Source organism: Amycolatopsis sp. NPDC102522, from assembly GCF_055584485.1.
In genome coordinates this window covers 57,672-101,271 of record NZ_JBVJLY010000017.1, presented here as the reverse complement: position 1 = coordinate 101,271, position 43,600 = coordinate 57,672, and the positions used below count along the sequence as shown (strand labels likewise).

At 68.7% G+C, this 43,600-nt stretch carries 46 protein-coding genes (1 of these 46 running past the window's edge); 22 read left to right on the top strand and 24 right to left on the bottom strand.

The annotated features are described in order from the left end of the window. Positions 1–103: 103 nt before the first annotated feature. The 7 genes from ACZ6YV_RS31370 to ACZ6YV_RS31340 are packed head-to-tail and all read right to left on the bottom strand — an operon-like array spanning position 104 to position 6,808. Entirely contained in the window at positions 104–1,057 is a 954-nt protein-coding gene (locus tag ACZ6YV_RS31370; RefSeq protein ID WP_465513046.1) for an NAD(P)H-dependent flavin oxidoreductase, read from the bottom strand. After that, positions 1,054–2,655 carry an AMP-binding protein gene (locus tag ACZ6YV_RS31365; RefSeq protein WP_465513045.1) on the bottom strand — a complete coding sequence of 534 codons (1,602 nt, stop codon included), beginning with the start codon at positions 2,653–2,655 and terminating at the stop codon, positions 1,054–1,056. The genes ACZ6YV_RS31370 and ACZ6YV_RS31365 overlap by 4 nt, the downstream gene beginning before the upstream one ends. Beyond that, on the bottom strand, positions 2,655–3,419 hold the full coding sequence (locus ACZ6YV_RS31360; protein WP_465513044.1) for an enoyl-CoA hydratase/isomerase family protein: 765 nt from the start codon (positions 3,417–3,419) through the stop codon (positions 2,655–2,657). The genes ACZ6YV_RS31365 and ACZ6YV_RS31360 overlap by 1 nt, the downstream gene beginning before the upstream one ends. A 1-nt stretch (position 3,420) precedes the next feature. Further along, positions 3,421–4,608, bottom strand: coding sequence for a CaiB/BaiF CoA transferase family protein (locus ACZ6YV_RS31355; protein ID WP_465513043.1), 1,188 nt, complete (start codon positions 4,606–4,608; stop codon positions 3,421–3,423). Next, a complete protein-coding gene (locus tag ACZ6YV_RS31350) occupies positions 4,605–5,330 on the bottom strand; it encodes an enoyl-CoA hydratase/isomerase family protein (protein WP_465513042.1) in 726 nt (241 codons plus the stop codon). The genes ACZ6YV_RS31355 and ACZ6YV_RS31350 overlap by 4 nt, the downstream gene beginning before the upstream one ends. Further along, positions 5,327–6,265 (bottom strand): hydroxymethylglutaryl-CoA lyase, encoded by a 939-nt coding sequence (locus tag ACZ6YV_RS31345; protein ID WP_465513041.1) that lies wholly within the window; start codon positions 6,263–6,265, stop codon positions 5,327–5,329. Before ACZ6YV_RS31345 ends, ACZ6YV_RS31350 begins: the two co-directional genes overlap by 4 nt. A gap of 57 nt (positions 6,266–6,322) precedes the next feature. Next, the gene (locus ACZ6YV_RS31340) at positions 6,323–6,808 is read right to left on the bottom strand and encodes a MarR family winged helix-turn-helix transcriptional regulator (RefSeq protein WP_465513040.1); all 486 of its coding nucleotides are present in this window, start codon (positions 6,806–6,808) and stop codon (positions 6,323–6,325) included. Positions 6,809–6,857: 49 nt separating this feature from the next. Here ACZ6YV_RS31340 and ACZ6YV_RS31335 point away from each other — a divergent pair, with 49 nt between their 5' ends. Then, the gene (locus ACZ6YV_RS31335) at positions 6,858–8,243 is read left to right on the top strand and encodes an MFS transporter (RefSeq protein ID WP_465513039.1); all 1,386 of its coding nucleotides are present in this window, start codon (positions 6,858–6,860) and stop codon (positions 8,241–8,243) included. Positions 8,244–8,301: 58 nt separating this feature from the next. Here ACZ6YV_RS31335 and ACZ6YV_RS31330 read toward each other — a convergent pair whose 3' ends face one another. From ACZ6YV_RS31330 to ACZ6YV_RS31320, 3 genes are all read right to left on the bottom strand, one after another. Further along, a complete protein-coding gene (locus ACZ6YV_RS31330; RefSeq protein WP_465513038.1) occupies positions 8,302–8,907 on the bottom strand; it encodes an SMI1/KNR4 family protein in 606 nt (201 codons plus the stop codon). A gap of 28 nt (positions 8,908–8,935) precedes the next feature. After that, positions 8,936–9,751, bottom strand: a complete 816-nt coding sequence (locus tag ACZ6YV_RS31325) for a serine hydrolase (protein ID WP_465513037.1) — start codon at positions 9,749–9,751, stop codon at positions 8,936–8,938. A gap of 158 nt (positions 9,752–9,909) precedes the next feature. Next, positions 9,910–11,841, bottom strand: coding sequence for an NPCBM/NEW2 domain-containing protein (locus ACZ6YV_RS31320; protein WP_465513036.1), 1,932 nt, complete (start codon positions 11,839–11,841; stop codon positions 9,910–9,912). Positions 11,842–12,146: 305 nt separating this feature from the next. Here ACZ6YV_RS31320 and ACZ6YV_RS31315 point away from each other — a divergent pair, with 305 nt between their 5' ends. Beyond that, complete coding sequence (locus ACZ6YV_RS31315; RefSeq protein ID WP_465513035.1) at positions 12,147–13,817, top strand: hypothetical protein; 1,671 nt, start codon at positions 12,147–12,149, stop codon at positions 13,815–13,817. Here the strand turns inward: ACZ6YV_RS31315 and ACZ6YV_RS31310 are convergent. Together ACZ6YV_RS31310 and ACZ6YV_RS31305 are read right to left on the bottom strand one after the other, a co-directional pair. After that, positions 13,814–14,449 (bottom strand): DUF1345 domain-containing protein, encoded by a 636-nt coding sequence (locus ACZ6YV_RS31310; protein ID WP_465513034.1) that lies wholly within the window; start codon positions 14,447–14,449, stop codon positions 13,814–13,816. The two genes, ACZ6YV_RS31315 and ACZ6YV_RS31310, sit on opposite strands and share 4 nt — an antisense overlap. 137 nt (positions 14,450–14,586) lie before the next feature. After that, positions 14,587–14,988, bottom strand: coding sequence for a winged helix-turn-helix transcriptional regulator (locus ACZ6YV_RS31305; protein ID WP_465513033.1), 402 nt, complete (start codon positions 14,986–14,988; stop codon positions 14,587–14,589). A gap of 98 nt (positions 14,989–15,086) precedes the next feature. Between ACZ6YV_RS31305 and ACZ6YV_RS31300 the strand changes: the two genes are divergently transcribed. Further along, positions 15,087–15,956 (top strand): alpha/beta fold hydrolase, encoded by an 870-nt coding sequence (locus ACZ6YV_RS31300; RefSeq protein WP_465513032.1) that lies wholly within the window; start codon positions 15,087–15,089, stop codon positions 15,954–15,956. Here ACZ6YV_RS31300 and ACZ6YV_RS31295 read toward each other — a convergent pair. Both ACZ6YV_RS31295 and dacB read right to left on the bottom strand, forming a co-directional pair. Beyond that, positions 15,943–17,121 (bottom strand): serine hydrolase domain-containing protein, encoded by a 1,179-nt coding sequence (locus tag ACZ6YV_RS31295; protein ID WP_465513031.1) that lies wholly within the window; start codon positions 17,119–17,121, stop codon positions 15,943–15,945. The genes ACZ6YV_RS31300 and ACZ6YV_RS31295 overlap by 14 nt on opposite strands. Before the next feature lie 11 nt (positions 17,122–17,132). Further along, positions 17,133–18,701: a D-alanyl-D-alanine carboxypeptidase/D-alanyl-D-alanine endopeptidase gene (gene dacB / locus ACZ6YV_RS31290; protein ID WP_465513030.1), complete on the bottom strand. Its 1,569-nt coding sequence runs from the start codon at positions 18,699–18,701 to the stop codon at positions 17,133–17,135. 122 nt (positions 18,702–18,823) lie between these two features. Between dacB and ACZ6YV_RS31285 the strand changes: the two genes are divergently transcribed. Together ACZ6YV_RS31285 and ACZ6YV_RS31280 are read left to right on the top strand one after the other, a co-directional pair. Beyond that, positions 18,824–19,477 (top strand): response regulator transcription factor, encoded by a 654-nt coding sequence (locus ACZ6YV_RS31285; RefSeq protein WP_465513112.1) that lies wholly within the window; start codon positions 18,824–18,826, stop codon positions 19,475–19,477. Further along, a complete protein-coding gene (locus ACZ6YV_RS31280) occupies positions 19,477–20,643 on the top strand; it encodes a sensor histidine kinase (RefSeq protein WP_465513029.1) in 1,167 nt (388 codons plus the stop codon). The genes ACZ6YV_RS31285 and ACZ6YV_RS31280 overlap by 1 nt, the downstream gene beginning before the upstream one ends. A 177-nt stretch (positions 20,644–20,820) precedes the next feature. Here the strand turns inward: ACZ6YV_RS31280 and ACZ6YV_RS31275 are convergent, their stop codons facing one another. Further along, positions 20,821–21,102: a PASTA domain-containing protein gene (locus ACZ6YV_RS31275; RefSeq protein WP_465513028.1), complete on the bottom strand. Its 282-nt coding sequence runs from the start codon at positions 21,100–21,102 to the stop codon at positions 20,821–20,823. A 21-nt stretch (positions 21,103–21,123) separates the two neighbouring features. Further along, positions 21,124–22,011 (bottom strand): ketopantoate reductase family protein, encoded by an 888-nt coding sequence (locus tag ACZ6YV_RS31270; RefSeq protein WP_465513027.1) that lies wholly within the window; start codon positions 22,009–22,011, stop codon positions 21,124–21,126. A 62-nt stretch (positions 22,012–22,073) separates the two neighbouring features. On the opposite strand from ACZ6YV_RS31270, the gene ACZ6YV_RS31265 reads away from it, so the two are divergent. Continuing rightward, on the top strand, positions 22,074–22,703 hold the full coding sequence (locus ACZ6YV_RS31265; protein ID WP_465513026.1) for a TetR/AcrR family transcriptional regulator: 630 nt from the start codon (positions 22,074–22,076) through the stop codon (positions 22,701–22,703). 21 nt (positions 22,704–22,724) lie between these two features. Here ACZ6YV_RS31265 and ACZ6YV_RS31260 read toward each other — a convergent pair whose 3' ends face one another. After that, positions 22,725–23,177 carry a MarR family winged helix-turn-helix transcriptional regulator gene (locus ACZ6YV_RS31260; protein ID WP_465513025.1) on the bottom strand — a complete coding sequence of 151 codons (453 nt, stop codon included), beginning with the start codon at positions 23,175–23,177 and terminating at the stop codon, positions 22,725–22,727. 102 nt (positions 23,178–23,279) lie between these two features. Between ACZ6YV_RS31260 and ACZ6YV_RS31255 the strand changes: the two genes are divergently transcribed. Then, on the top strand, positions 23,280–24,578 hold the full coding sequence (locus tag ACZ6YV_RS31255) for an amidohydrolase family protein (RefSeq protein WP_465513024.1): 1,299 nt from the start codon (positions 23,280–23,282) through the stop codon (positions 24,576–24,578). A gap of 225 nt (positions 24,579–24,803) precedes the next feature. Here ACZ6YV_RS31255 and ACZ6YV_RS31250 read toward each other — a convergent pair whose 3' ends face one another. Then, complete coding sequence (locus ACZ6YV_RS31250) at positions 24,804–25,379, bottom strand: SMI1/KNR4 family protein (RefSeq protein ID WP_465513023.1); 576 nt, start codon at positions 25,377–25,379, stop codon at positions 24,804–24,806. Further along, positions 25,376–26,287, bottom strand: coding sequence for a LysR family transcriptional regulator (locus ACZ6YV_RS31245; protein WP_465513022.1), 912 nt, complete (start codon positions 26,285–26,287; stop codon positions 25,376–25,378). Before ACZ6YV_RS31245 ends, ACZ6YV_RS31250 begins: the two co-directional genes overlap by 4 nt. A gap of 70 nt (positions 26,288–26,357) precedes the next feature. Between ACZ6YV_RS31245 and ACZ6YV_RS31240 the strand changes: the two genes are divergently transcribed. The 11 genes from ACZ6YV_RS31240 (at position 26,358) to ACZ6YV_RS31190 (ending at position 36,626) form a co-directional block, all read left to right on the top strand. Next, positions 26,358–26,675 carry a hypothetical protein gene (locus tag ACZ6YV_RS31240; RefSeq protein WP_465513021.1) on the top strand — a complete coding sequence of 106 codons (318 nt, stop codon included), beginning with the start codon at positions 26,358–26,360 and terminating at the stop codon, positions 26,673–26,675. Further along, a complete protein-coding gene (locus tag ACZ6YV_RS31235; RefSeq protein WP_465513020.1) occupies positions 26,672–27,415 on the top strand; it encodes an SDR family NAD(P)-dependent oxidoreductase in 744 nt (247 codons plus the stop codon). The genes ACZ6YV_RS31240 and ACZ6YV_RS31235 overlap by 4 nt, the downstream gene beginning before the upstream one ends. 112 nt (positions 27,416–27,527) lie before the next feature. Next, a complete protein-coding gene (locus ACZ6YV_RS31230) occupies positions 27,528–28,328 on the top strand; it encodes a GNAT family N-acetyltransferase (protein WP_465513019.1) in 801 nt (266 codons plus the stop codon). 163 nt (positions 28,329–28,491) lie between these two features. After that, the gene (locus tag ACZ6YV_RS31225; protein WP_465513018.1) at positions 28,492–29,463 is read left to right on the top strand and encodes a quinone oxidoreductase family protein; all 972 of its coding nucleotides are present in this window, start codon (positions 28,492–28,494) and stop codon (positions 29,461–29,463) included. Positions 29,464–29,623: 160 nt separating this feature from the next. Continuing rightward, positions 29,624–29,944, top strand: coding sequence for a hypothetical protein (locus ACZ6YV_RS31220; protein WP_465513017.1), 321 nt, complete (start codon positions 29,624–29,626; stop codon positions 29,942–29,944). A 167-nt stretch (positions 29,945–30,111) separates the two neighbouring features. Next, the gene (locus ACZ6YV_RS31215; RefSeq protein WP_465513016.1) at positions 30,112–31,539 is read left to right on the top strand and encodes an FAD-dependent monooxygenase; all 1,428 of its coding nucleotides are present in this window, start codon (positions 30,112–30,114) and stop codon (positions 31,537–31,539) included. Positions 31,540–31,658: 119 nt separating this feature from the next. Beyond that, positions 31,659–32,201 carry a YceI family protein gene (locus ACZ6YV_RS31210; protein ID WP_465513015.1) on the top strand — a complete coding sequence of 181 codons (543 nt, stop codon included), beginning with the start codon at positions 31,659–31,661 and terminating at the stop codon, positions 32,199–32,201. Positions 32,202–32,627: 426 nt separating this feature from the next. After that, a complete protein-coding gene (locus tag ACZ6YV_RS31205) occupies positions 32,628–33,584 on the top strand; it encodes an ABC transporter ATP-binding protein (protein WP_465513014.1) in 957 nt (318 codons plus the stop codon). 1 nt (position 33,585) lies between these two features. Beyond that, positions 33,586–34,398, top strand: coding sequence for an ABC transporter permease (locus ACZ6YV_RS31200; RefSeq protein ID WP_465513013.1), 813 nt, complete (start codon positions 33,586–33,588; stop codon positions 34,396–34,398). 296 nt (positions 34,399–34,694) lie between these two features. Next, on the top strand, positions 34,695–35,462 hold the full coding sequence (locus ACZ6YV_RS31195; RefSeq protein WP_465513012.1) for a dioxygenase family protein: 768 nt from the start codon (positions 34,695–34,697) through the stop codon (positions 35,460–35,462). Between the two features lie 204 nt (positions 35,463–35,666). After that, a complete protein-coding gene (locus ACZ6YV_RS31190) occupies positions 35,667–36,626 on the top strand; it encodes a DMT family transporter (protein ID WP_465513011.1) in 960 nt (319 codons plus the stop codon). Positions 36,627–36,808: 182 nt separating this feature from the next. Here ACZ6YV_RS31190 and ACZ6YV_RS31185 read toward each other — a convergent pair whose 3' ends face one another. Further along, positions 36,809–37,471, bottom strand: a complete 663-nt coding sequence (locus ACZ6YV_RS31185) for an NAD(P)H-binding protein (RefSeq protein ID WP_465513010.1) — start codon at positions 37,469–37,471, stop codon at positions 36,809–36,811. Here ACZ6YV_RS31185 and ACZ6YV_RS31180 point away from each other — a divergent pair. Beyond that, positions 37,465–38,055 (top strand): helix-turn-helix transcriptional regulator, encoded by a 591-nt coding sequence (locus tag ACZ6YV_RS31180; RefSeq protein WP_465513009.1) that lies wholly within the window; start codon positions 37,465–37,467, stop codon positions 38,053–38,055. The two genes, ACZ6YV_RS31185 and ACZ6YV_RS31180, sit on opposite strands and share 7 nt — an antisense overlap. Before the next feature lie 129 nt (positions 38,056–38,184). Here the strand turns inward: ACZ6YV_RS31180 and ACZ6YV_RS31175 are convergent, their stop codons facing one another. Continuing rightward, positions 38,185–38,823 carry a CoA transferase subunit B gene (locus ACZ6YV_RS31175; RefSeq protein ID WP_465513008.1) on the bottom strand — a complete coding sequence of 213 codons (639 nt, stop codon included), beginning with the start codon at positions 38,821–38,823 and terminating at the stop codon, positions 38,185–38,187. Between the two features lies 1 nt (position 38,824). Then, entirely contained in the window at positions 38,825–39,607 is a 783-nt protein-coding gene (locus ACZ6YV_RS31170) for a CoA transferase subunit A (protein WP_465513111.1), read from the bottom strand. 95 nt (positions 39,608–39,702) lie between these two features. Between ACZ6YV_RS31170 and ACZ6YV_RS31165 the strand changes: the two genes are divergently transcribed. After that, entirely contained in the window at positions 39,703–40,473 is a 771-nt protein-coding gene (locus ACZ6YV_RS31165; RefSeq protein ID WP_465513007.1) for an IclR family transcriptional regulator, read from the top strand. Positions 40,474–40,486: 13 nt separating this feature from the next. Here the strand turns inward: ACZ6YV_RS31165 and ACZ6YV_RS31160 are convergent, their stop codons facing one another. Next, positions 40,487–41,068: a dihydrofolate reductase family protein gene (locus ACZ6YV_RS31160; RefSeq protein WP_465513006.1), complete on the bottom strand. Its 582-nt coding sequence runs from the start codon at positions 41,066–41,068 to the stop codon at positions 40,487–40,489. Between the two features lie 66 nt (positions 41,069–41,134). Then, entirely contained in the window at positions 41,135–41,956 is an 822-nt protein-coding gene (locus tag ACZ6YV_RS31155; protein WP_465513110.1) for a helix-turn-helix domain-containing protein, read from the bottom strand. 179 nt (positions 41,957–42,135) lie between these two features. On the opposite strand from ACZ6YV_RS31155, the gene ACZ6YV_RS31150 reads away from it, so the two are divergent. Further along, positions 42,136–42,906, top strand: a complete 771-nt coding sequence (locus tag ACZ6YV_RS31150; protein ID WP_465513005.1) for a S1 family peptidase — start codon at positions 42,136–42,138, stop codon at positions 42,904–42,906. Positions 42,907–43,426: 520 nt separating this feature from the next. Continuing rightward, a protein-coding gene (locus ACZ6YV_RS31145; protein WP_465513004.1) for a non-ribosomal peptide synthetase crosses the window boundary here: on the top strand, positions 43,427–43,600 show its 5' portion. The gene runs 3,216 nt beyond the window's last position; 174 of the gene's 3,390 nt are visible here — the first part of the coding sequence; it begins with the start codon at positions 43,427–43,429; its stop codon lies beyond the right edge, outside the window.

Sequence of the window (43,600 nt, the reverse complement as noted above, 5' to 3'; positions counted from 1 at the left end):
CATCGTCGGGGGCCTTAATTTAAATTCTGGACATCGCGGGGGGGGGGGCTTTTGGGACACGGTGTGGGGCTTTTTAAAGTCGCCTAACACCCCCAATAACCACTCACGACCGGAGCCGGTCCACAGCCGCGTAGTACTCCTCGACGATCCGCCGCACGATGTCGGCGGCGGGCAGGACGTCGGTCACCAGCCCGGCCGACTGGCCCGCTTCGACCTTGCCGTTCTTCAGGTCGCCGTCGAGCGCGGCGTCCCGCAGGGAGGAGGCCGTGAACGCGCCGCGTCGCTGTTCGAGGTCGGCCGCGGAGTTCTCGAGTTCGGTCATCCGGTCGGTGAAGTCGTTGGCCAGCGCGCGGATCAGGCCGAGGTCCCGGCCGACAGTGCGGGTCGAGTCGATGTCGGCGGCGACCACGGCGGCCTTGTAGTCCGGATGGACTGTCGCTTCGGTACTGGCGAGGAACCGGGTACCGAATTGGGCGGCGCCCGCGCCGAGCGCGAGCATCGCGGCGAGGCCCGCTCCGTCGGCGAGTCCGCCGGACGCGACGATCGGGGTGTCCGGCACGGCGGTGGCGACGGCGCGGGTGAGGATCAGCGTCGTGACGAGGCCGGACGGCGGATGTCCGCCGGCCTCGGCGCCGACCACGACGAGCCCGTCGACACCGGCGTCGACGGCCTTTTTCGCGTGCTCGGTTCCGGCGACCACGTGCAGGCAGGTCGTTCCGACGTCGTGGAAGCGGGCGAGGTAGCGTCGCGGGCCGCCCTGGGACGCGATCAGGACCGGCGGGCGGCGCTCGACCAGCAGATCGATCACCTCGTCGGCGCCCGCCCGGTACAGCGGCAGGTTCACCGCCCAGGGCGACTCGGTGCCGTCGGCCATTTCGTCGAGGGTGCGGGCCAGATCCGGCAGCCGCATCGGCCCGGCGGCGACGACCCCGAGCCCGCCGGCGTTGCTCACCGCGAGCGGCAGGGCCGAGCACGACGAGGCCCACGACATCCCTGCCTGCACGATCGGCAGGTCGATGTCCAGCAGCGCGGTGACCGGGGTCTGGATCCGCCTCATCGGGTGAGCCCGAGCAGGGTGCGGGCGTGCTCCGCGAGCTGGTTCTTCCGCACCTTCGAACTCGCCGTCATGCCGATGCCTTCGAAACCGTCGACGATCCGGAGATGGTGGGGCACCTTGAAACCCGCCATGTTCGCCTTCGCCCAGCGCAGAAGCTCGTCTTCGGTGACAGCCTCGGGCTCCCGGAGCACGACGAACGCGAACGGCACCTCGACCAGCCGCTCGTGCGGCACCCCGACCACCGCGGCCTGCCGCACAGCGGCGTGGCTGTGCAGGATGTCCTCGACGTCGGCGGGCGCGACGTTCTCCCCGCCGACGCGGATGATGTCCTTGGTGCGCCCGATGAAATGAAGCCTGCCGGAGCGGTCGAGGAGGCCGATGTCCCCGGTGGACAGCCAGCCGTCGGCGTCGATCGCGGCGGCGGTCTGCCCGGGGTCGTCGAGGTAGCCCTGCATGACGTTCCAGCCGCGGACGAGGATCGCGCCCGGGGTACCCGGCGCGCTGTCGTGATCGCCGTCGAGCGCGCGGATGCGGACCTCCACCCCGGGTTCGACGGCCATCGCGCCGGAGGCCCGGACCTTCTCGGGCTCCCACCAGCAAGACTGCGCGACGTTCGGAGACGCCTCCGAAAGGCCGTAGCCCGCGACGCATTCGCGGGCGCCGAGTTCGTCGATCACCCGCCGGATCACCGTCGGCGACGCCGCGACCCAGGCACCGCGCAGATGGAGTTCCCGCGTCGCGCGGTCGGGATGGTTGAGCAACATCATCGCGATGGTGTCATTGCCCGAAAAATGGGTGCAGCGCTCCTCTTCCAGGAGGCGCAAGGCTTCTCCCGCCTCGAATTTGGCCATGGCGACCAACGTGGTGGCGTGCTGAAGGCTGGCGAGCACCGACAGCGTGCTTCCGGCGACGTGGAAGAACGGACGGGCGCTGAGGAAGCGGTCGGCGGGGCGGAACCCGAGCCGGGCGCCGGAGAAGTACGCGTTCGCGCACATGTTCCGATGCGTGAGCAGGACACCTTTCGGCCGTGCCGTCGTACCCGAGGTGTACTGCACGAGCAGGACGTCGTCCGGTTCCGCGGTGGCCGGGACGTCGTCGCCGGCGGCGGCGAGGAACGCGGTCCAGGGCGTCACACCGTCCGGCACCTCTGCGCCCAGCACCACCACGGACGTCAGGTCGGGCAACGTGGCGCAGCGTCCGTCGGCGTCGAGGCCCAGTTCACGCAGCATCGCGATGAAGTCGACGCGCAGCACGCGGTCCGCGACGAAGAGCGTGGAAACCTTCGCCTTGCCCAGCATGTACTGGACCTCGCCCGCGGTGCACCGGGTGTTGACGGGCACGGTGACGGCACCGAGCGAGCCGATCGCGACGAACAGCGCCACCCAGTCGGGGCCGTTGCCGAGGCAGACACCGACGCGATCACCCCGTCCGACGCCGTGCGCCGCGAGCGCGGCCCTGATCCGCACGACGTTCCCGGCGAGTTCGCCGTAGGTGACGCGCGCTTCGGTGGTGACGACGGCCTCGACGTCCGGCGCGGTCAGCGCGGCACGCTCCAGCGCCTCGTGCGCGGTGAGCGGGCAGACGATGCGCAGGTCCATCACTCTTTCTCCTCGGACGTCGCGGCGGCTCGGAAGCGGTCGACGCCGTCACGCCAGTCGCCGGTACCCAGATTCTGCTCGATCGCGGCCATTTCGATGCGGATGCCGCGGTCGAGGTCGGTTTCGGTACCGAGATCCACCGCGCGTTTGGTCAGCGCGATGGCGCCCGGAGGTGCCTTCGCGATGTTCTGCGCTGTTTCGTACCCGACGCCGGTCAGTTCCGCAGGGGGAACGACGCGGACGACCAGCCCGAGATCGCGGGCCTCTTCCGCATCGACGGCGCGATTGGTGAACAGCAGTTCCTTGGCGCGGCGCGGCCCGATCGCCCTCGGCAGCCGCTGGGTGGCGCCGATCGTGCCCCAGTGCGGCTCGGGGAACCGGAACGTGGTGCCCTCGGCGGCGATCGCGAAATCGGCGGCGAGGGTGATCTCGCCTCCCGAGCCGACGACGGCCCCGTGCACCAGCGCGACCACCGGACGGCGGCAGGCCGCGATGGCGGCGTAGGCGGCGAACGAGGCCGCGCGGCGGCGGCGTACCCACGACGCGTCCTTGCCGGCGCGTTCCTTGAGGTCGGCTCCGGCGCAGAAGACCGGCCCCTGCCCGGAGAGCAGGACGACGCGGACCGATTCGTCGGCGTCGACCTCGTCGAAAGCTTCACGCAACTGCAGGCACAGGGGCAGGTCCACGGCGTTGCGGGCGCCCGGGCGGGCCAGTTCCACCCTGGCGATCCCGGCGGTGACGTCGAGCCGGATCCGCTCGTCCACTTCAGATCACTCCTTCGCCGCGCAGGGCGGCGATCTCGGCCGGGCCGAGGCCCACCTCCGCCAGCACGGTCTCGGTGTCGGCGCCCAGCATCGGCGGGCTCGCCAGGTCTTGTGGCTCCGCCCCGGTGTCCCGCAGCGGGGCGCGGATCGCGGGGAAGGTGCCTTCCGCGGGATGTGAGAAGGTGCCGACGACGCCGCGTGCCCGCGCGTGCGGGTCGTCCAGCGCGTCGCGGACGCCGCGTACCTCGCCCACCGGCACGTCGGCCGCACGCAGTTCGTCGACCAGCCCGCCGCTTGCACGGCCGGCGATCGCCGTGCGCAGCGCGCTCATCACCCGCTCCCGGTGGGCGACCCGGCCGGCGTTGTGCACGAGCGCTGCGTCGGACCCGAGTTCGTCGAGGCCCAGTACCCGGCACAGCGGCGCCCAGTGCTGGTCGCTGCAGCTGATGTGGACCCAGCGGCCGTCCGCGGCCTCGAAGGCGGCCGACGGGACGCGACCGGGGTGCTGGCTGCCGGTCCGCGCCGGATCCTCGTCGAGGGCGAACAGCCGGGCGGCGTTCAGCGCGTGCAGGCTGAGCTGGACGTCCATCATGGACACGTCCAGGTGGCGGCCGTGTCCGGTGGCACTCCGGCCCGCTAGCCCGGTCAGCGCGGCGATGACCACCCAGAGCCCCGAGGTCAGGTCCGCCACCGGGACCCCGGTCTTGACCGGCGGGCCGTCCGGTTCGCCGGTCATCGCCATGATCCCGGACAGGGCCTGGAAGACGGTGTCGTAACCCTTGCGGGAGCTGTCGGGCCCGGTCTGCCCGAACCCGGTGGCGGACACGTACACCAGGCCGGGGTTGCCCTCGGACAGTTCCTCGTAGCCGAGGCCGAGCCGGTCCATCGTGCCGGGCAGGAAGTTCTCCACGACGACGTCGGCCCCGGCGGCGAGGCGGCGGGCGACGTCGCGGCCGCGGGTGTCCTTCAGATCGAGGGTCACCGAGCGTTTTCCCCGGTTGACGGCGAAGAAGTAGGCGCTTTCCCCGGCCGGGAGCCGGGGTTCGAAGCCCCGGGTCTCGTCGCCGGACCCCGGCCGTTCGACCTTGATCACCGTCGCGCCCAGTTCGCCGAGGATCTGCGTGGCCATCGGGGCGGCCAGCACCCGGGAGAAGTCGAGCACGGTGATGCCTTCGAGCGGCGGCGTCATTTGCGGAACCCCCGCATGAGGGCGTTCACGTCCTGGCCGGCGCGCACGGCGGCGTCGGTCGGCAGGTCGGCGACCCGGTAGAACAGGTCTTTGGCGGCGCTCAGGGCCCGTGGCTCCACCGCCGCCCATCCGGTGGCGATCTCCAGCGCGGCGGGGAGGACGTCCTCGGCCTCGACGACCCGGTTGACCAGGCCGTGTTCGAACGCTTCGGCCGCGGTGAGCAGCCTGCCGGTGCTGATCAGCTCGAAGGCGAGCTTGCGGCCCAGGTGCCGCACCAGGCCGGTCATCACCAGCGCCGGGACGAGGGAGTGCCGTAGTTCCGGGTAACCGAAGCGCAGGTCGGTGCCCGCGACGACCATGTCGGCGCCGATCGCGAGGCCCGCGCCGCCGCCGACCGCCGCACCGCGGACCGCGGCGACGACCGGGGTGCCCATCCGTTGCATCCGGGTCTGGAGTCCGGCGGTCAGCGCCGCTCGCTCCAGCACCGCGTCGGGGTTTTCCGGAGTGAGGGCGGAGAACTCGGAAAGGTCCGCGCCGGCACAGAAGCCGCGACCGTTGCCGGTCAGCACCACGGCGCGGACGCCGGGATCGAGGTCGGCGGCGTCGAGCGCGTCCCGCAGAGCACGGGTGAGGGCGGTGTCGAGCGCGTTGAGCTTGGCGGGCCGGTCGAGGGTGAGGATCCGGACCCGGTCGCGGTCCTCGGTGAGCAGGGTTCCGGTCATCGTCGGCTTTCTCCTTGTGTGCGGGCGAAACCGGCTCGCGCGACCATGCTGTGCAGCGGGCGGCCGAGTGCCTTCTCGCAGGCGGCGGACGCTTCGGCGAGCGCGTCGAGGTCGAGTCCTGTTCGGACACCCATCGCGTGGAAGAGGTCGACGAGGTCTTCGGTGCAGACGTTCCCGGTCAGCCCGGCGCCGTAGCCGATCGACGCCGGGTGGCCGCCGACCCCGCCCATCGCGCTGTCGAAGTGGCGGCAGCCCGCGTCCAGCGCGGCCACCGCGTTGGCGATGCCCGCGCCCCGCGAGTTGTGGAAGTGCGCGATCAACGGCAGCCCGGGATGGTCCCGGCCGAGCCGCTCGAACAGGGAAGTCACCGTCTTCGGCGTCGCCACCCCGGTGGTGTCGCCCAGGGTGACCGCGTCGGCCCCGAGGTCGGCGAACCGTGCGACGTCCTCGGCGACCCGGCCCGGGTCGACAGCGCCTTCGAACGGGCAGCCGAACGCGACGGAGACCACGCCGATCAGGCGGAAACGCTTGTCCGCCAAGCTGATCATCTCTGCGACCCGCTCCCACTGGGCGGCGCGGGTGGTGCGCAGGTTCCGTTCGGTGTGGCTCTCGCTGGCCGAGACCAGCAGGCTCAGTTCTTGAGCCCCGGCGCCGCGATCGAGGTCGGCCAGCGCGCGCGTCACGGCGCGGGGGTTGGGGCACGTCGCCTTGAACGCCACGCCCGGCCGGTGGCTGAGGGCGGCGAGGACGTCGCTCGCGTCGGCGAACGCCGGGACGCGCCCCGGGTGGCTGTAGCTCGTCGCTTCGACGCGGGTGAACCCCGCGCGCACGAAACCTTCCAGCAAGGCGACCTTGGTCGCGGTGGGGACGAACGCGGGCTCGTGCTGCAGCCCGTCCCTGGCGAAGCACTCACAAATCGTGACCCCGTCGGTCATCGAGTCACCTCCTCGGTGACTCCAGAACTACCCGCCGGGAGTTGATAATGTCAACACTTAGGGTTTCGTGTCACGCTCGCGCTCCTCTTGTTCGACGACGAGCGCGGCGTTGGCGAGCTTGTCGAGGGCGCGTTCGAGGATCTCGGCCTCGGTGGAGGTCAGAAGCCCGAGGAAGGCGGCGTCGCGCTCGTTCGCCGCGACGATGAGGCCTCGGTACACGGTGAGACCGTCCTCGGTCAGCGCCAGGCGGGAGGTGCGGCCCGAGGCCGCCGTGCGGTTCACCAATCCGCGCTCGACCAGCTTCGCGACGACCCGGCTCATCTGCGCTTTGTCCAGGCCTGCCCGGCGGGCCAGCCGGTTGAGCGTGAGGGTCGGGTCGGCGGCGATGAGGGCGATGGCCCGCCATTCGCCGAGGCTCACGTCGAACTCCCGGCGGTAGCGCAACGCCGCCGAACGCGACAGGGCGGCCGACGTGCGGGAGAGTCGGTAGGAGAGCAGCTGGGAGATCGGGACGAGCTCGTGTCCGTCCGGCCGTTCGGTCATGCCGGGCATCCTACCCATTGGAGCACGAGTGTTGACAATATCAACAAGTATGCGCATGCTCGCGTGGTCCCCGCCGCAGACAAGGGAGTCGAAGACCGTGGCCGATCCCAGCCCCGTCACCGAACAGGCCGCCGTGCCGGTCGACCGTCCAGCCACCTACCGGGCGATCGCGCTGCGGATCATGCCCTTGCTCGTGATCTGCTACATCGTCAGCTTCATCGACCGGACGAACATCGGAATCGCGCAGGAGGGTCTCGAACGCGACTTCGGTTTCGGTCCCGCGGTCTACGGCCTCGGCGTGACGGTGTTCTTCGTCGGATTCATCCTCTTCGAGGTGCCGAGCAACGCGCTGATGGCACGGATCGGCGCGCGCAAGTCCCTGGTGCGCATCATGGCTTCCTGGGGTGTCGTGACCGTGGCGACGATGTTCGTCCAGGACGAGTACACCTTCTACGTGGCGCGGTTCCTGCTCGGTGTCGCCGAGGCCGGGTTCTTCCCCGGAGCGCTGTTCTACCTGTCGCGCTGGTTCCCTTCGGCACGCCGGACCCGCATGACCGCGATCTTCTTCATCGGGGTGCCGGTCTCCGGGATCGTCGGTTCGCTGGTCTCCGGCGGGATCATGCACGGCCTCGGTGGCGTCGCGGGGCTGGCGGACTGGCAATGGCTGTTCCTCGTCGAGGGGATCCCGCCGATCCTGCTCGCCCTCGTCGTGCTGTTCTGCCTCGCCGACGAGCCCGAGCAGGTCCGCTGGCTCACCTCCGCGCAGAAGGCCGCGGTGCGCGCCGACCTCGACGCCGATCAGCGGCTCAAGGGCGGCGCGGGAGGTACGCGGACCCACGTCGGGCTTCGCGAAGCGCTGAGCGACCCCAAGGTCTGGATCCTCGGGCTGTGCGCGTGCGGCGCGTACACCCTCGCGAACGCGGTTTCCTTCTGGGCGCCCAGGATCATCGCCGAAGCGGGTGTGGGGGACGTGCTGGATCTCGGCCTGTTCTCCGCCCTGCCGCCGCTGGCCGGGATCGTCGCCATGCTGATCGTCGGGCGGCATTCCGACCGCACCCTCGAACGGCGCTGGCACGCCGCCACGGCGTGGATCGTCGCGGCGTTCGCGATGTTGGCGATCTCCTTCTTCCACAGCAGCGTCTTCGCGGTCGTGGTGCTGCTCGCCGTCCTGGCGGCGGCGCACTACTCGGGTCTGACGGTGTTCTACTCGATTCCGTCGATCTATCTTTCGGACCGCGCGGCCGCGACCGGGATCGCCGTCGTGACCTCGATGGGCTCCTTCGCCGCCGCGGCGTCGCCTTCACTGCTCGGGTTCATCCAGTCCGCGACCGGGAGTCTCGCCCTCGGGCTGCAGATCAGCAGCGGGATAGTGCTGCTCGCGGTGGTCGTGCTCCTCGTCGGCGTGCGGGCGCGCGACCTCAAGGAGAAGAAGTGAGCCCTAGGGCGTGTTTCACAAGTCATGTTCGCGGTCGAACAGACTTGTGAAACACGCCCTAGGCCCACATCAGTGCTCCGTCGTCGCGGATCGTGGGGTCACCTGGCCGTGGCGGGGTTTCGGACGCGGTGTACTGGCCGAGGAGCCGGGCGGTGTCGGTGAGCATCTCGCCGATGGTGGCCCATGTGGCGCGGAGGGTGCCTTGTTCCGCCATCCAGTCCATCAAGCAGCCGTGTTCGGTTCCGGGTCGCAGGTCGACGGCGAGGACGGCGCCGTCGATGCCGCGGCAGATGGGGATCAGCGCCGTGCAGTATCCGAAGGTGATGTCCCCGGCGGAGCGGAGGTGGTGCCCGCCGGGGCGGCAGCAGTCCTCGTCGGGATAACGGCTCAGGTCCGCCCATTCTTCTCGTACCCGCGCCACGGACAGCGGCATGTGTCCTTCGGGAAAGTTGAGGGCGGTGCGGTGGTCGCGGTCGTCGTCGACTCCGTCCGTCAGCGCCCACCACCGCAGCAGTTCGGCGGGAAGTGGCTTCCCCAGCGCGTTCTGGGTGGCGCGGACTTCCTCGGCGGGCGCCGGGGGCCGGAGCGTGGCGGCGGTGACCGGTGAGTGGAGACGCAACCAGGCCGTGATCCGTTCCCAGGCCGGGTCGAGGTCGCCGTTCACCGCCGCGAACTCCTTCTGAACGTCCGAGTCAGCCCTTGAAATATCCCTTGAACAGGATCTCGCTGATCTTGGTGGTGGTCTCCTGGCCGGTCTCGTAGCCGTTCTGGATGACCTTGGTGTTGTTCATCAGCGCGAGGGTGTATCGCTCGTGCGGCCCGACGAAGCCGACCGAGTTCATGATCCAGGAACCGTCGTCGTTGTCGTCGGACCAGCCGTCCTTGTTCCCCGGCCGCGCGGCGGCGCCGGCGCCCCAGACGCCCCACTGCTGATTGACGTCGACTGTGCGCATTTCGCCGACGATGTAGTCGCGGTGCTGACGCGGCAGCTTCGTCAGGACGTAGTTGACCAGCCGGTCCAGGTCGTTCGCGGTGGTCAGGATCCAGCCCCAGTGGTGCGGGTGCTGGTCGGTGAACCGCATGTCGGTCATCCCGTAGGACGGGAACCGCTTGGCGAACTCGGCCTCGCCGCCGTACCGCGTCCACAGGGTGTGGGCGGCGGCGTCGTCGCTGGAGTTCAGCATCCGGTGGATCAGGTCCCGGTCTTCGGCTGTCAGCTGGACGGCCCCGGAATCGTTGCGCAGCAACAGATCGACGACCATGGCCAGCTTCGGGGTGGAACAGGCCCAGATGAGGGTCCCGGCGGCCTTGCTCCGGTAGACGGCGCCGGTCCACCGGTCCCGCAGGACGATCCCGGTGTCGCCGGGCCTGCTGTCGGCGTAGGCCTGTGCCCGGACGATGCGAGCCTGGAGCTCCCTGTCGAAGCGGGTCGTCGCGCCGGCGGGCGCGGCGGGCGTCAACGTGAGGACCGCCAGTATCGCGGTCAGGATGACGGACAGTCTCTTCATGTGTTCCCCAGTTTTCGGTATCGGTTCTACCTGAGCTTGAAGGCGTTCACGAGTACCGGAGGTTGCTACGGGCAGGGTAACAGTGACGCCGGTCACTTCTAGAGGGCCTCGTGAGTGGTGCGGCCGGTGGGGAACCGGCCGCACCACTCACGGGCCTTTCAGCAGCTGAGGTACGGGGAGATCCAGTCTCCCCAGTCCCCGGCGGAGCCGTCGCTCGCGTCGTCCACGGCGAGCGCGAGTACTTGCACGCCCGTCACCGGCACGACGAGATGCTGTGTGGCGTCCCCGTGCCGCATGTTCCCCGTGGCCTCCAGTTCCACGCCGTCACCGAGCACCCGGAACCCGAGTGTCCCGTTCGGCCCGCGGTCGTCGACGCCCACGGTCGCGGTGAACTGCTCGCACCTGCCGCCGAGGTAGTACCGCACGACCGACGGCGCGTGCGCGCCCAGTCCGCCGCGCGGGTCGACCTTGCCGTTGACCGTGAACGGGTGGCCGTTGTCGGTGCTGTCCCGCTCGACCGGGCCGAGACCGTTCTCCGTCGAGATCCACGGCCTGGTGTTGAGCGGCCCGCCTGCCTCCGGCGCGAGCATGAGCGGCGCCTCGGCCGACGCGGTCACGGTCCGCGGGCCTGCCGTGGTCTCGTAGGTGACGACGGCGGGCATCTTGAACGGCTGGGTGGCGGTCCCGATCGGGCGCAGCGTTGTCGTGGTCTCCCACGTTTCACCCGGTGGGAGGATCTCGGTGGTCGCCTCGATGGGGCCCTCGAACTGCCATTGCGCGGGCTCGGTCAACCGCAGACGAGAACGGTAGACCGGCGTGGTGCCGTTGTTGGTGAGCTTGACCGTGGCGGTCACCGGCTGGGACGGCGGTACGGAGTCGGGCAGGTCGACGGTCAGCGACGTCTGCGGTGCGGCGGACGCGATCCTGGGCCACACGCGCAGCACGGTGGCGGCGTGCCGCCCGACGGTTCCGCCGAGCGCGCCCCTCGTCACGGTCTCGTCGCCCGTCCACAGGTCGCGCACGCGATATCCGGACGAGGCGGGAAGCCCGGCATCGGCCACCGAGGTGGCGATCGGCGCGGCCAGTTCCCCGCGGTTGAACAGCACCAGCACGGCCGAGCCGTCGGACATCGGTTTCGTCCACACCTCGGTCCAGCCCGTGTCGCGGACCTTGTGCCCGCCGACGCCCGCCCAGTCCCGCTGGACGGCGATGATGTCCGGGTTGTTCATCTCGGCGGCCGGAAGCGTGGTGTCGGCCGCCAGCGCCATGTCGGCCACCAGAGGCGCGTTGAGCACCGCCCACAGCCCGAGTTTGGCCTGGCGCTCCGCGGCGTTGAGGTAGCTGAAGGTGAAGGAGCCGGGCATGTTCCAGCCGCCGGGACCGTCGTGTCCGTCGAGCCCGTACTGCTTGTCGAGACTGCCCGCCGAGTAACCGAAGTTGAAGGTCGCGTTCTTGTACGTGCGCCAGACCTGTGCTCCGGCCGCCCGCGCCCACAGCCACGGACTCTGGCCGCGGTCGTAATCGTCGACTTCGAGAGTGATCGGACGGCCGGTGCGCTTGATCGCGTCCGCCATCTTCTTGACCCGAGCGGGCGCGTCGCCGTTGACGCTGAAACAGGTGTCGTAGCGCAGGTAGTCCGCGCCCCAACCGGCGAGGGTTTGGGCGTCGAGGTCCTCGTGGTCGAGCGAGCCCGCCGCCTGGCCACTGCAGGTCTTCGCGCCCGTGCCGCTGTAGAAACCGATCTTGAGCCCGCGCGAGTGCACGTAGTCCACCAAAGACGGGATGCCGGACGGGAAGCTCGCACGAGCGGTGAGCTTCCCGTCGGCGTCGCGCTGAGCCGCCTGCCAGCAGTCGCCGAGCATGACGTACTCGTACCCGGCGTCCCGCAGCCCGGAGGCGACCAGCTGGTCTGCCGCGGCTTTCACGACGTCCTCGCTGAACTGGTAGACGCAGTAGGGATCCCCAGTCGCCCAGGTGATCCCCATCGGGGGTCTCTCGCCCGGAACCGGATCGGGCTGTGTATCGGCCGAGGCCGGGACGGCGGTGGCTGTCAGTAGAAGTGCGCAGAGCAGCACGAAGAGTCGTCGCATTGTTCTCCTCCGGAAAGGCGGACAAGACTCCCCAGGATCGTCGTGCCACCCGGCATGGTCAACCAGTAACGCCAACGGGTTTCGGTTATCGAGGGGTTGTCTGCCCGCCGCTGAGCCGTCGATCTGGGCGTCCGGTCCCGGACCTTGATCAACGGAACATCGGGGACGTCGAGTGTCGCGGTTCTTCCGTTATCGCTCATTGTCGCTACTCGGCCCGTTCTGGATCGCCTTCGACGATTCGCGATTGCGCGCGTGTGCTTTGAGTTAGGGTCGACGCGACCGGGGGCTTACGAAGGGGGATCACCATGGCCGACTATCTCGGGCCTGGCCACGCCGATCGGCTGACCGCCGCCATGGCCACCTTCCACAAGGCACTCACCAAACGCTGGCGGGAAGACGCCGCCATAGCGATCGAGGACCAGAACGAGCTGACCCAGGGCATCCTCCACTGTTACCCGGCGGGTCCGAATCCGCATTGGGACTACAAGTCGCCCTCGGCGCGGGCGCACATCGACTACGGCACGTGCTCCTACCTTGACTGGGTAGAGGGCGGACAGCAGGGTGAGCTCAGCTCGGTGACCTGCGAGGGCAAGACCGGGCATCTCATCGTCTTCGGCGACCCGAACCCGCCGAAGGACGAGCCGATCGTATGCGGCGTCGGCTCGATTCTCGCTCAGGTGGAAACGTGGGCGTGGGACGAGCGGACCACCATTTTCGCCAAACTGCCCCTGTTCGACAGACACGACCTCAAGGTGATCGAAGCCGCGCACAACGACTTCATCAGCCTCGGCAAGAGCCTGGGATTGGAAGCGGCGACAGGTTCCCCGGTCACCACTCTGGGCAAGGCCGACGGCCGCGAACTGGGAAACAATGTCACGGCGTTGTCGAGCGAGGACTCGCATCACACCGACTGGTGGGCGAGTTGGACCGGCTTGGCGGCGGACAGGGCGAAGGACGGATTCTTCGCCTCGGTCGCCCCGACCTTGCGCAACCAGTCCGGTATCACCGGCGCGCTGGCGAACCTTTACGCCCTGCGCGCGGCGATCGTGGAACTGGGGCGCAACAACGCCCTCTTCGCCATCCAGCAGGCCACCAAGGCGCTCGGCGAGACCGAGATGATCACCACCGACCTGGCCTCGACCTGGAAGGTCGTGGCCGGGACAGGCGCGGTACTCGGCGTCGCCGGCATCTGGTTCCCGCCTGCCGGCGGTGTCGGCGCCGTGGTGGGACTGGTCGGCTTTCTCGGCGAGAACCTGCTGAAGCCGGGCCCGCGGGAAGAGTACGCGCACAGCCTGCAGGACGTCGTGTTCCGGCTCAGCGGCGACATCAGCGAACTCAATTCCGAGCTGGCAGGCAGAGAGTCCGGCTACATCGGGGAAGTGGCCGAACTGCGGTCGAGGATCAGTGGGATCAAGAGCTTCAATCTCGAACTCTACGATCTCACCCTCAACACCGCGAACGGTGACCCGGGAACACACAGCGGTGAATTCACCGTCGACATCAGCACGGTCTTCAACATAGCCAAATACTGCTACGAGACAGCCGAACTCTACGAACCGCTGCTCCGGATCATCAAGCACACCGCGGCAGCGGACAAACATCTCGCCGACCGGGACGGAAGCCCAACCTGGGCGGACACCGAGTTGGCCGACCTCAGGGACGCCTTGATCGGATTCCTGAGCACCGCGTGCGCCCGCTATGCCCTGGCGGGGGACAACGTCGTCGCCGCAGCCAAGGCGTACAGCGCCACCGACAGAACCGCCAAAGAGGTGTCCGAAAGGATCCTGGCCGACTGGGACAAGGCGAAGAAGAACGGCGAACCCATCCCGCATCACCCGGCTTCCGGCTCCGGCGCGAACACACACGGGACCGACCGGAAGGAGATCGAGCCGGAGCAGCCGCTGACACGGCCGCCCGGAGACCCGACCGAGAAGGACGAAGGCGACTACTCGACCGAGCGGCAGCCGGTTCGCTAGCCACTGTTCAAAGTGGACACGACCGCCGCGACGGTCACCGTGTTGAACACGAAGGCGATGACCGCGTGCGTGGTCACCGTCCTGCGCATTTCCCGCGAGACGACGTCCACATCGGTCGTCCCGAACGTCGTCATCACGGACACCGCGAAGTAGATGTAGTCCGACCACTCGGCGGATTCGTCGCCGGGGAACCGGAGTGCGTCGCCTTGTTCGACCACGTTGTCCGCGTGGTAGGCGATCGCGAACGACACGAGGACACAGATCCACGCGACGAGGACCAGCGCCACCGCCACGCCCACGCGCACGCCCGCGGGCAGGCTCTCGCCGCCCAGACCCGGCATCCACACCATCGCCACCGTCAGGGCGGCCGCCGCGATGATGATCGACACCCCCGGCCCCGGCGCGGTCCCGAAGACGTACCGCTGCGCGACCGTGCCGCGGCTCTCCCGGCGTGCCCAGTCCTGGATCTGGTCCGAGGTCGCCGCGCCGAACGCGGCCACCGTCACGACGAGGTAGCCGACGAGGTAGGCGAGAAGGACGAGAACACCGGCGTCCACCATCGCGATCGACAGCACGTCCTCGCGGAAAGCGATCGCCAACGCGGCGACGAGCAGCGCGAACGCGGCGCTCAAGCCGCTCCGGCGCCGCTCGGACAGCCAGGTTCGAGCAGTTTGCCGAGACAGCGCTGGCCCCTTTCTCCGGTGATCGGTGCCAGTCTCGCACCGAGGTCCGGATGCCGTGCTTCGCGGTAACCCGTTCCAGTGGCCCGTCAGATTTCGGGAACGCCGTCGCTGATCACGTTGGCCTCGTCGATCCGGGCCATGTGGTCCTCGGCCCAGGTCCGGAGCGCCGCCAGCGGGACGTCGAGGGACAGGCCGAGGTCGGTCAGCCGGTAGTGCACGCGGGGCGGCACGGTGGGCTCCACCCGGCGGGAGACGAGGCCGTCACGGACCAGGCTGTGCAGGGTCACCGACAGCATTTTCTGGGACACGCCGGGAATCCGACGCCGCAACTCGGCGAACCGGACCTCGCCCGGAGCCGCCTCCGCGAGGACCTTCACCGCCATCGACGTCCATTTCGTACCGATGCGGTCCAGCAGACGGCGGGTGGGGCACTCGGGGTCGAAAAGATCACCGCGCCGTGTCGTCGGGCGCGCCGGTCGGGAGGTCACCTGGAGCTCACCACCTGTGGGGAAAGTGCCGTCTTGGCGGCACCGAGGAAGTTACCTACGGTTTTATGGTAACCAATGGTAACCAGGTCGGAGGCAGCGTGCCCCAGCTAAGGCAGATCAGCATCAACGGCATCCAGACCACGGTGGCCCTCGACGGCAGCGGACCAGCGGTCCTGTTGCTGCACGGCTTCCCGCACACCTGGCGGCTCTGGACCGAGATCATCGGCCCGCTGGCGGAGCATCATCGGGTCATCGCCCCGGACCTGCGCGGGCTCGGCGCCGGCACCCGCGCCGAGGAGGGCTATGACGCGGACACGCTGGCCACCGACGCCGAAGCCCTCCTCGCCGCCCTCGGTGAGCCCACCGCGGCCGTGGTCGCCATCGACGCCGGAACCCCGGTCGCGTTCCTGCTCGCCCTGCGGCGGCCGGATCTGGTGCGGCGGCTCGTCGTGATGGAGTCGCTGCTGGGTTCCCTGCCCGGCGCGGAGGACTTCCTGGCAGGCGGCCCGCCATGGTGGTTCGGGTTCCATGCCGTTCCCGGCCTCGGCGAAAGTGTCCTGCTCGGACACGAGGCGGAGTACCTCGACTGGTTTCTCGCGGCGGGCACCCTCGGACGTGGTGTGCCGCCGGAGATCCGCGACGCCTTCGTCGACGCCTACACCGGACAGGACGCCCTGCGCTGCGCCTTCTCCTACTATCGCGCCATGCCGGTCACCGCGCGCCAGATCGAGGAGGCGGTGGCGACGGGCCGCCTCACCATGCCCACGATGGCCGTCGGCGCGCACCCCGTCGGCCGCGCACTGGAACGGCAGTTGCGACCCGTCACCGACGACCTCACCGCTCACCTCGTCCCGGACTGCGGCCACATCATCCCGCTGGACCGGCCCGGTGAACTGCTCCGCCTGCTGACCCCGTTCCTCGCCGCCGACAGGCCTCATCGCGAACCCGCTCGCCTCACCCGGCCGTGACCAGTTGCCGTCCCAGCGCCACGATCGGCTGGATGCCGGTGTCGTGGTTGGTGAGCACCACGATCACCCAACCGGTGTCGGGGAAGACGTCCAGGTTGGTCGCCCGGCCGGGGCCGCTGCCGGAATGCCCGACGACGCGGCGGGCCGCGGTGACGGCTTCGATGTGGCCGTACCCGTAGAACTGGAGTTCGCCGTCGGCGGACGGGCGGTCCGCCGGGCCGACCGCGTGCTTGCCGCCGGTGACCACCCTGGTGAACGCGGGACCGAGCAACCGGTTGTCGTGCAACGCTTTCGCGAATCGGAGCAGATCGGGCGCCGACGAGAACGCGCCGTGGTAAGGGCTTCCGATGTAGGGGAGCCAGGGTGTGGTCGTGATGTCCACCCGCTCGCCGGAGGGCTGGGTCAGGTAGCCGTGGGCGATGCCGCGGTCGGCGATCACCGTCGGCTTGGGGTAGAAGTCGGTGTCGGTGAGCCCCGCCGGTGCGAACACGTGCTGCCGCACGAAGTCGTAGTAGGACCGCCCCGATACCGCGGCCACGATGGCGCCGAGGATGAAGTAGCCGTCGTTGCTGTAGCCGAACTTGGTGCCCGGGGTGAACTGCAGTGGCAGTGTGCGCAGGTAGGCCGACATGCCCTGCCAGATGTCGTCCTCGCTGTCCCACTCCTCCTCGCCGGGCGGGCTCTGGTTGGTCCTGCCTGGCCTGCCGGCGCCCGCGGTGTGGGTGAGCAGCTGGTGCACGGTGACCTTGGAGACGTCGGCGGGGAATCCGTCGAGGTAGGTGCCGAGCGGCTCGTGGAACGCGAGCCTGCCCTCCTGCGCGAGCCGGGCGACGGCCACCGCGGTGAACGACTTCGTCATCGACGCGAGGTCGAAGCTCGTGTTCGTGTCATTGGCGACCCCTTGGGCCTCGTGGGCCAGGCCGTGGGATCTCGTCAGGACCTGCTTGCCCCGGTGCGCCACCAGGACGGTGCCGGAGAACTGGCCGGCGGCGGCACGCTCGGCGACGAACCGGTCGAAGCGCCCGCCCGGCAGGAGATCGCGCGGTAGCCGGTACTCCGCTTCGCTCGCGCCGCTGGTGCCAGACGTGGCGAGCAGACCGGCCGCGGCGATCGGCGCGGCGCCGAGCAGCCCGAGGATCGAGCGCCGGGAGGGGGAAGTGGACACGGTTGTTCCTTTCACCGGGTGAGTGATGCGTAGACGGCCGCGGCGATCTCGCCCTGCGCGGTCTCGACGACGGTCTGCAGCGCCATCGCCTCGTCGACGGAGCCGACGGTTTTGTTCATGAACTGGGCGAAGAGCACCAGCCTGCCGTCCGGGAGCACGACGTAGCCGGCCAACGCCTTGTGGAGGACGTCGCCCATGCTGGCCGTGCCGGTCTTGGCGAAGACCCGGCCCGCGGCGGGTGAGCCGGGCAGAACGTGGGCGATCGACCCGTCCCGCCCCATGATCGGCAGCGCCTGCCGGTACGGGACGAAGTACCGCTGCCGCGCCATATGGCCGAGGAACCGGACGAAGAAGTCGGCTGTGTAGCGGTCGCCTGCCGGATCGTCGGGGTCGACACCGGCCTGCTCGAACAGCTCCCGCTGGTAGCGCTCTCCCGTCGCCTTCGGGGTGTCGGGGTCGTGACCCGCGATGGCGCCGACGAGGTACGGGAAGTGGACGGTGTGCGGGTTCGAGCTGATCTTGAGCATGACCTTCACTTCCTCCGACAGGGGAGGGGAGAGGTACTCGGCCACCGGCGATCGACGTCCACTGTCCGATGTGGACACTTTGCCCGTGATGACGACATCCGCGTCCCGCAGTGCCTTGCCGAAGGCGAACTCCGCGAAACGGACCGGTTCGGGCACGTAGTACGGGGACACGACCGGCGGGCCGCCCAGTGGCACGTCACCGGTGAGCCGCACGGTGCGCGTGCCGTCGGGCGCCGTCGAGACCTCGGTGAACGTCAACCGCCGCGAGGGATTCAGGACCGTGGTGACGTCGTTGACCACGGTCACGTAAGCGATGTCCGGCCACACTCGAAGCCCGGCCGGGGCACCGGCCTGTCCACCGGGCGTCACCACCACGTCGACGATGTTGTCGTTGACCATCATGGGCGAGACCGGGATCGAGATGTTCCCGATCGCGATCGGCTCACGGCCTTGCCGGAACAGCGAAGCGTCCACGATCACCCGGCCTTCGACACGGCGGATCCCGCGGCACGCCACCTGCCTGGCCAGGTGGCGCAACTGTTGGAGAGGGTCCCCGGGCATCGGTGCGGGCGCACTGCCGTAGGAGTGGTCGGGCAACGGCAGCGCGAGCGTGCCGTCCGGCCGGATCCTGGGCCCCATCAACAGATCACCGCCGGCCACCAGCACCAGATCTCCTCTGAGGACACCGTGGACCACCGGGCCGGTGCGGTGGACGGTCGTGCGGAACCGGTGGTCGGCACCGAGCGCGGCGAAGGCGGAACCCGCGATGAACACCTTGAAAGCGGAGGCGGCGACGAATCGCTGCTCGGGGTTCTGAGTGTAGACGGGCCCCGCCCCGGCCAGCTGGAACCGCATCCCCCAGTGGGAGCCGCTGAACTCGGGCCGGCCGGTGATCTCGGCGATCTTGGCCGCGAGCGTGCTGTCGGGAGTGTCGGCGCGTGCGGTCGAGCCCAGCGACAGCAGGCCCGCGGCGGCGATGGGGGTCGCGCCGAGAAGCTTGAGCACGCTGCGACGTGAGTGGTCGCCGGTCTCGGCAGGGTCGGAATGTGCCACGGAGGATCCCCTTGGTCTCGCAGGTGTTCGGCGAGAGCGAGTTCTACGCGGAAAAGGGTTTCGGCACGGTTTCGTCCGCGACGAGACGCTGGCGAAACCCCCCGCCGGTGATACTGGTGCGCGTGCGAGTGCTGGTCGTCGAGGACGACGAGGAGATGGCGTACACGGTGGCCACCGGGCTGCGGCGTGCGCGGATGGCCGTCGACGTGGCGTTGGACGGGACCGGCGGGCTCGAACGCGCGCTGCACACCGATTACGACGTGATCGTGCTGGACCGGGATCTGCCCGGCCTGCACGGCGACGACGTGTGCGCGGAGCTGATCGAGGCCGGATGCCGCGGCCGGATCCTGATGCTGACCGCGGCGGCCACCACCGAGGACCTGGTCGACGGCCTCGGCCTCGGTGCCGACGACTACCTGCCCAAACCGTTCGATTTCCGGGTGCTCGTGGCCCGGGTCGGAGTGCTGGCGCGGCGTGCGCACCCCGCCGCGCCGCCGGTGCTGCGCCACGGTGATCTCGTGGTCGACACGGCCCGGCGCCTGGCCACCCGCGGTGACCGGCGGCTGGAGCTCGCGCCGAAGGAGTTCGGTGTGCTGGAGCTGTTGCTGGCCGCGGAAGGCAGGGCGGTGCCGGCGGAAGAACTGCTCGAACGGGTGTGGGACGAGGCGACCGATCCGTTCACCAACGCCGTGAAGATCACGATCAGCAGGCTGCGGGCCAAACTCGGCGACCCGCCGGTCATCGAGACCGTGCCCAAGAGCGGCTACCGGATCTGATGGGCGTGGTCATCCGGCGCGCCGTCCGGTATCTGCCGCGCCGGACCGTGCGGCTGCGGCTGACCCTGCTGTACGGCGGGCTGTTCCTGCTCTGCGGCGCCGGAGTCCTGACGGCCACGTACTTCCTGGTGCGCCACGCGGTGGACCCGGCCGGCGACGTGCGGCTGTTCTGGTACCCCCTGGACCCGGCCGACCCGACCCTGCCGGACGGCTCGCGCCCCACGCTCGGCTTCGAGGCCGAGCAGGTCGTCGCGAAGGCCGCGGAAGCTTTGGCGGCGCAGCGGCAGGAGGTGCTGCATCAACTGCTGGTCCAGTCCGGGATCGCGCTGACCGTGATGGTGGCGCTCGCGCTCGCCCTCGGCTGGTGGGTCGCGGGCCGCGTCCTGCGCAGGCTGCGCACGATCACCGCGGCCGCACGGAAGATCTCGGCCACCAACCTGCACCAGCGCCTCGCGCTGCCAGGCCCGGACGACGAGCTCAAGGAGCTGGGCGACACGTTCGACGAACTGCTCGGCAGACTCGAAGCGGCATTCCAGGCGCAGCGCCAGTTCGTGGCCAACGCCTCGCACGAACTGCGCACACCGCTCGCCCGGCAGCGCACGATCGGACAGGTGGCGCTCGACGACCCGGACGCGACGACGTCGTCCCTGCGCGCGGCGCACGAACGGATTCTCGTCGCGGGCAGGCAGCAGGAACGCCTGATCGAAGCCATGCTCACCTTGACCCGAAGTCACGCCGGCATCGACGTCCGGCACCCCTTCGACCTCGGCGAGATGGTCACCGAAGTGGTCGATGCCCACCGCCCGCCGGACGTCGCGTTGCGGACGTCGATCGAACCGTGCCAAGTGTCCGGGCACCGCGCGCTTGCCGAGCGGCTGGTCGTGAACCTGGTGGACAACGCGATCCGGCACAACGTGCCCGGCGGGTGGGTCGAGGTGTCCTGTGGTTCGGGCGTGCTGACCGTGACCAACACGGGCCCGATCGTGCCCGCGACCGAAGTGGAACGCCTTTTCCAGCCCTTCCAACGGCTGGGGAGAGCGAGGACGGGGCGAGGCCTGGGGCTGGGCCTGTCGATCGTGCGGGCGATCGCCACCGCTCATGACGTGCCCGTCACGGCGACACCGAGGCAGGGCGGGGGACTGGCGATCAGGGTCGAGTTCGCCTGACTCGGTCGATCGCCCACGCCGCGGGGGTGTCGCGAAAGCCACTTTCGGGACGTCTGACGTCTCGAAAGTGGCTTTCACGACAGGGTTATTGAGGGGTAGGGCAAAGGTGTCTTGTCGGTCGGGGTGAAGGGGTCTTTCGGCGCACCCCTCAACGGCACGCCACGTTTTCCTTACCCCTCAACAAGTCCAGTAGCGGTGACTACCGGCTCGCGCGTGGCTTCTCCGTCGGGTCCGCGGCTTCTTCGGGCGCCTCCGCACGTATTCACCGCGGGCGATCACCGCCCCGCTCGCGGGTTCTTGTCCGGTGATGACCCAGGTTCCCGGCCAGGTCAACGCGCCCAGTGACGGCCCGTCGAGATCCTTGGACGCGATCACGATCCCGAGCTGATGCGCCACCATCCGGGCATCGGGTATGGACAATCCCACCAGATCAGGAACCCGGACTCCCGAGGAAGACACCGACGCCACCTCCTGATTCGACTATGCCTCAGAGCGGGTCGCCTTCGCATAGACGCGCATCTGTTCGGCCATCCGCGCGAGTTCGGCCGCCGACGCGGCCGAAGAGGTCATGCCGAGCCCGCTGTACGCAGCCGTCTGGCTCCGCAAGAAGCGCCGCAGCATGCCCACGAGCAGCCCCTCCGGCAGAGTCCGCAACGCGACGAACCCGCGAGGGACCGGCGGGGTCGGCAAGGTGGCGAGATGCTGCCGTATGAGGTGGACCAGGTCGCGGATCGCGGCCGGATCGGCGGCCAGCGCGACAGGGCTGCCCGCCGCCTGCACAGCCTGCTCGAGCGGCACCGCGAACGCGGCGTGAGTCTTGAGCCAGGCATCCATCCGAGGCTCGGCCTTGACGTTGATCCCGGCGGTGCGGAACGTCCGCACGATCCTGTCCAGCCGCGGGGTGGTCCGGCCGTCGGGTTCGCCGATCGGCATCGGGACCAGGCGGGTCATGAGGCCGGTCGTGCGGTAGCGGACCACGGAGTCGTCCATCGTGCCGGCGGTCGTGGGGAAACCGAGCAGCACCCGCTCGTGGCCGATCACCTCGCCCAGCGGCTCCGCGCCGGCCGCCCAGTTGAGCAGGAACAGCACGTCGCCTTCGAGATCGGCGAGCGACTCCAGCACCGCGTCCACCTGGTGGGTGCGGACGAAGACGGCGGTCAGGTCGTACCCGCCGTCCGGATGCTCGACCACCGGCACCGGTACCCGCTTGACGGCCGGGCTGTCTGCCTCGGCGAGCTGCACACCGTGCCGGCGCAGCGCGGCCAGGCGCTCGCCCCGGGCGAGGAGCGAGACGTCGTGCCCGGCCTCATGCATGCGGGCGGCGAACACGCTGCCGGTCACCCCTGCGCCGTACACAAGCAGCTTCATGATGTCCTCTTTCGCGCGTCGTTCATACGATCGTTTGATTCAAACGTACGTACAGTACGCGCGTGGCGCCATCAAATACCCGTACCCAGATCCTCGACGCGGCCGAACGCCTCTTCGCCGAGCGCGGTTTCAGTGGCACCTCGGTTCGTGCGATCACCGACCTCGCCGGGGCGAACCTGGCCGCGGTCGGGTATCACTTCGGCTCGAAGGCGGAGCTCGTGGCCGCGGTCGCCCGCCGCGTGGTCGAACCCATCAACGCCGCGCAGTGCGCCGGGCTCGACAGGCTGCTCGCCCGGACCCCGGACCCGTCGGTCGCCGACCTGGTCGAGGCGTTCGCGGGGCCGATGTTCGACGGGATGCCGGCCGGCGACGAGGGCGGGGCCCGGACGTCCCGGCTGATCGTGACGATCATCAGCGACCCGGCCGAGGAGATGCGCGACTGGACCGGCCCGGCCGAGGCCACGGTCCGTGATCGCTACCTGGCGGCCTTCGAGCGCGCGTTGCCCGGCCTCTCTTCAGAAGAATTGTGGTTCCGGCTGCGGGGGATTCTCGCCGTGGTGGCCGTGGACCGCGTCGAGGTCTACAACCGACGCCTCCCGGCCGACCTGTCGCCGATGGCGGGCGAGGCGGCCCGGCGCTGGGCGATCACGTTCCTGGCGGCGGCGATGAGCGCGCCACCGACCGGGACCTGACGGCCGAGGGCGATCGGACCGTCAGTCCCCGTCGCCGGGCGGCTCCTCTTCGATATTGGCGACAAGCCTTCTCAGCAGGCCCACGAAAAGTTCGACTTCTTCGGCGCTGAAGCCTCTCAACGCCTGATCGTTGGTCTCGAACAGCGCCGATCGCACCTGCGTGAGCTTCGCCAGGCCGTCCTCGGTCAGGGAGATCAGGCTGACCCGTCGATCGTGCTCGGCGGGGGTGCGCCGGATGAGGCCGTCACGGTCCATCCTGGCCAGGAGCTGGGCCATGGACGGCTGCTCGACCCGGGCCAGCACGGCCAATTCCTTCTGGGAGAGGGCGTCGGCCTTGCTCAGCGCGGCCAGCACGGGCATCTGCGCGAAGGTCAGCCCCAGCGGTCGGAGTCGCTGGTCGTTGACCCGGGACAGCGCGCGCGAGGCGATGTTGATCCAGGCGGCCGGCGCCGAGTCGAACTTGGGAAGCGTCACGCCGCGAAGTGTATAGGAGCCTATTGACCAAATGGATAGGTACCTATACAGTCAAGTGCATAGGGGCCTATGTAGTTGGTCTTTCCAGACAGGGGAACATAAGTGATCATCCGTAATGTGACCGTCATCGACGGGCAGGCAGCCGCGCCGATCGCCGATGCCGAAGTAGTGGTGACCGACGGGCGGTTCAGCGCCATTCGCCCGGCGGCCGACGCCGAACCGGCGGCCGTCGATGATTTCGTGCTCGACGCGCGAGGCGGTTATCTGGTGCCGGGCCTGTGGGAGAGCCACACCCACTTGGGCGGACACGCCTATTTCAAGCCCGAGAACGAGCGCACGAAGTACGTCTCCCAGCTGCTCACCGACTTCCTGGACGTCGGGGTGACCAACGTCGTCGACCTCGGCGGTCCGCTGGACATCGAACACGCGGTCCGCGACTATCGCAGCACGGCCACCGATTCCGCCGCCAGGCTGTTCTTCGCCGGGCCGGTGTTCACCGGGATCGAGGGCTGGCCGGTCCTGGACGATCCGAAACGTGCCTCCATCGCGTATCAGACCGACAACGCCGACACCGCCTACCGGCAAGCGCTGGAACTGGCCGACCAGGTCGACTTCATCAAGTGCATCTACGACGGCGAGCCCGGCGCTCCGGACAAGCTGCCCTTCGAGGCCCTCAAAGCCATCGCCGCGGCCGCGCACGAGAAGGGAAAGAAGGTGCTCGTGCATGTCCACGAGCGCATCGATCTGGAGGAGGCGGTGGCAGCCGGCGCGGACGGCATCGAACACGCTTTCCACCCGCAGGATCCCGGTAGTACCGCGGAGGCCCGCGACGTCGCCGCACTCCTGGCGGAGACGAACACCTACTACTGTCCCACCCTGGTCACCTGGGAGCAGATCGCCTACAACGGTGACGCCGGCTACCTGCAAAAGCTGGTCGACGAGGGCTTGGCCACACCCGAGGACCTCCCGCAGATCACCGGCCGCGCCATCTACGGCAACGAGTTCCCCCGGCATTCCTCGCAGGAATCCCGTGTCCGTTTCGACTACGCGATGCGTACGCTGGGGCTGATGCATGACGCGGGAGTGAAGTTCACCGCGGGCAGTGACGTGGCCATGTTGATGCCCTCTCCGCCCATCGCCTTGTTGCGGGAACTGAAGTTGCTGGCAGAGGCAGGCGTGCCGCTGCCAGCCGTCCTGGCCGCCGGAACCCGGCATTCGGCCGAGAAGATCGGTCAGGAGGCGACGGCGCCGGGGACGATCACCGTCGGATCCGTCGCCGACGCGCTGCTGCTCGACGCCAACCCCTACACGGACATCGCGCACCTGGTCGACCGTTCCCACCACGTCGGGACGCTGCGGGCCGGGCAGCCGTGCTGGGCTGAGGGTCACCCCGCCGCCTGATCCGGCCACCCGGATCGTGTCCGATGTGGACGTAGCCGCTCACCTTGCCGGGGCAGCTCCACCTCGCTCTACCGGGGCAACGCTCTCGAACGGCTGTACCGCGACGGGATGGTCGCGCTGCAGCACGTCAACCAGGCGCCGGAATTCTTCGGCGGTCCGGGACGCGTCCGGCTGGGCTTGGAGCCCGGTTTGCCACTGTTCTGAGGAGGTTGAGCCCGGCCTATGTCACGTCGCCGGGTAGGAGATCATCCGGTTTCCGACGATCCCGGTGAATTCCACGGGTTTCCCGGCCATGTCCCAGTCCAGAAGGTTGTCCGTGCCGGTGCTCACCAGGATCTCGTGGATGACCTTCGACATCGGTCCCGGGTGTTCGTGCCAGTCGTCCCTGTCGTTGTAGGCGATCCGCCACGTGTCCGGGTCGGCCGCATCGGTGATCCACCAGAACGTGCCGCCCGCGCCGTTGCTTCCCCAGGGATACAGCCCGCCGGGTTCGGGGAACAGCCGATAGGACACCTTGGTGAGGTAGCCGGTGTCCTCGTCCGCGAAGATCTCCAGGAGCTGCTCGTTGTTCCGTTTGGTGGCCGCCAGCTCGTCGGCACTCTGTCCCGGATTGCTCACCTCGATACTGTCCCGGAAGCCACCGGACGGGAACCGGGTCAGCAGTTCCTTGTAGTCGCTGGGTAACGAGGTGCCCAGCTCATTTTCGACGGCCGCCCAGTCCAGCTCCGGCCGAAAGTCTCCGGGCTGCCAGACGACGAGGCGGGCCACGTCGTCTGCATAGGACTGTCGTGCGTCTGTCATGGTTTCCGCTCCTGGTCGCGATCAGGCATTCCCGAGGGGGAACGTGGTGGATGCCAGCGAAGCGGCTCGCGCGGCTTGGCCTCCAGCGCGGCGGCCACGAACGACGCGACGAGTGGCCGGCGGTCCTGCTCGTTCCAGGCGAGCACGATGCGGCTGGGCGGTGCGTCGCTCACCGGGACGCACACCACGCCGGCGTTCATCGGTTCGATCAGTGAGCGGGGGAGCACTCCGATCATCCGGCCCACCTTGATCATGTCGACCAGTTGGACCACATCGGCGACCTCGGGGCCGGCCCCGTCGCCACCGGGAACCCCCTTCCAGCGCGGCATCGGCTCGCCCTCCAGATCGGACATCCGCAGTGAGGCCTGGCCCGCCAGCCGGTGCCGGGGCGGGACGATGACCACGCGGTTTTCGGTGTACAGCGTCTCGTGGGCCAGGCCGTCGAGATCGTCGAACGGGGCGTAGAGCAGGCCGACGTCCGCCCTGCCGTCGCGCAGGAAATCGGTGCGGTCGGCGGGGCCACTGAACAGGATGTCGACCCGGCGCGCGTGGGGCCGCTGGGCATAGCCCGCCAGGATCCCCGACAGCAGACCGGCGTCGCCGCCGGGCTTGAGCACGAGCCGCAGGCCGGCCTGGCTGTCACCGGCGCGACGGGCGTTCCGGACCGCGGCGCTGACCGCGTTGAGCGCATGCCTTCCGTGTTCCCGCAACGCCTCCCCGGCGGGGGTGAGCGACACCTGACGGCTGGAGCGGACGAACAGCGGGAACCCGAGCCGTCCCTCGATCCGCCGGATCGCCTTCGACAGGGCGGGCTGGGCGATCGAGAGGCGGACGGCGGCCCGGCCGAAGTGCAGTTCGTCGGCGACGGCGATGAAGTACTCGAGCTCCCGCGTCTCCAGTTCGATCATGCCTCCAGGTTATCGCCGAATGTCCGATCGGTCTTGGACGCCGACGTCGTTCCCGGCCGAGAATCGAGACATGATCACGCATACGATGCTTGTTTCCTTCGACCAGCCCCTTCCCGATGCCGAGCTCGACGAGTACCTCACGGATATCGAAACGGCGATGCGCGACACCGGTTTCGCGCGGTCGGTCGCCACCCGGCGGCACGTTCCGATCCCCGGCGAAGAGGCGATCCCGGCGCTGATCGCCACCGCGATCGTGCAGGTCGAGGTGGCCGACACCGACACGCTGGCGAAGGCGTTCGCCGCGCCCGAGTTGCACGAGGTGATCGGCCGCTGGCAGGCACGACACTCCTACAAGGTCGCCTGGGCGAACCACGAGCCGCTGTCGTGAGCGTCGTTTCCGGCAAACGAGGGCTGGTCACCGGAGGCGGCAGCGGGATCGGCCGCGCGGCGGCGCTCGAGTTCGCCCGCCAAGGCGCGTCGGTCGCAGTACTCGACATCGACGAGACCGCCGCGGCCGAGACAGCCGCCTTGATCGACAAGGACGGAGGCGAAGCACTGGCCGCCGCGGTCGACATCGCCGACGAGGACTCCGTGCGGGCGGCCGTCGAGCGCATGGTCGCGACCTATGGCGGTCTCGACTTCGCGGTGAACAACGCCGGTGTGTCCTCGCGCGGGCAGCTCGACCAGCTGACCTTGGACGAGTTCCAGCGGGTGATCCACGTCAATCTGGCAGGGACTTTCCTGTGTCTCAAGCACGAGCTCGCCGTGCTGGAGCGCGGCGGCGCGATCGTCAACGTCGCCTCCAACGGCGGTCTGGTCGCGATCCCGAACGCGCCCGCTTACGTGGCGGCGAAGCACGGAGTCGTCGGGCTCACGAAGGTCGCCGCCGTCGACTACGCCTCGCGCGGCATTCGCGTCAACGCGGTGTGCCCCGGTCCGACCAGGACTCCGGGGTTCGAGAAGTGGGCGGCGGGCACCGACATCGTCGCGAGACAGGAGGCGCGCACACCGCTCGGAAGGCTGGCCACGGCGGAGGAAGCCGCCGCGGCGGCGGTGTGGCTCTGCTCGGACGCCGCGTCGTTCGTCACCGGGATCGCGTTGTCGGTCGACGGCGGTCGCCTGGCCTGATCGCCGACGTACAGGCCTTGCGTCGTTCAACGCTAGTGGCGACCGGACTCACGGAATATCTTGACTCCCGCAGGTTTGTGGACAGAGCGCTCGAAACCCACCGGAGAGTCGGATGACGGATATCGCAGAATCGATCGAATCGACGCACCAGCTCACCGCGGTCTGGCGCAGGATGGTGCTCGATCGTGATCCGGCCGCGGACGTACGGGACCTTCCCGGTATCGCGGTGCGCTGGGCGGATTGTGGCTTCGTTTTCTGGAATTGCCTCACGCTGACCGAAACCGGCGTGGACGCGGATCTGCTGGAACGCCGGTTGCACGAGGCCGCCGAGGTCATGCGTGTGAAGCGGCGGGGCGGCTTCCTTTGGCTGTTCGAGGATCTCCTGGCTCCGGACGCTTTCGCGGAGTTGGGCGCGGCGACGAAGCGTGCCGGGCTCAGCTTCGCGTTTCCCGGCACCGGCATGGCCGGAGATCTCCTCCCCATACCGGAACCGGTGCATCCGGAGCTGGTCTTCCGGCGTGTCGAGACCGACGAGCAGCTGGAGATGTACGCCGATCTCAACTCTCGCGCCTACGGATTCCCTCTCGAAGACGGCCGGGACGGTATAGGCGGCTCCAGCCTGTGGAAAGCCGACGCGTATGCCTATCTCGGGCTGAAGGACGGTGAGCCGGTCACCTGTGCGGCGGCGGTGGAGCAGGACGGCTGCTTGTTCGTGATCCTGGTCGCGACCGCGCCGGGCTTCGAGCGCCGGGGCTTCGGCGAGGCTGTCACCCGCAAGGCGCTCTACGAGGGAGGGAAGGCCACGGGGCTCAAGCGTGCCGTCTTGCACGCCACCGTCGCGGGCGCGCCGGTGTATCCGCGGATCGGATTCCGGCCCAACTCGGCGATCCGTTTCCTGACCGTGGCGAGCTGAGTTTCGTCGCGCGCGGATAAGGGCCTATTTTCTGTACTTGCAGGTACAAAAAATGGCTCCTACGCTCTTGGGAGTACGAGGTGGTCAAGCAGGAATGCGAGATCACGCTTTCTCAATTCGACGCTGATCTGCGCGGCGTGACAACAGGCAAGAGGAATTTTCGATGCGTGCTGTAGTGGTGGAAGAGTTCGGTGGGCCCGAGGTTTTGAAGGTGCGTGATCGGCCGGATCCGGTCCCGGGTCCGGGTGAACTGCTCGTCGATATCGAGTTCGCCGGTGTCAACTTCATGGACACCGGATCCCGGGTCGGCTACGGCCTGCCCAAAGGGCTTCCGTTCGTTCCCGGGGTGGAGGGCGCCGGCAGGGTCGCGGCGATGGGCGCCGATGTCACCGATTTCGCCGTCGGTGACCGCGTCGCCTGGGTTTACGCCTACGGCAGCTACGCCGAGCAGTTGGTGATCCCGGCCGACCAGGTCGTCCCTGTTCCCGGCGAGGTGCCCAGCGACATCGCCGCCGCGATGATGATGCAGGGGCTCACCGCGCATCATTTCGTGACGGAGGTCGCCCCGCTCGACAAGGGCCAGGTCGCGTTGGTCCACTCCGCTGCCGGCGGGGTCGGCCGGATGGTCACCCAGCTGCTGAAACTGCGCGGTGTGCACGTGATCGGGCTGGTGTCGAAGGAGGAGAAGGTTTCGGTCGCCCTGGCGGCGGGCGCGGACGACGTGCTCGTCTCGACCGGCGGCGCCTTCGTCGAACGGGTCAAGGAACTCACCGGCGGTGGGGGAGTGCACGCGGTCTTCGACGGTGGAGGTGCCGCCACCTTCGATTCCTCCGTCGAGGTGCTGCGCAGGTCGGGCACGCTGGTCTACTACGGCCCGCTGATCGGCGATATCCCCCAGGTGCGGCTGACGGACCTGCCCAAGAGCATCAAGGTCTCCTACGCCGTGTTCGCCGACCACATCCACACGCCCGAACTGCTGCGCGAACACGCCGGCGCCTTGTTCGAGATGCTCGGTGAGGGGAAAGTGAAGGTCGAGATCACGAAGCGCTACTCGCTGAGTGAAGCCGGACAAGCGCATGTGGACATCGAGTCGCGGCGCACTTCCGGGAAGTTGCTGCTGGATCCGAGGCGCTGACCGATTCTGTCGATCGGCTGTCAATGATCGCGCCTGCCTTGAGGAAACGTCGATATCCCGCTATTCACTCCATGAACCGCTGAGCGGGAAAAGAAACCATTCCTTGGTCGACTATTTGGATGTTAGGCTTTGTTGTCGTCCATCGAACGTGGAGTGAATAATGCGATTCGGTAAAACTGTCTTGTCATTCCTGCTGGCTTCGCTCGTCCTTGTGGCGGGTGGTCAATTCTCCGCCGCCGCGGCGAGTGGCGCGATCGAGCTTTACTCCGGCGTCGACTACGCGGGCTCGTCCGTGCAGGTCCCGCCGCAGCCCGGATCCTGCACGGAAGCGCCTTTCGCCGTCCGCTCCGTCACGAATCTCACCAACGCCGACCTTTTTCTCTTCAGGGAGCCCGGCTGCCAGGGTGGCGCGTACGCCGTCACTTCCCTGCATCAGTCCGCGAACACACTGGTGCCCTACCGGTCCTACCTCGTGAAGTAGCCCGGGCACACGACTGGCCTGGCGTGAGTGTGGCCAGGCCAGGTCCGGACGGCCGGGCTGTCAGGGGAGTGCCAGCGCCTTGTGCGGGCGCTGACAGCGGGTGGCGGCAGCCTGCGTGTCGAGGGCGGAGCCGGCACGGCTCCAGCCTGAGACGGAAGGACAAAGGCATGAGCGATCTCGTGGTGCACGACGTTGTCATCGTCGGCGCCGGCCCGGTCGGGCTTTTCCTGGCAATCGAGCTCGAGACAGCAGGGGTGAAGCCGCTCGTGCTGGAGCGGCTCGTGGAGCCCGACCGCGGGATCAAGGCCGCGGCGATCGGCGCGGTGGGGGTCGAGGCGCTGGAGCGACGCGGGTTCGCGCAGGCGCTCGCCGCGGAACAGGTGATGCCGATGGCGAAGCCGGCCCGTGCCGGATCCGGGCCGGTGAGGAAGCCGGGCGGTCATTTCTCCGCTTTGTTCGTGATCGAGCAGGACCTGCAGCGCGACCCGGAGCGCTACGGTCGGATGGTGCCGCAGGAGGCGCTCGAGAGGATCCTGACCGCGCGGGCGGGCGAACTCGGGATCGAGATCCGTCGTGGCGCCACGGTGGAGGATTTCGAGCAGGACGACGACGGCGTGACCGTGCGGACGAGCACGGGTCCTCTGCGCGCGAAATACCTGGTCGGCTGCGATGGTGGCCGGAGCCGCGTCCGCAAGCTCGCCGGATTCGAGTTCCCAGGCACAGAGCCGACCATCACCGGCTACCAAGCTCTCGTCGAGTTCGACGCGCCCCAGAAACTCGCGAAGGGGTGGCAGCGAACGCCACGCGGCCTCATCACGTCGATCCCGGGGCGCGTCTTCACCGCGGAGTTCGACGGTCCGCCACCGGATCGGGACGCGCCGATCACCCAGACCGAGGTCGAAGCGTCGATCCAGCGTGTGAGCGGCACCGACGTCAGGATCCTGTCGATGTCGAAGGCGACGCGCTGGTCCGACAACGCGCGGCAGGCGACGACCTATCGCAAGGGCCGCGTCCTGCTCGCGGGCGACGCCGCGCACGTCCATTCGCCCTTCGGCGGCCAAGGCTTGAACCTCGGCCTCGTCGACGCGGCGAACCTCGGGTGGAAGCTTGCCGCGGCGGTGGAAGGGCGTGACCATCTCCTCGACTCCTACACCGCTGAGCGCCACCCCGTCGGCGCGCGCGTTCTGGAGAACACTCGCGCGCAGGTCGCGCTGATGCGTCCTGACCCGCTCACGAGCGCGCTGCGCACCGTCGTGAGCGACCTGATCACGCTGCCCGAAGGCAATCGCCACATCGGCGAGATGCTTTCGGGCGTTGGGATCCGCCACGATCTCGGCGATGACGATCCTCTCGTCGGCACTCTCGTGAAGGACCAGCTCCTCACGCTCGCCGACGGCACCGAAGTGCGGCTCTACGCGCTGGCGGAGCAGGGTGGCGGCCTGTTCGTCTCGCCTTCGGAACGGTCGCTCCCGCGGACCGTGCGCCACGCGCACACCAAGGAGGGCCCGGCGATGCTTGTCCGTCCCGACGGCTGTGTCGTGTGGACGGACACGTCGACCCAGTCGCTCGACGGGGCGCTCGCCCGCTGGTTCTGAACCGGCTCCGGGGGATCTGGAGTGACGCCGGATGTGGGGTGACCCCGCGCCTCACATTCGGCGGGGCGGTGTCGTCGTAGTGGTGAGACCGCGCACCCGACCCCTTCAGGAGCACCAGCATGACCACCTTCAGCGAACTGACCGGTGACTACCGGCTGGACGTTGCCCGGACGACGCTCGGCTTCGTCGCGCGGCACACCATGTCCAGCCGGGTGACCGGTCACTTCGGCGAGTTCGAAGGCGGTGTCCACCTCGACGGCGGCGAACCGTCGAGGTCCAGCGTCCGGTTCACCGTGCAGGCCGCGAGTATCGACACCGGGAATGCGCGGCGCGACGAACAGCTGCGCGGGGCGTTCCTCGACGCGGCGGGCCATCCGGCGATCACCTTCGCGTCCACCGGGATCCGGCACCTCGGCGGCACCCGGTTCGAGGTCGCCGGAGACCTGACCGTCAGGGGCGTCACCAATCCTGTTGGCGGCGTCGTCGTCGAACTGGTCCACACCGGAGTGCCCCGGGTGGCTTTCGCGGGCAGCGTCACGATCGATCGCCATCAGTGGGGAGTGAACCAGAACTTCGCGACCAGGCTCATGGTCAGCTCAAAGGTGACCCTGCGGTTCACCGTCGAAGTGGCGACCGGCCGCAGCGTGCCCGGGCGGCTGTGACGTGTGTGGCGCCAACGAACCCAGGTGCCGACGCGAATGGGTCGTGAGTGGTAAGTGTCTTTAGAACGACACTTACCACTCACGACCAACGGGACCGACCGCAATTCCCGCCCTTGCACTTCGCCGCCGCCCCCTTGCAACTCAGTTCGGACAGCCGGGCGCACCTCGACCTCCAGGGGAAAGCGATCCGGGCGCGAACACCCGACCGCGAAGATGAATCGCCTGCTCAGAAGCCGTCGCTCGCCTTTCGCTCGTCTCGGTGACGCTCGTCCAGGGTATCCCGGTTGTGGATCGGCCCGCGCGGCCGGAAGATCGCCACACCGCAACTTTGGTTGCGGAGACAAACGACGTTGTGCGCTAGCCGATCAACCGTCCCGAACGGTTCGCTGGATACCGGCAGCACGAACCGAGGGCCGGAGCGAACGCGTGATCACAGCACGAGAGCTGACGAAGAAGTACGGAACCACAACGGCCGTCCATTCCCTGTCGTTCGACATCAAACCCGGTGTGGTGACCGGTTTCCTGGGGCCGAACGGGGCGGGCAAGTCGACCACCATGCGGATGATCCTCGGCCTGGACGCGCCCACCGGCGGCTCGGTCACGGTCAACGGCAAGGCCTACCGTGACCTGCCCGCACCGATGCGGGAGGTCGGCGCGCTGCTCGACGCCAAGGCCGTGCACGGCTCCCGCACCGCGTACAACCACCTGCGATGGGTGGCGCAGGCGGGCGGTCTCCCTCGCAAACGAGTGGACGAAGTGCTCGACACCGTCGGCCTCACCGAAGTCGCGGGCAAGAAGGTCGGCACCTTTTCGCTGGGCATGTATCAGCGGCTCGGCATCGCGACGGCCCTGCTCGGCGATCCTCCGACGCTGTTGTTCGACGAACCGGTCAACGGACTCGACCCCGAGGGCATCTACTGGATCAGGACCCTGATGCAGGACCTCGCCGCCGAGGGACGCACGGTCTTCGTGTCGAGCCACCTGATGAACGAGATGGAAGAGACCGCCGCTCACGTCATCGTGATCGGCCGGGGCGAACTCATCGCCGACCTGCCGATCACCGACCTGACCGAGGGCAGCGCGCGCAGCCACGTCCACGTGGTCTCACCACACCTCACCGAGCTCGCCGAGGCACTCGAACGGGCGGGAGGCACCGTGACGAAGCTGGACGACGGCTCGCTCGACGTCACCGGCCTGGACGCGCCGCGGATCGGTGACGTCGCCCTGGAACGCGGGCTCGGACTGCACGAACTCACCCCGGTCCGCGCCAGTCTCGAAGCCGCGTTCATGGATCTGACCAAGAACAGCGTGCAGTACCGCTCCGCGAGCGAGCACAAGCTCGCCGAGACGGTGCGCGCACTCGCCACGGAAGGCGGCGAATAACGTGTCCACCGCACTGGCCTCACCCGGCATCACGAACACGCTCGCCGCGGAATGGACCAAGCTCAGGTCGGTTCGCTCGACCTGGACCGTCGTCATCGCGGCCGCGGTGGTCAGCGTCGGCTTCTCCGCCTTGTTCAGCATGCTGACCCAAGCGGACTACCAGCACCTGCCCGCCGAGCAGCGGGTGGACTTCGACGCGGCGGGCACCAGCATGGTCGGGATGAACCTCGGCCTGATCCTGGTGTCCGTACTCGGGGTCCTGGCGGTATCGGGCGAGTACTCGACCGGAATGATGCGCCTCACCCTGGCCATCACTCCGCATCGCGGTCGAGTCCTGCTCGCCAAGGCCGTCGTCGTGGGGCTGCTGACCTTCGTGCTCGGCACCCTGTTCGCGGCGGCGGCGTTCTACTCCGGCCAGCTGATCCTCGGGATCGACCCGGCCATCCCCACGCTGGGTTTCGACGGCCCGGGCGTGGTGCGCAGCGTGCTGGGCTGGGGCGCGGAGATGGCGGCGTTCGCGTTGCTGGCGCTGTCGTTCGGCGTGATCATGCGCAGCGCGGCCGGTGCCATCGCCACCGCGATCGGCTTCATCTTCGCCCCGGCCATCCTTGGAGCGCTGCTGCCGACCTGGGTGCAGCGCGACATCCTGGCCTACTTCCCGGCGTCGGCTGCCGAGCAGCTCAGCACCGCACAGCTCAAAACCGACGCGGTGACCTACCTCGGCCCGCTCACCGGCGGTGGCGTACTGCTCACCTGGGTCGCGATCGCCTTGGTGGTGGCGCACTCCCTGATGGGCAAACGCGACTCCGGCTGAAAACTGCTCGGCGGTCAGCGGTCCAGTGGATTCGTTGTCCGGCGGTGAGTGGAAATAGGCGCTGTGGTGGTACTTTCTTAAGTCGGGCTTCGAAAGTCGTAGGCGAAATGCCGTATCGGAGTTCGAGAATTTGGTCCATCAAACGATGCTGCTCGCTTCGAAGTATGATGCGCGAGAGTGAACTGTCTCGACAGTGGACGAGTTCCGGCGGAAAATCTGATGCGCGCGACACCTTGTAAGCAAAATCCATGTCGCGTTCAGTTCCCTGCTCCCATCATTTGGCGAAAAGGAACCCTATGCATGACGATGATGAGCCGGTAGGTCGGGTACTTGGTAGGCGGCAGGCGTTGATTCTCCTCGGCGCCGCTGGTGCGACACTCACCGCCGCCGGATCCGCTACGGCGAGTGCCACCACCCCCACCGCAGGCACACCCGAGGTCTGCGCGCTGGATTGCGTGGTCAAACCAGAGCAAATGGAGGGCCCGTACTTCGTCGATGAGCGGCTCAACCGCTCCGATATCCGCAGTGAACCGGCCACCGGACAACTGGTTCCCGGCACCGCGCTCGCAATCAATTTCACCGTCCAGAAGATTCGCCAGCAGGTGTGCACCCCGCTGCCGTCGGCGATGATCGACCTCTGGCAGTGCGACGCGTACGGGCTGTACTCCGACATTCCATCTCAGGGAAGTTCCGGCCGTCGATTCCTGCGCGGTTACCAGAACACCGACCAATCGGGCGTGGCTCGGTTCACCACCATTCTGCCGGGCTGGTACACGGGCCGCACGCTGCATATCCATGTCAAGATACGCACCGTCGGAACCAACGGCCGGCCGTACGAGTTCACCTCGCAGCTTTACTTCACGCCCGAGTTCGGCGCGGCCTATCTGCGGACCGATCCGTACCGGCGGAAAGGCCCGGCCGACACGACCAACAGCCGGGACTCGATCTACCGCAGCGGCGGAGCCCAAATGCTGCTGCGCCCGACACAAGCCGGTACTGGCTACACGGCGGACTTCGCAATCGGTCTCGACCTGTCGAACACCCAAGTCGGCCGTCCCGACTAGCGAATGTGAAATATCGAGCGTCCGGTCGTGATGCTGTTCGGGCAGGCCCAACCAGCGTTCAACGGCTATGCGACTGAAAGGTCGCAGCGGGCAGGTCGTCCGCCGCGTCAGCCTGTGGCTGCGCGGCGGACGAGCCTCGGCGGGGGAGGAAGCTCAGGGCGACTACGTGGCGACCGCGCCTGAGCCGTTTGACATGCTGCCGGTGTGGCGCCACCCGAAACCCAGCTCGCTCAACCGTCCACTGGCCGCGGGAGAGGGCTGGCTCTGGTGTGTCTGGCCGGCGTGCTCTGGGGGACGATCGGTCCGGCCATCCCGGTCATCCACGCCGCGTCGGGACTTTCGCCGCTGACGATCGGCGGGTACCGCGCCTTCGTCGCCGTTGTCGTCCTGGTGATCGCAGCCGCCGTGATGCGACGATCGCGTGACTGCGTGCGGCTCGGCAGGCGGCATTGGCGGCGCGTGGCCGCGGTCGGGGTTTCGACGGCGACCTTCCAGCTGTTCTTCTTTGTGGCCGTCCTGTGGACCGGGGTGAGCATCACCACCGTGGTGTGTCTCGGGTTCGCGCCGGTGCTGCTGCTGATCACCGGAAGTGCCCGCCTGCGCCGCGCGCCGTCGGCCGGTCAGACCGTCACGGTCACGGTCGCCGTCCTCGGGCTCCTGCTGGTGAGCGTCGTCGGCAGCCCGGGCGACGACGCACCGCACGCGGTGCTGGGTGTGCTGGCGGCTCTCGTATCTGGAGCCGCCTACGCCTTTTCGGCCGAAGCCGCCGCGCCGTTGACGCAGCGGCTCGACACGCTGACCATGACCACGCTGACCACGAGTGTCGCCGCGATGGTGCTCGTCCCCGTCGGGCTGGCCGTGCCTTGGGCAAGCGGTGACGGGCTCTGGACCACCGACGCGGGGTCGTGGGCGCTGATCGGCTACCTCGGAGCCGTGACGATGGCCCTCGCCTACGCACTGCTGTTCACCGGCCTGCGGACCACGCCCAGTGGTGCGGCGGTGGTGGCGACACTGCTCGAGCCGGTCACGGCTGTCGTGATCGCAGTCGTCTTCCTGGGGGAGCGGCTGACGGTGGCCGGTGTCGTGGGTGTCGTGGGTGTCGTGCTGATCATGGCCGCGATCGGCAGGCTGGGAGGCAACACGAAGGAACCGGCGCCGCAGTGACCTACCGGCGGGGGGACAGCTGGAAGAACCGGCTGCCAGGAACGTTCCTGGCAGCCGGTCCGGGGTGGGCGGTGGCGTGATCTGCCTGAGCGGTATGGGCCGTGGAAGACCGCGCATGAGCGGTTCGAGGTGGCGGGGACCGGAAACAGAGCGTCAAGCGCCCGCGCCAGTCCCCGGTCCTGCTAGTTCAGAAAGTCGCCGCGGTAGTCCTTGGCCCACTGGGCATAGGTGCGGCCCGGTCGGCCGGTGATCCTTTCGATGGTGTCGGTGATCGGTGCCGGGCGGTCGAGGTGACGGGCCCAGTCGTCGAGCAGGACGTCGGCGGGCGCGTACGGGCCCATGGCCGTTCGGGCTTGCTCCACAGGCAGTTCCTCGTACCGGAGCGGTCGGTCGAGCGCTTCGGCCAGGAGCGCGATCTGCTCCGCGTGGGTCAGGGATTGCGGGCCGGTGACCGGGTAGGTCCGGCCGGCGTGGGCGTCGTCGGTGAGGGCCGCCACGGCGATGCCCGCGAAATCGGCGGGGTGGATCGGTGCGACGGCGGCCTGGGCGTACGGGCCTCGGACGACGTCGCCTGTCCGCACCTGCCCCGGCACGTCGAACGCCCACTGGATGGGGTTGGCGGCGGACGGTTCCAGGCGCAGCATCGTCCACTCCAGACCGGAGTCGCGGAGCTGCTGCTCGATGTCGTGATGGAAGGCGGCGACGGAGTGAGGCTGCTCGGCCGCGGTGTCGTCCACCGAGCCCGAGGACTGGAAGACGATGCGCCGCACGCCGGCTTCCTTCGCGGCGGCCAGGAACGCCGGTGCGAAGCCAGGTACGACGGCCAGCAGGAACACCGTTGACACTGGTCGAGCGGCGCACCGAACAGCTCCAGGACCTGGCGACGCGGGTGACCGCTGACCGCCCGGTGCAGGCGGCGCACCTGGCCGCGTTCCACGCCGAGATCGCGCAGAACGATTCGCGGCTGTGGGCCGCCGCGGTGGCGGCGTGGCGTGGCCGGTCCCAGCCTTACGAACTCGCCCAGGCGCTGTTCGGCATGGCCGAGTCGGCGCTGTCAGCGGGCGACCGCGCCGCCGCGCAGGACCCGTTGCGGGAAGCCGCGTCCCTCGCCGACGACCTCGGCGCCGGGCACCTCCGCCGCGAGATCGACCTGCTCGCGGTCCGCGGCCGCGTCGATCTCGCCTCGCCCGAACCCCCACCCACACCACCGCCCGCGGATCCGTTCGGCCTGACCGCCCGGGAGCTGGACGTGCTGCGTCTGCTGGCCGATGGGCTGACCAATAGCCAGATCGCCGCGTCACTGTTCATCTCCGCCAGCACAGCGGGTGTACACGTCTCCCGGATCCTGGCCAAACTCGGTGCCGGCCGCCGCACGGAGGCGGCCGCCATCGCCCACCGTGCCGGCCTGCTCCGCCGGCTTGACGAGTGAGATGATCGCGGGCCTGCGGGCTCGCGGATGGTGTCGCCGTATCCGGTGAAGATCCCGGGCGGCAGGGCATCCCGCCGGATCAGTGCGACTGCCGTGCTGCCGAGGTGGTTCAGCCTGCGGACAGGAGCCCTAGCCGACCTTGACGCGAAGGCGCGGTTCGGTCTTCTCCTGGACCTCGTCGGCCGTGACGCCCGGCGCGAGTTCCACGAGGTCGAGCCCGTCGGGGGTGATGTCGATGACGCACAGGTCGGTGATGATCCGCTGGACGACGCCGCGGCCGGTGTAGGGCAGTGAGCATTCCTTGACGACCTTGTGGCCGCCGTCCTTGGCGACGTGCTCCATCAGCACGATGACCTTCTTCGCGCCGTGGACCAGGTCCATCGCGCCGCCCATGCCCTTGACCATCTTGCCGGGGATCATCCAGTTCGCGATGTCACCGGACGCGGAGACCTGCATCGCGCCGAGGATCGCGGCGTCGATCTTGCCGCCGCGGATCATGCCGAAGGACAGCGCCGAATCGAAGAACGACGCGCCCTTGCGGACGGTGACGGTCTCCTTGCCGGCGTTGATCAGGTCCGGATCCAGTTCGTCCTCGGTCGGGTAGGGGCCGACACCGAGGATGCCGTTTTCCGACTGCAGAACGAGTTCGACGTCGTCCGGCACGAAGTTCGGCACCAGGGTGGGCAGGCCGATGCCGAGGTTGACGTAGTCGCCGTCGCGCAGTTCGGCGGCGGCCCTGGCGGCCATCTGGTTGCGATCCCACGCCATGTCAGCTCTCCTCCGTGCCCGCGACCCGCACGGTTCGCTTCTCGATCGGCTTGTCCGCGGCCTGTTCGGGCGTCAGCGGCACCACGCGGTGCACGAACACGCCGGGCAGGTGGACGGAATTCGGGTCCAGGTCGCCGGGCTCGACCAGTTCCTCGACCTCGGCGACGGTGATCCGCCCGGCCATCGCGGCGAGCGGGTTGAAGTTGCGGGCGGTGTCCCTGAAGACGAGGTTCCCGTGCCGGTCGCCCTTCCACGCGCGCACGAGCCCGAAGTCGGCGATGATCGCGTGTTCGAGGACGGATTCCTTGCCGTCGAAGCTCTGCTTCTGCTTGGGAGGGCTGGACTTCTCCACGTTCCCGGCGGCGTCGTACTTCCACGGCAGGCCACCGTCGGCGACCTGCGTGCCCGCACCCGTGACGGTGAAGAACGCGGGAATCCCGGAACCGCCGGCGCGCAGCCGTTCGGCGAGGGTGCCCTGCGGCGTCAGCTCGACTTCCAGTTCGCCGCCGAGATACTGGCGGGCGAACTCCCTGTTCTCCCCGACATAGGAGGAGACCACGCGGCGGAGGCGACCCGCGCCGAGCAGGACACCGAGGCCCCAGCCGTCCACCCCGGCGTTGTTCGACACCACCTCGAGGTCCGAGGTCCCGGCGTCGTACAGCGCGCCGATCAGCACCGCGGGTACCCCGCACATCCCGAAACCGCCGACCGCGAGCCTGGCGCCGTCTGGGATGTCGGCGATGGCATCCGCGGCTGACCCGATCACTTTGTCCACACCGGTCATGACACCGTGCACCGCGCACATGGTCAATGAGTGAACGCGTTCTACCTGCGGATTGTTCATCTGACGAGCACGGTGGATGGAGTAGTGTTCACTGAGTGGACGCCCCTGGAGATCTTGTCGGCCGAATTCACCATGCGCTGCGCGCGGTCGCGGTGAACGAGCCGGACGGTGCGACGACGACGGCGGTGGCGCGGGAAGCGGGCTTGCCGCGGCCGACCGTGCATCGGCTGCTGACCTCATTGCAGGGAGTGGGCCTGGTGGACCGGATGCCGGACACCGATCACTGGGTGCTGGGCCCCGAGTTGTACTTCCTCGGCGCGTCCGCGTCGCGGCGGTACGACGTGACGGAGGCCGCCCTGCCGGCGGTCCGGCGGCTCGCGCTCGCCACGGGGGAGAGCGCGTTCTTCTCCGCGCGGCGCGGGGAGGAGACGATCTGCCTGATCCGCGAGGACGGCGCCTTCCCGATCCGCAGCCACGTCCTGTACGAAGGGGCCCGCTTCCCGCTCGGGGTCGTGTCCGCGGGCATGGTGATCCTCGCGCACCTGCCCCAACGAGAGGTCGACGACTACCTCGGCGCGGTCGATCTGAGCGCGGAACACGGTGCGCAGCACGACGTCCGCGCGATCCGCGCGCATATCGCGATCACCCGGACGAACGGCTACGCGGTGAATCCCGGGCTTGTCGTGGAGGGCAGCTGGGGGCTCGCCGCCGCCGTCTTCGACCGTGCCGGGTCGCCGCGCTGGGCGCTCTCCCTGACCGGCGTCGAGCATCGGTTCGGCCCCGATCGCCGTCCGCAGCTGGGCGCCCTGCTGTTGCAGGAGGCCCACGCGCTTTCCGAAAGGCTGGCGCGCGGGACAGCTCACTGAGCCGTCGCGGTGGTCAGCGGCGCACCTGATAGCGCAGGTGAAGCACTCGGTTCCCTTGAATCACCACGTCAGGATCCTCCAACAGATGCTGCGCGTGGACCGACCCGAAGTAGCGCTTGCCGGACCCGAACACGACGGGCACGACGTCCATGCGCACCTCGTCGACCAAGCCCGCGGCGAGCACCTGGCCACCGACGTCGCCGGCGGCGACCTCGACCATGCGATCACCCGCGAGCTCCTGCGCCTTGGCCACGGCTGCCTCGACGCCGCCGACGAAGTGAAACGGCGCCTCGGGATTCCAGCCCTCGGGCGTCGGCCGGTGCGTCACGACGACCACGTGGTCGATCCCGCCCGGAGGCTTCCCGTCCCAGCCGTCCGTCAGGTCGAAGACGTGGCGGCCGCAGATGGTCACCCCGATCCGGTCCCAGTACGGCCGGGTGTAGTCGTAGGACGTCTGCGACACCTTCAGCACGCCGCTCTCGTCCAACGGGACGTCACCGCTGGACAACCAGTCGAACAGCGGTCCGGGCTGGTCGTTCTCGTCCGCGACGAAACCGTCCACCGACACCGAGCTGTACATGACCACCTTGCCCACGGGGCTCTCCTCTGCTTCGGAATGCCGCCAAATTAGCGTGTCGTGAACTGTCGCTCTTGTAAGAAATCAATCGGCGGGCAGGGGCCAGCCGTCCAGTGTGTGGCCGGGATGTTCACGCAGGAACCGCCGCCGGACTTCGAGGTACCGGGTCGGCGTGAGCCCGGTGAACGCCCGGAACTCGTGGCCGAAGTGGGCCTGGTCGAAGTAGCCGGCGGCAGTGGCGAGGTCGCCCCAGTCGATCGGTCCGGCGGGGTCGATCGCGAACACGGTGGCGGTGAAGCGGTGGGTGCGGGCCAGCCGCTTCGGTGTGACGCCGATGAGCTCCTTGAACCGCTGTGCGAGATGAGTGCTGCTGACACCGGCCGCCATGCTCAGGCCGCCGATCGCCGTCGCCCCGCTGGTCGCCGCGATGACGCTGCTCGTATGGCGGACCAGCCCCAGGCCGGCGGTCTCGCTCAGCCGTCGCATCAGCTCCTCTTCGAGCAGCGTCAGCATCTCGTGCGGTCCGTCCGCCGTGGCCAGCCGGTCTCGCAACTCGGCGATGGCGGGCCGTCCCCAAACCTGCTCCAGCGTCACCGGCCGGTCGCGCAGTTCGGTCGCGGGCATCGACAGGAACGGCGCCAGCCCCCACGGCTTGGCGTGCACACCGACGGACCGGGTCCGGAGCGGGTAGCCGAACTCCAACGCGCGGGTGCTCATGGTGACCACGCAGCCGTCGGCGTACTCGGCCGTCTCGAGGTCGGTGCCGGCGCGGATGCGGAACGGCGCACCGAGATTGACGATGAGCAACGCCGACGGTGACGGCGGCAGCGTCAGCCGGGCGTACGGCGGCGCACCGTCCAGGTAATAGAGGTCGTCGATCAGCCCGTCCAGCGGCGGTCGCGGCACTCGGGACACGTACTCCACGCTCACAGCATCGTCGACGCCGATCCCATCGGGTGGCGCGGTATCACGCTGGGTCGGCCATGTGGCCGATGCTGCCGGGCCGATGAGCCGATCCAGCGGTGATCATCACCCCATAGCGTGACGACTGTCAGTAATTCGTCGTCTACGGGGAGATCACGATAATGCTTCGCAAAACAGGGGTACTGGTGGTCGGATTGGCCGCGGTGGGAGCGGCGCTGGTTCCGGGAGTCGCCGCGGCGGCTGACGGGCCGACGCCGTACGTCATCGGCGGGCACGACGCCACCGAGGACTACTCGTTCATGGTGTCGCTGCAGCAGGACGGCAGGCACTTCTGCGGTGGCTCGCTGATCAGCGAGAACTGGGTGGTGACCGCGGCGCACTGCGTACAGGGAGCGCGGCCGGAGCAGGTCAAGACCAGGATCGGGGCGCGGCAGCACAACAGCGGGGGCACCGAAGCCGGTGTCAGCCGGATCATCGTGCATCCGGACTTCGCCGGGGAGAAGCCCTCTGGCGGGGACATCGCGCTGCTGCGGTTGGACAAACCGGTGACCGAGAAGCCGATCAAGATCGCCGAGGCCTTGGGCGAAGCGGGAACGGCGACCCGGATCCTCGGCTGGGGTGAGCACTGCGCCGAGCAGAACTGCGGGGCGCCGGAGATCCTCCAGGAGCTGGACACCAAGGTCAGGCCGGCGGAGGAATGTCGCGATCTGGCCACGGGCAAGGAGATCTGCACCGGCTCCGACACGCCGAACGCGATGGGCTGCTATGGCGACTCGGGCGGGCCGCAGATCAAGGGCAGGCCGGGCGAGTGGGAACTGGTCGGTGCCACCAGCCGTGATGGTGACACGGACCCGAAGTGCGCCAGCGGTCTGGGCATCTGGACCGATGTGACGGTGTACCGGGACTGGATCGCCGAGCAGCAAGCGAGCTAGTCGAGCCGAAGATCGAACTTGGCATGAGGTCGGGACGTGCCGTGAAAGCCACTTTCGACACCGCGGAAGTGGCTTTCGCGGCACATTCGGCCCAGGTGCGGCCAAGGTGTCGCGGCGGCAGGAATTCTGAATCGATTGCGGAGAATTCGCCCGCCGACCGTTTGTGAACGTATTTCTCGGCATGGTGTCGGTTAATATCCGACACCATTACTGAATGTAATCGTTCGAGTGTCGATGGTGGTCGAAAATTCGGGCATGAAATGTCGTCCAGGTCGCCGATTGGGCTGGAAGACGTGGGTTGCTGCAACGTATGGTCCAAGATCGATGAGCCATCAGGACTAAATCAGCGGTATTCGTATTCCTCGGCGCGGCCGGTCGTCTTAACCTTGCGTGATTCTTCACCTGAATGGTCACTGGGGAGCAAGATGAAGTCCACGCCGTTGTTGTCGTGCGCCCGAAATACCTCGGAGCGACTGCTCGCCGCCCGATGACACAAGCCGGCTGCGTCAGCCGATTCGACATGCACGCCCGGCAATCGCCCGACCGGATCGCGGTCTTCGAGCACGGCACAGGGCTCACCTACGCCGGGCTCGCCGGGCTCGCGGGCGGCCGCGCGCTGAGGTTGCGCGACGCCGGTGTCCAGCCGGGGGAGCGGGTCGGGCTCGTCACCGGGCACGGCAGCGCCGCGATCGCG

Coding starts and splice junctions, on each gene's coding strand:
- ACZ6YV_RS31370 (WP_465513046.1), bottom strand. CDS start 1,057: ATGAGGCGGATCCAGACCCCGGTCACCGCGCTGCTGGACATCGACCTG.
- ACZ6YV_RS31365 (WP_465513045.1), bottom strand. CDS start 2,655: ATGGACCTGCGCATCGTCTGCCCGCTCACCGCGCACGAGGCGCTGGAG.
- ACZ6YV_RS31355 (WP_465513043.1), bottom strand. CDS start 4,608: ATGACGCCGCCGCTCGAAGGCATCACCGTGCTCGACTTCTCCCGGGTG.
- ACZ6YV_RS31350 (WP_465513042.1), bottom strand. CDS start 5,330: ATGACCGGAACCCTGCTCACCGAGGACCGCGACCGGGTCCGGATCCTC.
- ACZ6YV_RS31345 (WP_465513041.1), bottom strand. CDS start 6,265: ATGACCGACGGGGTCACGATTTGTGAGTGCTTCGCCAGGGACGGGCTG.
- ACZ6YV_RS31340 (WP_465513040.1), bottom strand. CDS start 6,808: ATGACCGAACGGCCGGACGGACACGAGCTCGTCCCGATCTCCCAGCTG.
- ACZ6YV_RS31335 (WP_465513039.1), top strand. CDS start 6,858: ATGCGCATGCTCGCGTGGTCCCCGCCGCAGACAAGGGAGTCGAAGACC.
- ACZ6YV_RS31325 (WP_465513037.1), bottom strand. CDS start 9,751: ATGAAGAGACTGTCCGTCATCCTGACCGCGATACTGGCGGTCCTCACG.
- ACZ6YV_RS31320 (WP_465513036.1), bottom strand. CDS start 11,841: ATGCGACGACTCTTCGTGCTGCTCTGCGCACTTCTACTGACAGCCACC.
- ACZ6YV_RS31315 (WP_465513035.1), top strand. CDS start 12,147: ATGGCCGACTATCTCGGGCCTGGCCACGCCGATCGGCTGACCGCCGCC.
- ACZ6YV_RS31280 (WP_465513029.1), top strand. CDS start 19,477: ATGGGCGTGGTCATCCGGCGCGCCGTCCGGTATCTGCCGCGCCGGACC.
- ACZ6YV_RS31270 (WP_465513027.1), bottom strand. CDS start 22,011: ATGAAGCTGCTTGTGTACGGCGCAGGGGTGACCGGCAGCGTGTTCGCC.
- ACZ6YV_RS31250 (WP_465513023.1), bottom strand. CDS start 25,379: ATGACAGACGCACGACAGTCCTATGCAGACGACGTGGCCCGCCTCGTC.
- ACZ6YV_RS31245 (WP_465513022.1), bottom strand. CDS start 26,287: ATGATCGAACTGGAGACGCGGGAGCTCGAGTACTTCATCGCCGTCGCC.
- ACZ6YV_RS31240 (WP_465513021.1), top strand. CDS start 26,358: ATGATCACGCATACGATGCTTGTTTCCTTCGACCAGCCCCTTCCCGAT.
- ACZ6YV_RS31230 (WP_465513019.1), top strand. CDS start 27,528: ATGACGGATATCGCAGAATCGATCGAATCGACGCACCAGCTCACCGCG.
- ACZ6YV_RS31225 (WP_465513018.1), top strand. CDS start 28,492: ATGCGTGCTGTAGTGGTGGAAGAGTTCGGTGGGCCCGAGGTTTTGAAG.
- ACZ6YV_RS31220 (WP_465513017.1), top strand. CDS start 29,624: ATGCGATTCGGTAAAACTGTCTTGTCATTCCTGCTGGCTTCGCTCGTC.
- ACZ6YV_RS31215 (WP_465513016.1), top strand. CDS start 30,112: ATGAGCGATCTCGTGGTGCACGACGTTGTCATCGTCGGCGCCGGCCCG.
- ACZ6YV_RS31210 (WP_465513015.1), top strand. CDS start 31,659: ATGACCACCTTCAGCGAACTGACCGGTGACTACCGGCTGGACGTTGCC.
- ACZ6YV_RS31195 (WP_465513012.1), top strand. CDS start 34,695: ATGCATGACGATGATGAGCCGGTAGGTCGGGTACTTGGTAGGCGGCAG.
- ACZ6YV_RS31175 (WP_465513008.1), bottom strand. CDS start 38,823: ATGGCGTGGGATCGCAACCAGATGGCCGCCAGGGCCGCCGCCGAACTG.
- ACZ6YV_RS31170 (WP_465513111.1), bottom strand. CDS start 39,607: ATGACCGGTGTGGACAAAGTGATCGGGTCAGCCGCGGATGCCATCGCC.
- ACZ6YV_RS31150 (WP_465513005.1), top strand. CDS start 42,136: ATGCTTCGCAAAACAGGGGTACTGGTGGTCGGATTGGCCGCGGTGGGA.